This is a genomic window from Amycolatopsis sp. FBCC-B4732 (assembly GCF_023008405.1).
In the GTDB taxonomy this organism is placed as follows: Bacteria; Actinomycetota; Actinomycetes; order Mycobacteriales; family Pseudonocardiaceae; genus Amycolatopsis; species Amycolatopsis pretoriensis_A.
Window position 1 is genome coordinate 7,462,682 of sequence record NZ_CP095376.1, and the last position, 55,285, is coordinate 7,517,966.

General features: G+C 71.4%; 59 protein-coding genes (2 of these 59 cut by a window edge). 10 read left to right on the forward strand and 49 right to left on the reverse strand.

The annotated features are described in order from the left end of the window. Together rimI and tsaB are read right to left on the reverse strand one after the other, a co-directional pair. Positions 1–336 carry the 5' portion of a ribosomal protein S18-alanine N-acetyltransferase gene (gene rimI, locus MUY14_RS33060; RefSeq protein WP_247015006.1) on the reverse strand. 144 nt of this gene lie to the left of the window's left edge, so the window shows 336 of its 480 coding nt (coding positions 1–336); the start codon lies at positions 334–336; its stop codon lies beyond the left edge, outside the window. Continuing rightward, on the reverse strand, positions 333–995 hold the full coding sequence (gene tsaB, locus MUY14_RS33065; RefSeq protein ID WP_247015008.1) for a tRNA (adenosine(37)-N6)-threonylcarbamoyltransferase complex dimerization subunit type 1 TsaB: 663 nt from the start codon (positions 993–995) through the stop codon (positions 333–335). The genes rimI and tsaB overlap by 4 nt, the downstream gene beginning before the upstream one ends. Before the next feature lie 198 nt (positions 996–1,193). Here tsaB and MUY14_RS33070 point away from each other — a divergent pair, with 198 nt between their 5' ends. Next, positions 1,194–2,618 (forward strand): acyl-CoA synthetase, encoded by a 1,425-nt coding sequence (locus MUY14_RS33070; RefSeq protein WP_247015010.1) that lies wholly within the window; start codon positions 1,194–1,196, stop codon positions 2,616–2,618. Continuing rightward, positions 2,611–3,936, forward strand: a complete 1,326-nt coding sequence (locus tag MUY14_RS33075; RefSeq protein ID WP_247015012.1) for a carboxyl transferase domain-containing protein — start codon at positions 2,611–2,613, stop codon at positions 3,934–3,936. Before MUY14_RS33070 ends, MUY14_RS33075 begins: the two co-directional genes overlap by 8 nt. A 32-nt stretch (positions 3,937–3,968) precedes the next feature. Here the strand turns inward: MUY14_RS33075 and tsaE are convergent, their stop codons facing one another. The 8 genes from tsaE to glmS all read right to left on the reverse strand — a co-directional run bounded on the left by tsaE (position 3,969) and on the right by glmS (position 13,493). Next, positions 3,969–4,427: a tRNA (adenosine(37)-N6)-threonylcarbamoyltransferase complex ATPase subunit type 1 TsaE gene (gene tsaE, locus MUY14_RS33080; RefSeq protein ID WP_247025366.1), complete on the reverse strand. Its 459-nt coding sequence runs from the start codon at positions 4,425–4,427 to the stop codon at positions 3,969–3,971. Between the two features lie 14 nt (positions 4,428–4,441). After that, the gene (locus MUY14_RS33085; protein ID WP_247015014.1) at positions 4,442–5,542 is read right to left on the reverse strand and encodes an alpha/beta fold hydrolase; all 1,101 of its coding nucleotides are present in this window, start codon (positions 5,540–5,542) and stop codon (positions 4,442–4,444) included. After that, entirely contained in the window at positions 5,539–6,654 is a 1,116-nt protein-coding gene (gene alr, locus MUY14_RS33090) for an alanine racemase (RefSeq protein WP_247015016.1), read from the reverse strand. Before alr ends, MUY14_RS33085 begins: the two co-directional genes overlap by 4 nt. A gap of 28 nt (positions 6,655–6,682) precedes the next feature. After that, on the reverse strand, positions 6,683–7,774 hold the full coding sequence (locus MUY14_RS33095) for an ABC transporter ATP-binding protein (protein WP_247015018.1): 1,092 nt from the start codon (positions 7,772–7,774) through the stop codon (positions 6,683–6,685). Positions 7,775–7,777: 3 nt separating this feature from the next. Further along, a complete protein-coding gene (gene xylB, locus MUY14_RS33100) occupies positions 7,778–9,208 on the reverse strand; it encodes a xylulokinase (protein WP_247015020.1) in 1,431 nt (476 codons plus the stop codon). After that, complete coding sequence (locus MUY14_RS33105; RefSeq protein WP_247015022.1) at positions 9,198–10,031, reverse strand: DeoR/GlpR family DNA-binding transcription regulator; 834 nt, start codon at positions 10,029–10,031, stop codon at positions 9,198–9,200. Before MUY14_RS33105 ends, xylB begins: the two co-directional genes overlap by 11 nt. A 137-nt stretch (positions 10,032–10,168) precedes the next feature. Continuing rightward, a complete protein-coding gene (locus MUY14_RS33110; RefSeq protein ID WP_247015024.1) occupies positions 10,169–11,608 on the reverse strand; it encodes an NAD(P)H-hydrate dehydratase in 1,440 nt (479 codons plus the stop codon). 22 nt (positions 11,609–11,630) lie between these two features. Further along, positions 11,631–13,493, reverse strand: coding sequence for a glutamine--fructose-6-phosphate transaminase (isomerizing) (gene glmS, locus MUY14_RS33115; RefSeq protein ID WP_247015026.1), 1,863 nt, complete (start codon positions 13,491–13,493; stop codon positions 11,631–11,633). Positions 13,494–13,748: 255 nt separating this feature from the next. Here glmS and MUY14_RS33120 point away from each other — a divergent pair, with 255 nt between their 5' ends. Continuing rightward, entirely contained in the window at positions 13,749–14,573 is an 825-nt protein-coding gene (locus MUY14_RS33120; RefSeq protein ID WP_247015028.1) for a chlorophyllase/cutinase-like alpha/beta fold protein, read from the forward strand. A 34-nt stretch (positions 14,574–14,607) separates the two neighbouring features. On the opposite strand, the gene MUY14_RS33125 is transcribed toward MUY14_RS33120, so the two are convergent. The 5 genes from MUY14_RS33125 to MUY14_RS33145 all read right to left on the reverse strand — a co-directional run bounded on the left by MUY14_RS33125 (position 14,608) and on the right by MUY14_RS33145 (position 19,906). After that, the gene (locus MUY14_RS33125; protein WP_247015030.1) at positions 14,608–15,069 is read right to left on the reverse strand and encodes a hypothetical protein; all 462 of its coding nucleotides are present in this window, start codon (positions 15,067–15,069) and stop codon (positions 14,608–14,610) included. A gap of 19 nt (positions 15,070–15,088) precedes the next feature. Continuing rightward, entirely contained in the window at positions 15,089–17,605 is a 2,517-nt protein-coding gene (locus tag MUY14_RS33130; RefSeq protein ID WP_247015032.1) for a WXG100 family type VII secretion target, read from the reverse strand. Continuing rightward, the gene (locus tag MUY14_RS33135; RefSeq protein WP_247015034.1) at positions 17,605–17,886 is read right to left on the reverse strand and encodes a hypothetical protein; all 282 of its coding nucleotides are present in this window, start codon (positions 17,884–17,886) and stop codon (positions 17,605–17,607) included. Before MUY14_RS33135 ends, MUY14_RS33130 begins: the two co-directional genes overlap by 1 nt. Before the next feature lie 177 nt (positions 17,887–18,063). After that, a complete protein-coding gene (locus MUY14_RS33140) occupies positions 18,064–18,324 on the reverse strand; it encodes an acyl carrier protein (protein WP_247015036.1) in 261 nt (86 codons plus the stop codon). Beyond that, positions 18,317–19,906, reverse strand: a complete 1,590-nt coding sequence (locus tag MUY14_RS33145; RefSeq protein WP_247015038.1) for a fatty acyl-AMP ligase — start codon at positions 19,904–19,906, stop codon at positions 18,317–18,319. The genes MUY14_RS33140 and MUY14_RS33145 overlap by 8 nt, the downstream gene beginning before the upstream one ends. A gap of 30 nt (positions 19,907–19,936) precedes the next feature. On the opposite strand from MUY14_RS33145, the gene MUY14_RS33150 reads away from it, so the two are divergent. Further along, positions 19,937–20,821 (forward strand): cytochrome P450, encoded by an 885-nt coding sequence (locus tag MUY14_RS33150; RefSeq protein WP_247015040.1) that lies wholly within the window; start codon positions 19,937–19,939, stop codon positions 20,819–20,821. A 25-nt stretch (positions 20,822–20,846) separates the two neighbouring features. Here MUY14_RS33150 and glmM read toward each other — a convergent pair whose 3' ends face one another. The 3 genes from glmM to rplM form a co-directional block, all read right to left on the reverse strand. Beyond that, positions 20,847–22,181, reverse strand: coding sequence for a phosphoglucosamine mutase (gene glmM / locus MUY14_RS33155; protein ID WP_247015042.1), 1,335 nt, complete (start codon positions 22,179–22,181; stop codon positions 20,847–20,849). A 121-nt stretch (positions 22,182–22,302) separates the two neighbouring features. Continuing rightward, positions 22,303–22,845, reverse strand: a complete 543-nt coding sequence (gene rpsI / locus MUY14_RS33160; protein ID WP_247015044.1) for a 30S ribosomal protein S9 — start codon at positions 22,843–22,845, stop codon at positions 22,303–22,305. A gap of 14 nt (positions 22,846–22,859) precedes the next feature. Then, complete coding sequence (gene rplM, locus MUY14_RS33165) at positions 22,860–23,312, reverse strand: 50S ribosomal protein L13 (RefSeq protein WP_086857631.1); 453 nt, start codon at positions 23,310–23,312, stop codon at positions 22,860–22,862. A gap of 260 nt (positions 23,313–23,572) precedes the next feature. Between rplM and MUY14_RS33170 the strand changes: the two genes are divergently transcribed. Together MUY14_RS33170 and MUY14_RS33175 are read left to right on the forward strand one after the other, a co-directional pair. Then, positions 23,573–24,466 (forward strand): hypothetical protein, encoded by an 894-nt coding sequence (locus MUY14_RS33170; RefSeq protein WP_247015046.1) that lies wholly within the window; start codon positions 23,573–23,575, stop codon positions 24,464–24,466. Between the two features lie 29 nt (positions 24,467–24,495). After that, positions 24,496–25,212: a DUF4333 domain-containing protein gene (locus MUY14_RS33175; RefSeq protein ID WP_247015048.1), complete on the forward strand. Its 717-nt coding sequence runs from the start codon at positions 24,496–24,498 to the stop codon at positions 25,210–25,212. A gap of 142 nt (positions 25,213–25,354) precedes the next feature. Here the strand turns inward: MUY14_RS33175 and MUY14_RS33180 are convergent, their stop codons facing one another. From MUY14_RS33180 to eccCa, 5 genes are all read right to left on the reverse strand, one after another. Next, positions 25,355–25,648 carry a WXG100 family type VII secretion target gene (locus MUY14_RS33180; protein WP_247015050.1) on the reverse strand — a complete coding sequence of 98 codons (294 nt, stop codon included), beginning with the start codon at positions 25,646–25,648 and terminating at the stop codon, positions 25,355–25,357. A gap of 57 nt (positions 25,649–25,705) precedes the next feature. Further along, positions 25,706–26,026 (reverse strand): WXG100 family type VII secretion target, encoded by a 321-nt coding sequence (locus MUY14_RS33185; RefSeq protein ID WP_247015052.1) that lies wholly within the window; start codon positions 26,024–26,026, stop codon positions 25,706–25,708. Between the two features lie 255 nt (positions 26,027–26,281). Beyond that, positions 26,282–26,629 carry a hypothetical protein gene (locus tag MUY14_RS33190; RefSeq protein ID WP_247015054.1) on the reverse strand — a complete coding sequence of 116 codons (348 nt, stop codon included), beginning with the start codon at positions 26,627–26,629 and terminating at the stop codon, positions 26,282–26,284. 12 nt (positions 26,630–26,641) lie between these two features. After that, entirely contained in the window at positions 26,642–28,633 is a 1,992-nt protein-coding gene (locus tag MUY14_RS33195; RefSeq protein ID WP_247015057.1) for a type VII secretion-associated protein, read from the reverse strand. Between the two features lie 106 nt (positions 28,634–28,739). Then, on the reverse strand, positions 28,740–32,753 hold the full coding sequence (gene eccCa / locus MUY14_RS33200) for a type VII secretion protein EccCa (RefSeq protein WP_247015059.1): 4,014 nt from the start codon (positions 32,751–32,753) through the stop codon (positions 28,740–28,742). Positions 32,754–33,274: 521 nt separating this feature from the next. Between eccCa and eccD the strand changes: the two genes are divergently transcribed. Beyond that, entirely contained in the window at positions 33,275–34,639 is a 1,365-nt protein-coding gene (gene eccD, locus MUY14_RS33205; RefSeq protein WP_247015061.1) for a type VII secretion integral membrane protein EccD, read from the forward strand. A 20-nt stretch (positions 34,640–34,659) separates the two neighbouring features. Next, positions 34,660–36,267: a S8 family serine peptidase gene (locus tag MUY14_RS33210; RefSeq protein WP_247015063.1), complete on the forward strand. Its 1,608-nt coding sequence runs from the start codon at positions 34,660–34,662 to the stop codon at positions 36,265–36,267. Between the two features lie 45 nt (positions 36,268–36,312). On the opposite strand, the gene MUY14_RS33215 is transcribed toward MUY14_RS33210, so the two are convergent. The 3 genes from MUY14_RS33215 to eccB all read right to left on the reverse strand — a co-directional run bounded on the left by MUY14_RS33215 (position 36,313) and on the right by eccB (position 39,417). Further along, a complete protein-coding gene (locus MUY14_RS33215) occupies positions 36,313–37,398 on the reverse strand; it encodes a WXG100 family type VII secretion target (RefSeq protein ID WP_247015066.1) in 1,086 nt (361 codons plus the stop codon). Further along, positions 37,395–37,715: a hypothetical protein gene (locus MUY14_RS33220; protein ID WP_247015068.1), complete on the reverse strand. Its 321-nt coding sequence runs from the start codon at positions 37,713–37,715 to the stop codon at positions 37,395–37,397. The genes MUY14_RS33215 and MUY14_RS33220 overlap by 4 nt, the downstream gene beginning before the upstream one ends. Before the next feature lie 64 nt (positions 37,716–37,779). Beyond that, positions 37,780–39,417 (reverse strand): type VII secretion protein EccB, encoded by a 1,638-nt coding sequence (gene eccB / locus MUY14_RS33225; RefSeq protein ID WP_281506201.1) that lies wholly within the window; start codon positions 39,415–39,417, stop codon positions 37,780–37,782. A 591-nt stretch (positions 39,418–40,008) separates the two neighbouring features. Between eccB and eccE the strand changes: the two genes are divergently transcribed. Then, the gene (gene eccE, locus MUY14_RS33230) at positions 40,009–41,244 is read left to right on the forward strand and encodes a type VII secretion protein EccE (protein WP_247025368.1); all 1,236 of its coding nucleotides are present in this window, start codon (positions 40,009–40,011) and stop codon (positions 41,242–41,244) included. Continuing rightward, positions 41,241–41,960 carry a hypothetical protein gene (locus MUY14_RS33235; protein WP_086862313.1) on the forward strand — a complete coding sequence of 240 codons (720 nt, stop codon included), beginning with the start codon at positions 41,241–41,243 and terminating at the stop codon, positions 41,958–41,960. The genes eccE and MUY14_RS33235 overlap by 4 nt, the downstream gene beginning before the upstream one ends. Before the next feature lie 46 nt (positions 41,961–42,006). Here MUY14_RS33235 and truA read toward each other — a convergent pair whose 3' ends face one another. The 23 genes from truA to rplN all read right to left on the reverse strand — a co-directional run. Continuing rightward, positions 42,007–42,849 (reverse strand): tRNA pseudouridine(38-40) synthase TruA, encoded by an 843-nt coding sequence (truA, locus tag MUY14_RS33240; protein WP_247025370.1) that lies wholly within the window; start codon positions 42,847–42,849, stop codon positions 42,007–42,009. 73 nt (positions 42,850–42,922) lie between these two features. Next, a complete protein-coding gene (gene rplQ, locus MUY14_RS33245; protein WP_247015072.1) occupies positions 42,923–43,471 on the reverse strand; it encodes a 50S ribosomal protein L17 in 549 nt (182 codons plus the stop codon). Positions 43,472–43,512: 41 nt separating this feature from the next. Beyond that, on the reverse strand, positions 43,513–44,583 hold the full coding sequence (locus MUY14_RS33250) for a DNA-directed RNA polymerase subunit alpha (protein ID WP_004558887.1): 1,071 nt from the start codon (positions 44,581–44,583) through the stop codon (positions 43,513–43,515). 105 nt (positions 44,584–44,688) lie between these two features. Then, positions 44,689–45,294: a 30S ribosomal protein S4 gene (gene rpsD, locus MUY14_RS33255; RefSeq protein WP_247015074.1), complete on the reverse strand. Its 606-nt coding sequence runs from the start codon at positions 45,292–45,294 to the stop codon at positions 44,689–44,691. Between the two features lie 23 nt (positions 45,295–45,317). Further along, the gene (gene rpsK, locus MUY14_RS33260) at positions 45,318–45,725 is read right to left on the reverse strand and encodes a 30S ribosomal protein S11 (RefSeq protein WP_004558885.1); all 408 of its coding nucleotides are present in this window, start codon (positions 45,723–45,725) and stop codon (positions 45,318–45,320) included. An 18-nt stretch (positions 45,726–45,743) separates the two neighbouring features. Next, positions 45,744–45,929, reverse strand: coding sequence for a hypothetical protein (locus MUY14_RS33265; protein ID WP_247015076.1), 186 nt, complete (start codon positions 45,927–45,929; stop codon positions 45,744–45,746). After that, positions 45,926–46,306: a 30S ribosomal protein S13 gene (gene rpsM / locus MUY14_RS33270; protein ID WP_004558883.1), complete on the reverse strand. Its 381-nt coding sequence runs from the start codon at positions 46,304–46,306 to the stop codon at positions 45,926–45,928. The genes MUY14_RS33265 and rpsM overlap by 4 nt, the downstream gene beginning before the upstream one ends. Before the next feature lie 206 nt (positions 46,307–46,512). Then, positions 46,513–46,626, reverse strand: a complete 114-nt coding sequence (gene rpmJ, locus MUY14_RS33275) for a 50S ribosomal protein L36 (RefSeq protein ID WP_004558882.1) — start codon at positions 46,624–46,626, stop codon at positions 46,513–46,515. A 33-nt stretch (positions 46,627–46,659) separates the two neighbouring features. Beyond that, the gene (gene infA, locus MUY14_RS33280; RefSeq protein WP_004558881.1) at positions 46,660–46,881 is read right to left on the reverse strand and encodes a translation initiation factor IF-1; all 222 of its coding nucleotides are present in this window, start codon (positions 46,879–46,881) and stop codon (positions 46,660–46,662) included. Positions 46,882–47,144: 263 nt separating this feature from the next. Then, the gene (gene map, locus MUY14_RS33285) at positions 47,145–47,921 is read right to left on the reverse strand and encodes a type I methionyl aminopeptidase (RefSeq protein WP_247025372.1); all 777 of its coding nucleotides are present in this window, start codon (positions 47,919–47,921) and stop codon (positions 47,145–47,147) included. Between the two features lie 44 nt (positions 47,922–47,965). Beyond that, entirely contained in the window at positions 47,966–48,520 is a 555-nt protein-coding gene (locus tag MUY14_RS33290; protein ID WP_086862317.1) for an adenylate kinase, read from the reverse strand. After that, on the reverse strand, positions 48,517–49,824 hold the full coding sequence (gene secY, locus MUY14_RS33295) for a preprotein translocase subunit SecY (protein WP_247025374.1): 1,308 nt from the start codon (positions 49,822–49,824) through the stop codon (positions 48,517–48,519). The genes MUY14_RS33290 and secY overlap by 4 nt, the downstream gene beginning before the upstream one ends. Before the next feature lie 453 nt (positions 49,825–50,277). Further along, a complete protein-coding gene (locus tag MUY14_RS33300) occupies positions 50,278–51,204 on the reverse strand; it encodes a hypothetical protein (protein ID WP_247015078.1) in 927 nt (308 codons plus the stop codon). A gap of 99 nt (positions 51,205–51,303) precedes the next feature. Then, a complete protein-coding gene (rplO, locus tag MUY14_RS33305) occupies positions 51,304–51,750 on the reverse strand; it encodes a 50S ribosomal protein L15 (protein ID WP_247015080.1) in 447 nt (148 codons plus the stop codon). Continuing rightward, entirely contained in the window at positions 51,747–51,932 is a 186-nt protein-coding gene (rpmD, locus tag MUY14_RS33310; RefSeq protein WP_155548877.1) for a 50S ribosomal protein L30, read from the reverse strand. Before rpmD ends, rplO begins: the two co-directional genes overlap by 4 nt. Before the next feature lies 1 nt (position 51,933). Next, positions 51,934–52,581, reverse strand: coding sequence for a 30S ribosomal protein S5 (rpsE, locus tag MUY14_RS33315; RefSeq protein ID WP_103342416.1), 648 nt, complete (start codon positions 52,579–52,581; stop codon positions 51,934–51,936). 34 nt (positions 52,582–52,615) lie between these two features. After that, complete coding sequence (gene rplR, locus MUY14_RS33320; protein ID WP_247015082.1) at positions 52,616–53,014, reverse strand: 50S ribosomal protein L18; 399 nt, start codon at positions 53,012–53,014, stop codon at positions 52,616–52,618. Positions 53,015–53,016: 2 nt separating this feature from the next. Then, positions 53,017–53,556, reverse strand: coding sequence for a 50S ribosomal protein L6 (gene rplF, locus MUY14_RS33325; RefSeq protein ID WP_103350708.1), 540 nt, complete (start codon positions 53,554–53,556; stop codon positions 53,017–53,019). 16 nt (positions 53,557–53,572) lie between these two features. Continuing rightward, complete coding sequence (gene rpsH / locus MUY14_RS33330; protein ID WP_103342413.1) at positions 53,573–53,971, reverse strand: 30S ribosomal protein S8; 399 nt, start codon at positions 53,969–53,971, stop codon at positions 53,573–53,575. Between the two features lie 90 nt (positions 53,972–54,061). Further along, positions 54,062–54,247 carry a type Z 30S ribosomal protein S14 gene (locus MUY14_RS33335; protein WP_004558870.1) on the reverse strand — a complete coding sequence of 62 codons (186 nt, stop codon included), beginning with the start codon at positions 54,245–54,247 and terminating at the stop codon, positions 54,062–54,064. Positions 54,248–54,251: 4 nt separating this feature from the next. Beyond that, on the reverse strand, positions 54,252–54,815 hold the full coding sequence (gene rplE / locus MUY14_RS33340; protein ID WP_247015084.1) for a 50S ribosomal protein L5: 564 nt from the start codon (positions 54,813–54,815) through the stop codon (positions 54,252–54,254). Beyond that, complete coding sequence (rplX, locus tag MUY14_RS33345) at positions 54,815–55,129, reverse strand: 50S ribosomal protein L24 (RefSeq protein WP_086857322.1); 315 nt, start codon at positions 55,127–55,129, stop codon at positions 54,815–54,817. The genes rplE and rplX overlap by 1 nt, the downstream gene beginning before the upstream one ends. Then, positions 55,129–55,285, reverse strand: the 3' end of a protein-coding gene (gene rplN, locus MUY14_RS33350; RefSeq protein ID WP_004558867.1) for a 50S ribosomal protein L14. Its footprint extends 212 nt past the window's final position; only the last 157 of its 369 coding nucleotides appear in the window; its start codon lies off the right edge, out of view; the stop codon is at positions 55,129–55,131. Before rplN ends, rplX begins: the two co-directional genes overlap by 1 nt.

Consider the following 55,285-nt stretch of genomic DNA (forward strand, 5'->3'; position numbering starts at 1 on the left):
GCGGACCTCGAGGAAGACCGGCGCTTCGTACTCGTCGGCGCGGTTCAGCAGCGCCCGCAGCAGCGCCTTGCCGATCCCCTTGCCCTGGTACTCCGGGGCGACACCGATGGTGTGCACGGTCGCCTCGTACTCGCCGCGGCGGCGCCCGACGACAGCGAGCCCGGCGTACCCGAGCAGCTCGTCGCCCTCGTCCGGGCGGGCGGCGAGGTAGAAGTGCCCGATGTCCAGCTCGGAGTGGAACGCGCGGGAGTTCCACGGGTCGTCGCCGGGGAAGAGGATCTGCTCGATCTCGACGCACCGGGCGATGTCCCGGCGGCGCAGCGGCTCGAGTCTCACCTCGCGGTCACCCTTTTCGGCGCGGCGGGCTCGGCGGCGTCGGGACGGCGCAGGTACAGCGGCGTCAGCGGCGCGGGCTCTGCCTTCGCCAGCAACGCGCTCTTGGCGGCCTTGACCAGGCCGGCGGGTGACGGGAAGCGCGGCTCGATCGGCTGGACACCGAGCGCCTCCGCGTACAGCACGGCGCCGTCCCCGGCCGCGGCCTCGACGTCGGTCGCCAGGTCGGCGGGGCGCTGGACGTGCGGGCCGTCGGTGCGGTTGCCGTCGCTGTCGTAGGCGGCCCAGTACACCTCGCGGCGGCGCGCGTCGGTGCAGACCAGGAAGGCCCCGGCCGAGACGACGTCGGCGGCCAGCGCGTCGAGGCTGCAGACCGGGTGCACGGGGAGGCCGAGGGCGTGCCCGAGCGCGGCGGCGGTCGCCATCCCGGCGCGCAGGCCGGTGAACGGACCGGGGCCGACCCCGGCGACGATCGCGTCGAGGTCCTTGAGCGCGACCCCCGCGGCTTCGGCGGCGGCCAGCGCGTGCGGGGTGATCAGCTCGCCGTGGGCGCGCGGGTCGACCGTGACGCGCTCGCCGCGCGTCTCGACCCCGTCGCCGTCCACCTCGACGACGCCCGCGGTGACCGCCGGGGTCGAGGTATCGATCGCCAGTACCAACACGGTGTCCCAGCCTACGACCAGCGTCTTCGAGAGGTCGCTGCAGGGGACTGATCCGCACGGTACTGTGCCGTTTGTTACCGATCCGACCGCAGCCACGGCGGAACGGGCACCTCCCGCCGACCGGTTGCGAAACGTTCCGCCTGCTTCCGGTCGAACCGGTAACGTGCGGATGGAGTCCGACTCTGGGAGGTCCCCGCGGTGCCCGCCCCGTTGTTCCCCACCCTTGCCGACGGTTCCGCCGAAGAGGCCCTGCGCTTCGGCGACCACGTCCTCTCCTACGCCGACCTCGCCGCCGTGGCCGGGGGGCTCGCCGCCGAGCTGCCTCGCGGCCGCGTGGCCGTCTGGGCGACCCCGACCGTGCACACGAGCGTCGCGGTCGTCGCCGCGCTGCTCGCCGGGGTGCCGGCCGTGCCGCTCAACCCGAAGATCGGCGAGCGCGAGCTCGCGCACATCCTGACCGACAGCGAGCCGCAGCTGGTGCTGGCCGAGCCCGGCGCCGAACTGCCCGCCGCCCTGGCCGGGCTGCCGCGGCGGGACATCCCGCTGACCGGCGGGAAAGCGCTCGACGCGGCGGAGCCGGACCCGGAGACGCCCGCGCTGATCGTCTACACGTCGGGGACCACCGGCCCGCCCAAGGGCGTCGTCCTCCCCCGCCGCGCGATCGCGAGCACGCTCGACGCCCTCGAAGACGCCTGGGGCTGGATGGCCGGTGACGTCCTCGTGCACGGGCTCCCGCTGTTCCACGTGCACGGCCTGATCCTCGGCATCCTCGGCCCGCTGCGCCGCGGCGGGTCGGTGCGCCACCTCGGCCGGTTCTCGACCGAGGGCGTCGCGCGCGAACTGGCGAACGGCGCGACCATGCTGTTCGGCGTCCCGACGATGTACCACCGGATCGCCGGCGAGGTCGGCACGGACACCGCGCTCGCGGACGCCCTGCGCGGCGCGCGCCTGCTCGTCTCCGGGTCCGCGGCGCTGCCGGTGCACGACCACCAGCGGATCACCGCGGCGACCGGCCAGCAGGTCGTCGAGCGCTACGGGATGACCGAAACCCTGATGAACACGAGCGTCCGCGCCGACGGCGAGCGCAAGCCCGGCACGGTCGGCGTCCCGCTCGGCGGCGTCGAGCTACGGCTGGTCGGCGAGGCCGGCGAGGTGGTCGACGACCTCGAGACCGTCGGCGAGATCCAGGTCCGCGGCCCGAACCTGTTCACCGAGTACCTCAACCGCCCGGACGCGACCGCGGCGGCGTTCGACGGCGGCTGGTTCCGCACCGGCGACGTGGCGACGCGCGACGCCGACGGCTACGTCAAGATCGTCGGGCGCAAGGCGACCGACCTGATCAAGAGCGGCGGCTACAAGATCGGCGCGGGCGAGATCGAAAACGCGCTGCTCGAACACCCCGGCGTCGCCGAAGCCGCCGTCACCGGCGAGCCGGACGACGACCTCGGCGAGCGGATCGTCGCGTGGATCGTGCCTTCCGGTGAGCCGCCGACGGCCGGGGAACTGGCCGACCACGTCGCGAAGCTGCTCGCGCCGCACAAGCGTCCGCGGGTCGTCCGCTACCTGGAAGCGTTGCCGCGCAACGACATGGGCAAGGTCATGAAGCGGGCGCTCGGTGTCTAGGCTGCCGGCGCGCGAAGTCGTCGGCACGATCGCGAACGACTTCACGGAGTTCCCCACGCCGCTGCGCGACGAGCCGGCCGACGGGCCGATCGGCTGGCCGGGTTACCGCACCGCCCGTGCCGCGGCGGAAGAACGCACCGGCGAGAAGGAGTCGGTCGTCTGCGGGACGGCGAAGATCGGCGACGTCGAGGCGGTGCTGATCGCCTTCGAGTTCGGCTTCCTGGGCGGCTCGCTCGGGCAGCGCACCGGCGACCGGATCGAGGCGGCGTTCGCGCACGCCCGCGACGCGCGGCTGCCGGTGGTCTCGCTGGTCGCGACCGGCGGCAGCCGCATGCAGCAGGGCATGCGCGCGCTGATGCAGCTCCAGCGCGTGGCGCGGGCGGCGGCGCTCACGCGCGCGGCGGGCATCCCGCAGATCTCGGTGCTGCGCGACCCGACGACCGGCGGTGGCTGGGCGACCCTCGGCGCGGGCGCCGACGTCGTCCTCGCGCTGCCGGAGGCGCAGGTCGGGTTCGCGGGCTCGCGGGTGCGGCCGCCGGAGGCCCCGGAGGCGTACACCGCGGAGGCGAAGCTCGAGTGGGGTCAGGTCGACGCCGTCGTCACGCCGGACGAACTCGGGCCCACGCTGGAACGCTGGCTGCGGCTGCTGACCGCGCGCTCGTCGGCGGCCGCTCCGCCGCCTTCGGCGCTTAGGGCCGCTCCGCTGCCTTCCACGGGCTGGGAGGCGGTCCAGGCGGCGAGGTCGCCTTCGCGTCCCCGGGCCGCCGAGTACCTGGACGCGTACTTCGACTGGCGCGAAGACATCAGCGGCGACCGCGCGGGCGGCGTCGACCCGGGTGTCGCGTGCGGCTTCGGCTGGCGCGACGGCCGGACGATCGCGTACGCGGCGCAGTGCGGCACCCCGACGTCCCCGGCGGGCTTCCGCACGGCTGCGAGGCTGGTGCGGCTGGCGTCCCGGCTGGGCTTCCCGGTGCTCACGCTGGTCGACACCCCGGGCGCGGCCAACGACGCGGCGGCCGAGCAGGCGGGCGCGGGCGCGGCGATCGCGGCGATGTTCGAGGCGGTCGCGACGGCGGCGATCCCGGTGACGACGCTGGTGATCGGCGAAGGCGGCTCGGGCGGGGCGTTGGCGTTCGCGGGCGCGGAGTCGACGTGGGTGACCCCGGACGCGTACTTCTCGGTGACGTCGCCCGAAGCCGCGGCGGCGATCCTGAAGCGGCCGGCTTCGGAGGTGCCGGACATCGCGAACCAGCTGCACCTGCGCCCCCAGGACCTGGTGGACCTGGGGGTGGCCCGGGCGGTGGTCAGGTTCTCGTGAGTGTTCAGGGCGGTTCTAACCGCCCTGAACACTCACGACATCTCGGCGAGCTCCGGGGTGCGGTCGGCCCACGAGCCGTGCGGTTCCAGGGTCACCTCGCGGACGTCGTCCTCGCGGCGGTCCAGCCGCACCACGAGGTAGTCGTCCGAAAGCCGCTCCGCCGAACCCTCGCCCCACTCGACCACGATCGCCGAGCGCTCCAGGTCCGTGTCCAGGTCCAGGTCGTCGAGCTGGGAGAGGTCACCACCCAGCCGGTAGGCGTCGACGTGCACCAGTGGCACGCCGGAAGCGCCCGCCGGGTGGACGCGGGCCAGGACGAACGTCGGGGAGCTGACCCGGCCGCCGACGCCGAGGCCGGCCGCGATGCCGCGGGTCAGCGTCGTCTTGCCCGCGCCCAGGGGGCCGGCCAGCAGGACCAGGTCGCCCGCGCGCAGTGCGCGGCCGAGCGCGCGCCCGAAGTCCATCGTCTCTTCGGGCGTCGGGAACACCATCGGGGAGATCACGGTCAACGCTGCCACCACCAGTTTCGCCGGGACGAGTTTTCGCCGTCCACACCGGAACAGCGTTGCAGGAGATCGATCAGGTGGCTGGTCACCAGCTCGGGCTGCTCGAGCTGGACCATGTGGCCGGCGCCGCGGACGCGCACGAGCTCCGCGTCGGGCAGCTCGGCCGCGATCCGCTCGGCGTGCGCGAACGGCGTGAACCGGTCCGAGTCGCCGCCGATGACCAGGACTTCCGCGTGCTTCAGGCCGGCGAGCGCCGCGTAGCGGTTGTGGCTGCCGAGCGTGTCGACGAAGTTGACGAGCCCGCGCACCGGCGTCACCTCGAGCATCTCGAGCATGAAGTCGACGAGCCTCGGCGCGACGTCCCGGCTGCCGAACGCCAGCCGTCGCACGGCTTGGCGCGTCAGCTGGCCGCCGGCCGCGCGGACGAACTCCACCAGCCCCGGCTGCCAGCCGGCCAGACCGCCGGCGGCGCGCGTCAGCGGGTTGTACTTCGAGAGCAGCGAACGCGGCAGCCCGCGGGCGCCCACTTCGCCCGCCGCGGTCGCGATGAAGGCGACGCCTTCCACGCGTTCTTCGAACAGCGAAGGGAACTCGGCGGCCAGCTCCATGATCACCATGCCGCCCATCGAGTGCCCCATCAGCACGATGGGCCCGTCCGGGACCACGGACCGCAGCACGACGTCGAGGTCGCGGGCCAGCTGTTCGATCGTCGAGTTCTCCGCCGAAGCCGCGCCGGACAGGCCGTGGCCGCGGTGGTCGTAGTACACCTGACGCACGCGAGGCAGCCGAAGCGACTCGAGGTCGCGGCGCTGGAAGTGCCAGCAGCGCTTCGAAAGCGCGAAGCCGTGCACCCCCACGACGGTCAGTTCGGGCTTCCCGCCGTCCCCCGGGTCGATCTCCTCGACCGAAAGCGGCGTGCCGTCATCGGCCGCGACCGTGGACGCACGGTCGGGCTTCAGCTCCCCCAGCGGCTCGTCCACGTACGGATCCTCACTGTGCCGCCGCTGCTGCGCGGCGACGGCAATAGCGGCGGCGGCGGTCCCCGTGGCCACGGCCCCGACCCCGCCGGCGATGGCCAGCAGTCGACGTGAAGGTGTCACGAGCGCTCTCCCGGATACCGGCGCCGCACCCGCGGGCGGTACATCGAGGTGACGATCTCGTAGTCGATGGTGCCCAGCTTGTCGGCCCACTCCCGGGCCGTCGGCTCGCCCTGCGTCCCCGGCCCGAACAGCACGACCTCGTCGCCGACGGCGGGCTCGAAGTCACCGCAGTCGACCACCAGCTGGTCCATGCAGACCCGCCCGGCCACCGGGCGCCGCCGCCCGCCGAGCCACACGTCCATCCGGCCCGACAGCGACCGCGGGACGCCGTCGGCGTACCCGGCCGGGACCAGGGCGAGGTTCGTGTCGCGCGGGGTGGTCCAGGTGTGCCCGTAGGACACCGATTCGCCGGCTTCGACGCGCTTGACCAGCGCGACCGCGGACCGGAACGTCATGGCCGGGCGCAGGTCTTCGGCCTGCGGCACCGGGTTGAGCCCGTACATCGCGATACCGGGGCGGACGACGTCGAAGTGCAGGTCCGGCCGCGTGAGCAGGGCCGCGGAGTTCGCCAGGTGCCGCTTCGGGTCGAGCCCGGCGGCGCGGGCGGCGTCGTAGGCCTCTTCGAACCGCTTGGCCTGCATGTCGATCGAGGGGTGCTCGGGCTCGTCCGCGCAGGCGAGGTGGGACCAGATCGCGACGACGTCCACGCGGGGTTCTGCGGCCGCGGCGGCGACCAGCTCGGCCCACGCGGCGGGCGGGCAGCCGTTGCGCGAAAGCCCGGTGTCGATCTTGAGGTGCACACGAGCCGGAGTACCCGGTTTCGCCGCGGCCGCGATGCGGCGTAGCTCACCCAGCGAGCTGGCGGCCAGGTCGACGTCCGCCTCGATGCCCGCCGCGAAGTCGACGTCCGGGGTGTCCAGCCAGCTGAACAGGCGGGTGGTGATCCCGGCCTCGCGCAGGGCGAGGGCTTCGCCGAGGGAGCAGGTGCCGAGCCAGCCCGCGCCGGCCTCGACCGCGGCGCGCGCCACCGGCAGCGCGCCGTGGCCGTAGGCGTCGGCCTTCACCACGGCCATCACCTCGGCGCCGGGCGCGCGGGCGCCCAGCAGGGTGAGGTTGTGGCGGATCGCGTCGAGGTCGATGTCGACCTGGGCGCGAGGGAAACTGGAGGACATAACACCTCCAGTTTCCCATGACCCGAGGTCAGGGCAGGCGCGCCCCGGACGTGGCGGAGAACACGTGCAGCTCGTTCGGGCGGATCCGCAGGTGGAGGGTGTCCCCCATGGCCGGCGGCGTGCGCGGGTCGACCCGGACGACGACGTTGGGCCGGGTGTCGTCGGCGTCGGTCTGGGCGAGCTTGCCGTAGACGAAGGCGTCCGAGCCGAGCTCCTCGACCAGGTCCACCTTGATCGGCAGGGCGCCGTCCTCGTTCGTCACGACCTCGAGGGCCTCGGGGCGGAAGCCCAGGGTCACGGTGTCGCCGTCGGCGGCGGCGATGGTCTCGCGGGTCAGCGGCACGCGCGCGCCGCCCACCTCGGCCCCGTCGGCCGTCAGCTTCGCGGTGGCGAGGTTCATCGCCGGCGAGCCGATGAACCCGGCGACGAAAGCGTTCGCGGGCCGGTCGTACAGGGCGCGCGGGGTGTCGCACTGCTGCAGCAGGCCGTCCGAGAGCACCGCGACGCGGTCACCCATCGTCATGGCCTCGACCTGGTCGTGCGTGACGTACACGGTGGTGACGCCGAGGCGGCGCTGCAGCGCGGCGATCTGCGTACGCGTCGAGACGCGCAGCTTGGCGTCGAGGTTCGACAGCGGCTCGTCCATCAGGAAGACCTGCGGCTCGCGGACGATCGCGCGGCCCATCGCGACGCGCTGGCGCTGACCACCCGAGAGCGCCTTCGGCTTGCGGTCGAGGTAGTCCACGATGTCCAGCAGCTTCGCGGCCTCGAGGACCTTCTGCTTGATCTCGGACGCGGGGCGGCCGGCGATCTTCAGCGCGAAGCCCATGTTCTGCGCGACCGTCATGTGCGGGTACAGCGCGTAGTTCTGGAACACCATCGCGATGTCGCGCGAGCGCGGCGGCAGCTGGGTGACGTCGCGGTCGCCGATCCAGACGGCGCCGTCGTCGATGTCCTCGAGGCCGGCGAGCATGCGCAGGCTGGTCGACTTGCCGCAGCCGGACGGGCCGACCAGCACCAGGAACTCGCCGTCGGCGATCTCCAGGTCCAGCGCGTCGACCGCGGGGCGCTCCGAACCGGCGTAGCGCCGGGTCGCCTTGTCGTAGGTGATGGAAGCCATCGGTCAGTCCTCTCCGAGATTCCGCCGGACCCCGTGCGCCGCTTCGCGGGCTTCGAGGTGGCGCTGCTGGATCCGGTGGCCCGCGGCGCGTTGCGCCTCGGTCGGCTCGTCCAGCTCGAGCCGGAGCTTCTGGTTCTTCTGCCAGGACGGCGGTTCCGCACTGGCGGTCAGTGCCCACGCCGCCTGCCGCGCCGCGCCGATGGCGACGTATTCGGCGACTTCGGGCAGCTGCACGGGGACGCCGAACACGAGCGGCGCGACCGCGCGGACGGCGGCCGACTGCGCGCCCCCGCCGATCAGCAGCACGCGGCGGACGTCGAGACCGTGCGCGCGCACCGCGTCGAGACCGGCGGCGAGGCCGCAGAGCATGCCTTCGACGGCGCTGCGCGCGAGGTTCTGCGGGGTCATGTTGGCCCTGGTCAGGCCGGTCAGCGAGCCGGTGGCGTCCGGCAGGTTCGGCGTGCGCTCGCCGTCCAGGTAGGGCAGGAACGTGAGGCCCTCGGCGCCGGGCTCGCCGGCCAGCGCGAGCCGGTCGAACTCGCTGAGCGTCGCGCCGAGCATGGACGCCGTCGCGGTCAGCACGCGGGCGGCGTTGAGGGTGCAGGCCAGCGGCAGGAAGCGGCCGGTGGCGTCGGCGAACCCGGCGACTTCGCCGGTGGCGTCGGCCGCGCCGGTCTCGGCGACCCCGAACACGGTGCCGCTGGTGCCGAGCGACACGACGACGTCGCCGGGCCGCAGTTCGAGCCCGAGCGCGGCGGCCATGTTGTCGCCGGTGCCGGCCGAGACGAGCACGCCGTCGGCCGTGTGGCCGGCGGCCTGGGCCGGGCCGAGCACGGCGGGCAGCTCCGGCGTCCGGCCGCCGAAGGCGTGGCTCAGGACGTCGAGGCGGTAGGCGTTGTCGGACGGCGAGAAGTAGCCGGTGCCGGACGCGTCACCGCGGTCGGTGACCGGGTCGCCGCCGGTGAGCTTCCAGGTCAGCCAGTCGTGCGGCAGCAGCACGCGCGCGACCCGGTCGGCCAGCTCGGGCTCGTGGTCGGCCAGCCAGCGCAGCTTCGTCACGGTGAAGCTGGCGACCGGCACCGAGCCGACGGACTTCGCCCAGACCGACGGCCCGCCGAGCTCCGCGATGAGGTCGAGCGCCGACTGCGCGGAACGGGTGTCGTTCCAGAGCAGCGCGGGCCGGACGACCTCGTCGTGCTCGTCGAGGGTGACCATGCCGTGCTGCTGCCCGCCGACGCCGATGGCCTTGACGTCGTCGAGCAGGCCCTTCGTGGCCTCTTGGAAGGCGTCCCACCAGGCGGCGGGGTCGACCTCGGTGCCCTCGGGGTGCGGCGCGCGGCCGGTGCGGACGATCTCACCGGTGCTCGCGTCGCACACGACGACTTTGGTCGACTGGGTGGACGAGTCGATGCCGGCGACCAGTTCAGCTGTCATAGGGCTGCCCCTCTGCGACGTGTTCGACGATCTCGATCGCGGTGCCCGCGTTGAGCGCGGCCTCGATCTCCTCGGTCGGCGTGGCTTCGCCGGTGATCAGCAGGTCGTAGTCGCCGACGTCGCCGTGCGCGTAGGTGGCGGTGCGGCCGAACTTCGAGTGGTCGAGGACGAGGACGTTGTGGTTGGCGACCTTGAGGGCCGCTTTCTTGAGCTCGGCGTAGTCCCGGTCCGGATGGAAGAGCCGCCCGACAGCGACCGCGGTGACCGAGACGAAGGAGACGTCGGCGCGGATCGAGTCCAGGAGGTTCAGCACCTCGGGACCGGCGCAGGAGTCGTACTCGGGCGAGTACCGGCCGCCCGCCAGCACGACGTCGACCTTCGGGCCGAGCAGCCGGGCGGCGTGCAGCGAGTTCGTGACGACGGTGAGCGCGTCGACCTCGGCCAGCCGCTTGACCAGCGGGAGCAGCGTGGTGGAGTCGTCGACGAAGACGGTCTGGCCGGGGTGGACGTGCTTCGCGGCGGCCTCGCCGAGCGCGTCTTTTTCGTCGTGGTGGAGGGTGTCGCGGAAGCGGGCGGCGGACTCGATGGTGAGCGCCGGGTAGGCCTCGACCTTGCCGCGCAGCTTGCGCAGGAGCCGGCGTTCGGCCAGGTCGTCGAGGTCGCGGTGCATGGTCATCAGGCTGACCTTGAAGCGGGCGGTCAGGTCGTCGATCCGTGCTTCGCCCTGCTCGATGACGTGGTCGAGGATCCCCTGCCGCCGCTGCTCGACGGCAGCGTCGGACGGCCGGGTCTTCCGGTCTCCGGGTGCTGTGCCGCCGCTCACACGGCATTCTTACCAGATTTCCCGCGCAGAGTTAACAGAGAACTCGATAACTCTTCCCACGCCCCCACTGCGCACTTTCACGTGAAAGTGTTCCGGAGCACACACTCCGGATCACTTTCACGTGAAAGTGCGTGCGGTCAGGGGGTGAGGGAGCGGATGGCGCGGATGGCCTCCGGGATCGCGTGGACCAGGCCGGACGCCGAGGTCGGGGCGTTCTGGGCCGCGATCGCGCCCGCCAGCGAATGCACGTGGGCCGCCATCGCCGCCGCCAGCCACGGGTCCAGGCCGGCCGCCAGCAGGGCCCCGACCAGGCCGGACAGGACGTCGCCCGAGCCCGCCGTCGCCAGCCAGGCGCCGTGCGGCTTGTTCACCGCGACCCGGCCGTCCGGGGCCGCCACGACCGTGACGTGGCCCTTCAGCAGCACCACCGCGTCGTACTTCTTCGCCGCTTCACGCGCCGCTGTCACGCGGTCCGCTCCCGGCTTGCGGCCCATCAGGCGCTCGTACTCGCCCGCGTGCGGGGTCAGGACCAGCGGCGTGTCCGGGTCGCGGGCGTCGAGGACGTCCGGGGACTTCGCGATGATCGTCGTCGCGTCGGCGTCCGCGCAGACCGGGACGCCCTGGCCCAGCACGTGCCGCAGGACGTCGCGGCCGTCCGAGCCGGTGCCGATGCCCGGCCCGACGGCCCACGCCTGGACGCGGCCCGCGTCCGCGACCGTGCCGGTCGCGATGATCTCCGGCCACTGCGACCGGACGACGTCGGCCGCGTGACCGGCGTAGCGCACCAGGCCCGACGTCGCGCGCACCGCCGAGCCCGCCGCCAGCACCGCCGCGCCCGGGTACGTCGCCGAGCCCGCCGCGATGCCGACCACGCCCTGGCTGTACTTGTCGTCGTCCGGTCCGGGCACCGGCCAGGCCGCGGCGACGTCCGCGACGTCGAGCCGCCGCAGGTCGGGGTCGGTCAGCTCGAGGCCGATGCCGACCAGGACGACCTCGCCGCAGTGGGCGGGCGCGAGCGCGTGCACCGGCTTGAGCGCGCCGAAGGTGACCGTGCGGGTCGCTTTCACGGCGGGGCCGTCGACGGCCCCGGTGTCCGGGTCGACGCCGCTGGGCAGGTCGACCGCGACGATCGGGGCTTCGACCAGGTCCACCAGCCGGGCCGCGTCCGGGCGCAGCGAGCCGCTCGCGGAGATCCCGACGATGCCGTCGACCACGACGTCGGCCTTCGCGATCCACTGTGGACCGTCCGCGGCGGGCACCGCGCGGCCACCGGCTCGCTTGAGCGCGCCGAGTCCTCCGGCGTGCGCCTTCTCGGGCTTGAGCAGGATGGCCGTGACGGCGACTCCGCGTCGCCGGAGGAAGGCGCCTGCCCAGAGCGCGTCACCGCCGTTGTCGCCCGAGCCGACCAGGAGCACGGCCCGGCGTCCGGAGACCCCGCCGGTGCGGTCTTCGAGCAGGTCGGCGATCTGCACCGCGAGCCCGAACGACGCCCGGCGCATGAGTTCGCCGTCGGGTGTGACGGCGAACGCCCGCCTCTCCGCCTCGCGAATCCGTTCCGTGGTCCAGATTCCCTGCACGGCGGGGCCTCTCTACGCTGTGTTATTCAACAGTCACGGACTTCGCCAGGTTACGCGGCTTGTCGACGTCGTACCCGCGGGCGCGGGCGATCTCCGCCGCCAGCACCTGCAGCGGCACGGTGGACACCAGCGGCTGCAGCAGCGTCGGCACCGCGGGGACCTCGATGAGCTCGTCGGCGAACGGCCGGACGGTCTCGTCGCCCTCTTCGGCGATCACGATCGTGCGGGCGCCGCGGGCCTGGATCTCGCTGATGTTCGAGACCAGCTTCGAGTGCAGCACCGCGCGGCCCTTGGGCGAGGGCATCACGACGACGACCGGCAGGCCGTCCTCGATCAGCGCGATCGGGCCGTGCTTGAGCTCGCCGGCCGCGAAGCCCTCGGCGTGCATGTACGCGAGTTCCTTGAGCTTCAGCGCGCCTTCGAGGGCGACCGGGAACCCGACGTGGCGGCCGAGGAAGAGGACGGCCTTCGAGTCCGCGATCCGGCGGCCGAGGTCACGCACCTGGTCCACAGTGGACAGTACCTTTTGGACGGCCGCGGGCATGGCCTCGAGCTCGGCGAACTCGCGCGCGACCTCGTCCGGGTACTTCGTGCCGCGGGCCTGCGCCAGCGCCAAGCCGACCAGGTAGTTGGCCGCGATCTGGGCGAGGAACGCCTTGGTCGACGCGACGCCGATCTCGGGTCCGGCGTGGGTGTAGAGGACGGCGTCGGACTCCCGCGGGATCTGCGCGCCGTTGGTGTTGCAGACGGCGAGGACGCGCGCCTTCTGCTCACGCGCGTGCCGGACGGCTTCGAGCGTGTCCGCCGTCTCGCCGGACTGGGACACGGCGACGACCAGCGTGTCGCGGTCCAGCACCGGGTCTCGGTAGCGGAACTCGGACGCCAGCTCGACCTCGACCGGCAGCCGCGTCCAGTGCTCGATGGCGTACTTGGCGACCAGGCCGGAGTGGTAGGCCGACCCGCAGGCGATGACGAAGACCTTGTCGACGTCGCGGAGGTCCTGGTCGGAGATGCGCTGCTCGTCGAGGATGATGCGGCCGGACTCGAAGTGCCCGCGCAGCGTGTTGGCCAGCGCCTCGGGCTGCTCCTCGATCTCCTTGAGCATGAAGTACTCGTGGCCGCCCTTTTCGGCGGCGGAGAGGTCCCAGTCGACGGTGAACGGCTTGGCCTGGGCGGCGTCGCCGTGGAAGTCCAGGACTTCGTAGCCCTCGCGCGTGATGACGACGAGCTGGTCCTGCCCGAGCTCGACGGCCTCGCGGGTGTGCTCGATGAAGGCGGCGACGTCGGAGGCGACGAAGTGCTCCCCGTCCCCGACCCCGACGACCAGCGGCGACGACCGCCGCGCAGCGACGATCGTGTCGGGCTCGTCGGCGTGCGTCACGACCAGGGTGAAGGCACCTTCGAGCCGCCGGCAGACAGCGGCGACGCTGGCGGCGAGGTCACCCTTGGTGTCCCCGTCGCTGTACGCGCGGGCGACGAGGTGCGCGGCGGTCTCGCTGTCGGTGTCACTGGCCATCTCGACCCCGTCGGCTTCGAGCTCGGCCCGGAGCGCGGCGAAGTTCTCGATGATGCCGTTGTGCACGATGGCGACGCGCTGCGAGACGTCCCGGTGCGGGTGCGAGTTGCGGTCGACGGGCGCGCCGTGGGTGGCCCAGCGGGTGTGCCCCATGCCGGCGGTCCCGGCGAAGGCGTCCCGCCCGACCTCGTCGAGCCGAGCTTCCAGGTTCGCCAGCCGGCCGGCCTTGCGCTCGACGGTCAGCGCACCGGCCCCGTCGAGGACCGCGACCCCGGCCGAGTCGTACCCGCGGTACTCCATGCGCCGGAGCCCGCCGAGGACGACGTCCAGAGCCGGGCGGTGCCCGACATATCCCACGATTCCACACACGCGCACCAGCCTAACGAGGGATGTTCGCCGGAGTGATGGGGTCCGGAAAGGGTGCTTGACCTGGGAGAATGGACCGGGTGGTGGTTCGGACCAATGCACTGTCACCCGGACGTGTCTTTGGTGACCCGCCACCCCGAAGCTTGTTTGTGACTACGGACGGGTTCTGGGCTTCGGATCGGGGTGGGGGAGGGGGCTGGGTGGAGTGCCGGGGCGGCGGGCGCGCCTCTCGCCCCTTCGCACAGTAGGGTTCCGGCCATGGCCAGCAAGCCCAAGCAGCTGCTCGCGGAGTTGACGCACCCCGGTCCGCACGAGGTTCTGCGGGGGAATCTCGCCCTGGTCGGGCTGCCCGGTGTCGTCTTCACCCCCCGTGCCGGTCTCGGCCTGCCCGCCGTGGCCTTCGGGCACGGGTGGCTGCAGCCCCCCGATCGCTACCGGCAGCTGCTGCGGCACCTCGCCAGCTGGGGCATCGTCGCCGCCGCGCCGGCCACCCAAAAAGGGCCGCTGCCGTCGCACCGGTTGCTCGCCGCCGATCTGCTGACGACCCTCGACGTCGTCACCACCGTGCGGCTCGGGCCCGATGGCATCAGCGTCAACCCCGCCAAGCTCGGGCTCGCCGGGCACTCGGCCGGGGGTGGCGCCGCCGTGCTCGCCGCCGCGCAGGACGCGCGGGCCGAGCAGCCGCGGATCAAGGCCGTCGCCACCATCACCGCCGCGCAGACGTTGCCGCCCGCGCACGAGGCCGCCAAGGCCATCACCGTGCCCGGGATGCACCTCGCCGCCGAGGGTGACCTGGTCGCGCCCGCCGTCGGGCACGCCGAAGCCATCGCGAACGCCTGGGGTGGCGACGACGTCCAGCTGCGGCTGCTCGGCAAGGCGTCGCACCTGGGTGTCACCGAGGGCAGGCACTGGTCGCAGCTGATCATGCACGGCAAACCGCACCGCGGGACGCAGCAGCTGACCCGCGCGCTGTTCACCGCCTTCTTCCTGACGCACCTGACCGGCACCGACAAGTACCGGCCCCTGCTCGAAGCGGACGTCAAGCGCGCTCCGATCGAGCGCGAGGAAGAACCCGCGCACTGACGCGGAAAGGGCCCGGCCGGAGCCGGGCCCTTCCTCACACCAGCCAGCTGGTGCTGGAGAAATCGTCGTCGTCGTCCGGCTGGCGGGCGTGCCGGCCCCGCCGGGGCGGCTCCGGTGCCGGGGGCTCCGGGACGGGCTCGGGACGCGGTGCCACCGCGGCCGGGACCGGTGTCCCGTAGCTCGGCGTCGGGTACGCCGTGTAGCCGGTGTCGGCCTCTTCGTCCTGGACGCCGAACTCCATCAGCGACTCGCGCGACTTGTCGGCCAGCGTCTTCTCCGTCGCCCAGCCGCCCGCGCTCTGCTTGCGCTTGTTGAGCTCGTCCATGTGCTCGGCGTACTTCTGCGCGGCGGCCATCTCCCGCTGCAGCCCGGCGCTGGCCTGCTCCTTGGCCTCGGCGACGTGGCGGTCGCGCAGCCCCCGCTGCTCGTCCTGCTCGCGCGCGGCGGCGTCCATCGTCGAGATCGCCGTGCGATATCGGTCTTCGGCGCTGGTCATCGGCTCTCCTCAGCCCTCGTCACCGGTCGTACCGGATCGACCGGTCACCCTCGTCGTCGAGCGAGCCGCTGATCCGGCCCTTCGCGCCGCTGGTTTCGAACACGCCGCCCTCGATGCGGTACTGGCTGGGCCCGCGCTGCTGGTCGCCGCCGCCACCGCCGCCGCCCGGGGCGCCACCCATGCCGCCCATCATCCCGCCCATGCCGCTCATCCCGCTCATGCTCGACGAGCCGCTCGCCGCGGCCTGGTGCGCGCCGGCGTCGACCGGGGTCGCGCCCAGGCCGCTGCCGTCGGACATCGGCATCGACGCGTCGCTGCCCGTCTGCGCACCCGGGTCGAGCGACACCGCGCCGGCGAAGTCCGCCGTCCCGCCGCCACCGGTGACGGCGGAACCGAAGTCGCTCGCCCCGGCCGTCGAAGTCGCGTCGGCCCCGGCACCCGCGTCGGCCATCGCCACGGCGGGCTCCGCCGCGACAACCCCGCCACCGCCGCTGCCACCGAAGTCACCGCTGACGTCCACGCCGCCCGGAGCGCTGAACCCGCTCCCCCCGCCACCGGCCGCTTCGCTGCGCGTGAAGCCCGGGTCCGGGTTGGGCGGCGACGGGTCCTTCGTCACCGGCGGCTCGGCCTTCGGGTCGTGCTTGACGTCCGAAGCCGCGGGGTCGGTCTTGCCGTCGCCCTTGAGGTCGCCGGTCTTCGGGTCGTCCTTCTCGTCCAGCGTGTAGGTGGTCGGCTCGCCCTTGCCGTCGTCGACCGTCACGATCGTCGGGCCGTCGGGCCCCTCCGGCCGCTCGGCCGTGATCTTGAGGTTGCCGTCCTGGATGTGGATCTTGCCGTCCGGGCCCGGCTTGTAGCTGCCGTCGGCCGAGGGCTGCCCCTCCTTGACCGCCTGCTGGCTGCCCTGCGGGCCGAAGCTGCCGTCGGCCTTGGCGCCGTCCTTGGCGCCGTCCTTGCCCGCTTCGGCCTTGTCGTCGTCACCCCAGTCGAGGTGGTAGTCCTTCTTGTTGCCGTGGCCGTCGTCCACGGAGATGTCCTGCTTGCCCTCCTTGTCGGGCTCGGACATCTCGATCGTGTTGTCGCCCTTCTTGACCGACACCGTGTCGGTGTCGTCCATGTCCTTGATGGCCTCGCCGGTCTTCGGGTCGATCGGGTACGGCTCGCCGGTCGACGGGTCGACTTCGAGGGGCTTGCCGGTGATCGGGTTCTTGCCCTCCTCCGGCTTCGCGGGCTCCTCGGCCTTCGGCGGCTCGGCCGCGGACGGCGTCGTGCCGCCGCCCCCGGTGCCCCCGCCGGTCCCGCCGCCCGTGCCGCCACCGGTACCCCCGCCGGTGTTGCCGCCCTTGTCGCCGCCCCCGGTGTTGCCGCCCTTGTCGCCGCCCTTGTCGCCGCCGCCCTCGTTCTTCGCCTCGGTCAGCTGGTTGCGGTAGCCGTCCATGAACCGCGCCAGCGCGCCGAACTGCTGGTCGATGGTGTCCTTGGCGGACTTGCAGGAGCCGTTGAAGGCGTTGATCAGGCTCTTGTACTCGGTCGAGAAGGCGCCGTCACGCCAGAAGCGGGTGACCTGGCGGCCGTACTCCTTGTTCTCGTCGTTGAAGCCGCAGTCGTCGTTCTGCAGGCGCTCGGCGAGGTTCGACTGGTTGTTGTGCTTCGCGTTCACGGCGTCGATCCAGCCCGCGACCTTCATGAAGTCGTCGAACTCGTCGGTTTCGCCGTTGGCGACCTTGAGGACGTCCTTGGCCATCGGGATGTCGGCCTCGGCGATCACCGGGCGGTGCAGCTGCAGGACCTCGTCGACCTTCTTCTTGACGGCGTCGTAGACGTGCGTCACGGTCTGCGGGATCAGCTTCGCCGCGCCGTCGATCTGCTGCGAAAGCTCCTTGGCGTGCGGCTTGATCGTCTCGTCGTACTTGATCTCCGCGGCGTTGGCGCCCTTGCCCTTCCACTCCCCGAAGAGGGTCTGGAGCTCGGTGTCGCTCTTGCTCAGCGAATCCTCGACGACCTTGTGCGCCTTGGTCAGGTCGTCGGCCTCGGTGAGGAACTTCTGGAACTGGATCCCGCGGTTCTCGTGGAACTTGTCCTTGAGCTCCGTCTTGGAATCGATCTTCGTGTTTTCGCCCTTGATCTGGTTCCAGACCTCGTCGGTCCACTTGGCGAGCAGGTCGACCGCGACGTTGCCCTGGTCGAGCAGTTCGTCAGAGCTCTTCGCGCCGGCCCCCAGCGTGGGCGTCGCGATCCCGTCGAGGTTCTTCTTCGCGTCGTCCCGCGCCGCGGTGTCGCGCTGGTGCTCCTGGTTCTTGGCCGCGGCTTCCTGCTGGGCTTCCTTCAGCGCTTCGTCGACGTCGTCCGACGATCCCGGGAGCCAGTCGTTGGTCCAGCTGTTGTCGGAGTAGTTCTCGATGTACTTCTTCGCGTACTCTTCTTCTTCGTCGCTGAAGTTGAACGTGTCTTCGCCGTACTCGTCCATCAGCTTGGACTTGGCTTCCATCGACACGTTCGGGTCGTCGAGGACCTTCTTGATTTCGGCCCATTCAGCCATCAGCGGTTACCCCCGGCCTGGTTCGCCGTCGCGCTCGCGTTCTGCTCCTGCGCGGTGTACTTGCCCCCGGCCGTCCCGATCCCGCTGCCCAGGTTCATGAGGGCGTTCGACAGCCCCGTCATGCCCGCGCCGATCTCGTCGATCCCGGCCTTGTACTTCCCGAAGCCCTCTTGGTGCACGCGGCCGAAGTCCGCGGCGGCGATCTCGGTCGGCGCGACCTTCTTCGCTTCCGCCCCCGGGTCGTCGGCGGCGTCCGCGAGGCGGACCTGCGCCCGCGTCATCGCTTCCGAACTCGCTGCATACCCGTCTGGCATGGTCGCTGCCCCCTTCGATCCCACAGTCCCTGGCTCGGGTTTTCAAGACTGTGACGCGCCCGGCCGCCGTTCGGTGCCGTCGCAGATGCACACAGAGTCTAGCGGTCGGCCCCGCGCCCTACCTGGGCTTTGCCGAACTGCGCCTCACCCGGTCGGGCGTTGCGCGGCGACCGCCTCGGCGATCACCTCGGCCACGCCGCGGACGTCCACCAGCCGGTCGAGCTCGTCGAGGTCGACCGAAACGCCGTAGGTGACTTCGGCCCGCGCGAGCAGCTGGATCCGCTGCCGGGACGTCATGCCCAGCTCGTCGAACGGCGTGACGTCGGTCAGCCGCTCCGGCGGGATCTCCAGCGCGAAGCAGATGATCCGCCTGAGCTCCTCGACGTACGCGCCCGGGTCAGCCATGCCGCTCATTCTCGCCCCACCAGCGGTCGCGGGCCGCGGCGCGGGCCACCTTGCCGCTGGAGGTCCGCGGCACCGCGCCCGGCGGGACCAGCCACAGGCCACGCAGCGGCAGGTCGTGCCCCGCCGAAACGGCCCGCCGCACGGCCTTCTCCACCGACTCGTCCGGGGCCGCGCAGCCGGCCACGACCGCGACCCCCTCACCGCGGGCGTCCCGGACGGCGAACGCGGCGACCCGGCCGGCCCGCACGGCCGGGTGCGCGGCCTCGACGGTGGCCTCGACGTCCTGCGGGTAGTGGTTGCGGCCGTCGACGATGATCAGGTCCTTGAGCCGGCCGGTGACGTACAGCAGTCCTTCGCGGACGAAGCCGAGGTCCCCGGTGGCCAGCCAGCCGTCGGCCGCCAGCGGGTCCTCCCGGCCCCAGTACCGGTCGGCGACGTTCGGGCCGGACACCTGGATCTCGCCGACCTCGCCGTCCGGCCGGAGCTCGCCGGTCGCTTTGTCGACGATCCGGATCCGCTGCCCGTACGGCCGCCCCGCGGACACCAGCGGTTCGCCGCGCTCGGACGTCGTCACGGTCGCGCCCTCGTCGCCGGTGCTCGTGACGAAGACCGTCGCCTCGGCCAGCCCGTAGCACGGCTTGTGCGCCGCGCGCGGCAGCCCGAACGGCGCGAACGCCCGCTCGAACGCCTCGACGGTGGCCGCGCGGACGGGCTCGCTGCCGTTGAGCACGGAGTTGACGTGCGAGAGGTCGACGGCCTCCAGCTCCCCCGCCGCTTCGGCGGCCAGGTCGAACGCGAAGTTCGGCGCCGCGGTGATCGCGCCCGGGTAGCCGGCCAGCAGCCGGATCCAGCGCAGCGGGTCGCGCACGAACTCCATCGGCGTGAAGAACACCGACCGCGAGCCGAGGAAGACCGGCGTGCCGATGAGCAGGACCAGCCCCATGTCGTGGAAGAACGGGACCCAGCCGGCCAGCGGTGTCGACGCGTCGGCGTGGTAGCAGCGGGTGGTCTGCCAGCAGCTGGCCACCAGCGCGCGGTGGGAGATCACGGCGGCGGCCGGGCGCCGCGTCGAGCCCGACGTGTACTGCAGGTAGGCGGGGTCCGACATCGCCACTTCGGCGGGCGGCTCGGTGTCGTCGGGCCCGATGTCCTCGAGCGCGAGCACGACGTCCGGCGCACCGGCCAGCGAGGCCGTCTTCTCGAGCAGGTTCTTCGAGGTCAGGCACACCGCCGGACCGGCGTCGGCGAAGGCCGATTCGATCCGGGCGGCGTGGGTGCGGCCGGTCGGGACGGACAGCGGCATCGCCACGAGCCCCGCGTAGAGCGTGCCGAGGAACGCGACGACGTACTCGAGGTCCTGGCGGGCGACGATCGCCACGCGGTCGCCCGGCCGGGTGTGGCGGCGCAGTTCGCGGGCGACACCGCGGACGCGCGCGAGCACCTGCGGCCAGGTCAGCGTGTGCTCCGCCGGTCCGGGGAAGGTCAAGCACGTGAAGGCCGGGCGGTCTTCGGCGGCGTTGCGGAGCAGGTGGTCCGTGAACGGCGTGGCCAGGACCTCGTCCGGGACGGCTGCGGGCGGCACGGCCCCATCCTGCCCTACCGTTGGCGGGCGATGGACCAGTTCGAAGAGCACGGGATCGGCGTCGTCACCGGACGCGACGCGAGCGCGCGGGCCCTGCGCTCGCCGGACCTGACGTCGGACCCCGGTGGCGGCTCGCCCAGCGTGCTGCTGCGCGACGGCGAGGGGCACACGCGGCTGCGCGGGGTGCTGCGGGAGATCATCGCCGGGCTGGAGCCGCTGCCGGCGCCGGTGCTCGCCGGGATCGAGGCCGTGGTGGCCGGGCTGGGCCCGGCATTCGACCTCGTGCGCGACTTCGCGCGGCCGGTGGCGGGCGCGGTGACGTCGGCGGTGCTGGGGATCCCCCTCGACGACGCCTTCCTGGACCGCCTGGAGGCGACGACGGCGAACCTCGACGTCTTCGGCGGCACGGACCGGGCCGGGCAGGCGGCCGCGTTCCGGCTCGCGGTGCAGCTGAGCCGCACCCCGGCCGGGCCGGGCGGCCTGACGGCGTTGCGGGAGGCGCATGCGGACGGGCGGCTCGACGAGGACGAGCTGACGTTCACCCCGGTGGTGCTCGCGCACGCCGCCTACGAAAACTCGCTGAACTTCCTGGCCTGCGCCGGGCTGGCACTGGCCACCTCGGGGCCGAGGTCCGTGCGCGAGCTGGTGACGGAGATCTGCCCGGCCCGGTACGTCCTGCGCTTCGGCGCCGACGGTCCGGTGGCGGTCTCGCTGGCCGACGGCCTGCCGTTCGGGCTGGGCCGCCACGCGTGCCCGGGTTCCGGGGTGGCGCTCGCCGAGGGCGAGGTCGCGCTGGGAGCGCTGGCGAAGGTCCTGGCGCCGGGCTGCGACGTCACCGACGTGGCCTGGAAGACCCACCCGGTGTTCCACGGCCTGGCCTCGGCGCGGGTGGTCGTGAGTGGTCAGGCGGGTTAGAACCCGCCTGAACACTCACGACCGGTTACGAGACCGCTGAGACGACGCCCGCGAGCCGGTCGGCCGCCGCCTGGGCGGTGGCCTGGGCCGGGGCCTCGACCATCACGCGGACCAGCTGCTCGGTGCCGGACGGGCGCAGCAGCACCCGGCCCTCCTCACCCAGCTCGGCTTCGACCGCGCCGACGGCGTCGCGGACCTCGCTCGAGTCCGCCACCGCCGCCTTGTCCGCGACCGGGACGTTCACCAGGACCTGCGGCAGCCGGTTCATCACGGCGGCGAGGTCGGCCAGCGACTTGCCCGTGTCGGCCATGCGGCTCATCAGGCGCAACGCGGTGAGCAGGCCGTCGCCGGTGGTGGCGTGGGCCGGGAGCACGACGTGGCCGGACTGCTCGCCGCCGAGGGCGAGGCCGCTGGCGCGGAGCTCCTCGAGGACGTACCGGTCGCCGACCGCCGTCGTCACGACGTTGACGCCGTTGGCCTTCATCGCCAGGTGCAGGCCGAGGTTGCTCATCACGGTCGCGACCAGCGTGTCCTTGGTCAGCTCGCCGGCCTCGGCCAGCGCGAGCGCCAGCACCGCCATGATCTGGTCGCCGTCGATCAGCTCGCCGGCGGAGTCGACGGCCACGCAGCGGTCGGCGTCGCCGTCGTGCGCGATGCCGAGGTCGGCGCCGTGCGCGACGACGGCCTCGCGCAGTTCGTCGGGGTGGTTGGAGCCGCAGTGGTCGTTGATGTTGACGCCGTCGGGGTCGGCGTGCAGCGCGACGACCTCGGCGCCGGCGCGGCGGTAGACCTCGGGCGCGGCCGCGGCGGAAGCGCCGTTCGCGCAGTCGACGACGACCTTCAGCCCGGCGAGCGAGCTCGGGGTCGCGCCGAGCAGGTGGGTGGCGTAGCGGTCGAGGGCGTCGTCGACGGTGGCGACGCGGCCGACGCCGCTGCCGGTCGGGCGGATCGCGTCGCCGGAGAGGCCGGCCTCGATCTCGTCCTCGATGCCGTCGGGGAGCTTGTGCCCGCCCGCGGCGAAGAGCTTGATGCCGTTGTCGGGCATCGGGTTGTGCGACGCGGAGATCATCACGCCGAGGTCGGCCTCGAGCGCGCCGACCAGGTACGCGACCGCGGGCGTGGGCAGGACGCCGACCAGCCGGACGTCGGCCCCGGCGGACGTGAGACCCGCCACCACCGCGGCTTCGAGCATCTCGCCGCTGGCGCGCGGGTCACGGCCGACGACGGCGACCGGCCGGTGCGAGCGGTCGTGCGCGGCGAGCACGCGGGCGGCGCTGGCCGCCAGTGCGAGCGCCAGCTCCGGCGTCAGCTCGGCGTTGGCCAGGCCACGTACCCCGTCGGTACCGAACAGGCGTGCCATCGATCGACCTCCTTGGGGAACCACCACGACAACCTAGCGATCCTGACGGACCGGTGAAAACGCCGAAGCGCCCATCCGATGGACGGATGGGCGCTCCGGTGGGTTGCGCCTGAGGGCGCGATCAGCGCTTGCTGTACTGCGGGGCCTTGCGGGCCTTCTTGAGGCCGTACTTCTTCCGCTCCGTGGCGCGCGCGTCACGGGTCAGGAAGCCGGCCTTCTTGAGGGCCGGGCGGTCGTCGGCGTCGACCTCGATGAGCGCACGGGCGATCGCCAGGCGCAGCGCGCCCGCCTGACCCGAGACGCCGCCACCGTGGAGGTTGGCGAAGATGTCGAACGAGTCCGGCTTCTCGACCAGGACCAGCGGGTCCTTGATGAGCTGCTGGTGCACCTTGTTCGGGAAGTACTCCTCGAGGGTGCGGCCGTTGAGCTTGAACTCGCCGGTGCCCGGGACGACCCGGACGCGGACGACGGCTTCCTTGCGGCGGCCGACCGTCTGCGCGTTGCCGCCGGCGGCCCGCGACGGGCGCGGCGCGGCTTCCGACTCGCTGGTCGCAACCGGGGTTTCGCTGGTCGCAACCGGGGTTTCGCTGGTGGCCTCGGCGCCGGTCTCGGTCGCCTCGGTGGCCTCAACGACCTCGGGGGTCTCGGGCTCGGTGCTGGTCACAGACTGTTCCTCACTCACTGCGCGACCTGCGCGATCTTGGTGATCTCGCGCACCTGCGGCTGCTGCGCGGTGTGCGGGTGCTGCGGGCCGGCGTACACCTTGAGCTTCTTCGCCTGGGCGCGGCCGAGCTTGTTCTTCGGCAGCATGCCCTTGACGACCTTTTCGACAAGGTGCTCGGGCTTGGTGTCCAGCAGCTCGCCGAACGAGCGCTTCCGCAAACCGCCCGGGTAACCGCTGTGCCGGTACGCGAACTTCTGCTCGCGCTTGTTTCCGGTGAGCGCGACCTTCTCGGCGTTGACGATGATGACGAAGTCACCGGTGTCCACGTGCGGGGCGTAGGTCGGCTTGTGCTTGCCGCGCAGCAGCGTGGCGACCTCGGTCGCGAGCCGGCCGAGCACGACATCCTCGGCGTCGATCACGTGCCAGGCACGAGTGACGTCGCCGGGCTTGGGGCTGTACGTGGGCAAGGGTCTACCTCGTCGTCAACATTGCGTGTGGGTTCTGTGCGGGCCTAGCGCTGATGCGCCGCAACGCACAACGACATATGAAGATACCCCCACGTCCACCGCGCCCGTGCATCGGGGGTGGGTGGGAGCGCCCATACTAGGCTTCCACCGGCCCGGGCGCAGCCGGACTCTACCCGGTTTTCCGGCCGAACCGCCTGCACGCGTCGCCACGACACGCGAGGATGGGATCATCCGGGCGGCACACGCGAGCAGGGGACGGCATGAGGAAACGACCGACGGCGATCTTCGTCCTGGCTGCCCTCCTGGCCCTGGTCAGCGCCTGCGGCCAGGCGAAGGCGGGCACCGCGCTGGCGAAGGGCGACGACGCCGCGGACTACGTGGGCGGCAAGTTCGAGCAGGTGATCGGCAAGCTGGGCGACGCCATCACCGACACCCGCGACGTCACCAACTCGCTGGACGCCTACTTCAAGTTCGACGACAAGTGGATCCACAGCACGGTGACGTCGGCCCGCACGGGCAGCCCGGAGAGCCGCGCGGTGCGGCACCGCTCGCAGAAGAACCCCGACGAGATCATCGACACGTACACGCCCGCGGACGGCACGGTCGAGTACACCTACCTCGGCCCGATGTACGTCCAGAAGGGCGTCTCGCCGACGGCGTGGGTCTCCATGCCGAAGCCGGAGGCCGGGCTGGTCCAGCCGTGCGTGTGGGGCGGCGTGCTGACGCCGTGCCGGATGGCGGACTCGACCGTCGACGCCTACAAGGCCGACAAGCGGGCCGTGCGCGGCGCGAAGAGCCTCGGCGACGGCAAGACCGCGCTGACGGTCACCGTGCCGTTCGAGGTCTTCGTCAAGAACAAGGTCGAGATCCTGCCGCCGAGCATCACGAACCAGGTCGGGCCGGAGCTGAAGAAGGCGCCGGTCCCGGCGACGATCACGCTGAACCCGGACGGCAGCCTCGTCTCGTTCGGCATGGAGGCGAAGTTCTCCGGCGACGGCCACAACGTCGAGCTGAAGTACGACTTCCGGTTCACCGGCAAGGCGAGCCTGCAGGACATGCCGAAGCTGCCCGACGCGTCGCAGATCACGGTGCTGCCGGACCGCGCCGCCATGAACGACTTCTACCGCCGGCTCGGCGAAGCGCAGGGCAGCTGAGGCGTGACCACGACTCGAGGTGAACTCCGATGACCCAGCCGCCGGACCCGCAGCAGCCGCAGTGGTGGCAGCCGCAGCCGAACCAGCCTGGTCAGCCCGCTCAGGCGCCCGCTTGGCAGCCGGAGCAGCAGGCGACCGGCCTGCACGCCGGGCAGTGGCAGCAGCAGAACGCCGAGCCGGGCACGGGTTCCTACACGGGCCAGTGGAACCAGGGGCAGCAGCCGGGCACGTCCGGGTCGTTCTCGGGCCCGTGGCAGCCGGGCGCGCCGGCTCCGTGGCAGCCGCCGTCCCAGCCGACGCCGCAGCAGCACCCGGGTACGCCCGCGGCCGACCGGCCGGCGCAGGGCCAGCCCGGGCAGCAGTTCGGCGGCGGGTTCCAGCCGGCGCAGTACGGCGGGCTCGGCGCGTTCACCCCGGAGCCGGCGAAGAAGCCGAAGTCCAAGAAGCCGTTGCTGATCGCGGGCGCGGCGGTTCTGGTGCTCGTAGTCGGCGGCGGAGCGGCGTGGCTGCTCGGCGCGTTCCGCGGCGACGTCCTGGAGCAACAGTCCCTTCAGGACGGTGTCGTCAAGGTCCTCAACGAGAACTACGGCGAGCCGGACGTGAAGAACGCGCAGTGCCCGTCGAACGAAGCGGCCCGGAACGGAACGACCTTCGACTGCACGGTCACGATCGGCGGGCAGGAGAAGAAGGTGACCGTGCGGGTGCTCAACGACCGGCCGGAGTACGAGGTCGGCGCCCCGCACTGACCGGGCGGCGCCGGAAAGCCCCGCCCCGCCGGGTTTTCCCGCCGGCCACTTTCCCGTCGCCGGGAATTCGCTTGCCGCACAACGGAAAACGGCGGGCCCCGCACCGGAGTGCGGGCCCGCCGTGGTTCCCGGGGCTAGCGGCTCAGAACAGGCCCTCGACGGCCTTGTCCGTGCTCTGGTAGCCGTCGGCGATCTGCGGCAGGGCGGCGGCGATCTGCGCCAGAACCTGCTTCAGGTCCTCGAACTTCTGGTCCCAGTTGCGCTGGGCCTGGTCGTACTGGTCCTTCGCGGAACCGGTCCAGGTGGTGACCAGCGGCTTGAGGTCGTCCTTCAGACGGTCGAACGCCTGCTGCAGCTCGTTGCCGGTGGTGCTGCAGTCCTCGGCGGCCGTGTGGATGGTCTGGTAATTGACGACAATGCCGGCGCCATCAGGCATGGTGTGCTCCTTCGAAAAGTGCGGAAGTCAGGTGGTCTGGGGTGAACGGGGTGTGACTCAGCCGAGGCGGTCGAAGCCGCGGTTCACGGCCTGCATGATCTCCTGCTGCTGCTGCTCGGAGCGCTCGTACTTCGAGCCGGCTTCCTTGAGCAGCTCCGCGATCTTCTGCAGCGCCTGGTTCATGCCGCGGGCGTCCTCGTCGAACCGCATCATCACGTGGTCGAACGCCTTCTGCGCCTCGCCCTGCCAGCCGGCGCGGGTGGCCTCGATGCGGTCGCGCAGCGTGGACAGGTTCTGGTCCATGCTGGCGCGCACCTCGGTGACGCGGCCTTCGGCCTCGGTGAACTGAGCCGGTGTTCCCTGGAATCCGACAGACATGCCGGAACCCCCTTCGCAAGATTGATGGTCGTCCGTACCAGGCTTGTTCGTTTGTACGGCCCTACGACGCAGACATTGCCATGCCCGGTTCCCCCGTGTCGTGCTTTGCCCACAAGTAGTTGCTTGCGTTAACGCCCGCTGCGGGAACCGATCGCCGGAGGTATTCGCCGATCACCCCGGACCAGCGACGCGTCACCCGAAAATGTCTTCTCCACCAGCGGAGTTAGCACACGCACAGCGACCGCGGCACCGCCGTCACTGATCGCGTTTCATGATTCGCATCTGGGAAAAGTCTTCGTCTTCATCACCCGATCGAGGCGTCCGGGCGGGAAGTTGCGAAAGCGAAGGAACCGGATCGGGAACCTCCGCGACCGGCAGCCCGCGGGCGCGGCGGAACCGTTCGGCGGCGGCGCGCAGCGCGCCGGGCGTCGGGTCGCCGGACTTCCCGCCGCGGCCGCTGCGCTTCAGCAGCTCGGCGTTTTCGCTGCGGCGCCGCTGGGCGCGCGCCTTCGCGTTCCCGGCGACGCGGCGCGCGTGCGTCACCGCGTCCTGCCCCGCCCGCTTGAAGGACGCCGCGGCGCTTTCGAATTCTTCGGACGGCACCGCGTGCCTCTCTCAGTTGAGGATTTCGACCGTGGACACGGCTTGCGTGCACGCGACGGCGACCCGGTCCTTCAGCTGCGCCGTGGCGTACTGGCAGCCGATGTGCACCCGCACCTTGCCCTTCGCGACCACGTACCAGTCGACCTGGAGATCCGGCCGGTCCGGTTTGCTTTCGTGGTAACCGATCACGGTCCGGCCGGCGTAGGACACGCTCGGGTTGAACGCGCTCCAGCGCTCGGTGTCGGCCTCCGCGCTGCGCTTGAGCTCGTCGACCAGCTTCTGCGGATCGGCGGTCGCGTCGTAGTCCATCACGTATTCCTGCGCGACGAGCAGGTCGTTGCCGTCGCGGGATTCCTGCGGGTGGATGACGACCTGGCGGTCGGCGACCCGGTCGTCGGTCTGGACCCAGTCCCCCGGCGAGACGAACTTGAAGTCGTACTGCGAGAGCGTGCGCCCGCTCGCGGCGTCGTTCCCGGAGCTCTTGAACACGAGGATGCCGGCGACGACGAGCGCGGCCACGACGACCACCGCGATCCCGGCGACGCCCCACAGCTTCCGCTTGCTCTTCGCGGCCGGTTCCGGCGCGGGCCGCACCGGCGGCGGGCCCGGCTGGGCGGGCTGGCCGGCGGCCGGGGTCCACGGGCGGGCCGCGGGCTGGCCGTGGGGCGGCGACGGCGGCGGCCCCTGGCGGTTCGGGAACCCGCCCGCGGCGGGCGCGGTGCGCGGCGGGACCGGTGCCTGGCGCGGGGCGACGTCGCCCGGCCGGACGACCTCCGTGCGCTGCGCCGCCGGGCTGTGCGCGCCGCCCGGTACCGCGCCGAGCCGCGCCATGGTTTCGCCGGGGAGGGCGCCGGTGCGGTCCGGGTCCACCAGCACCGCCCGCAGCGCGCCACGCGCCACGACCGTCTCGGGCTGGTCGAGGCTCGTCGGCACGACGCCGGTGCGCTCGTGCACCAGCCGGGAGATCATCGGGATCCGGCTCGAGCCGCCGACCAGGAAGATCGCCGTGAGCTGCTTCGGCCGCAGACCCGCGTCGCCGATGGCCGCGACGGTCAGCTCCACCGCGCGGCCCAGCGGCGCGGCGATCAGCCGCTCCAGGTCTTCGCGGGTGACGTGGGCGTCGGCGAACGGCGGCGGCATCGGCACGTCCGTGTAGGCGTGCCGCGAGAGCGTCTCCTTCGCACCCCGGACGTCCTGGCGCAGCACGCGGCGGCGGCGCCGGTCGACCAGCTCCCGCCCTTCCACGAGCTGGCGCCACGCGTCCGGGTCGGCCGCGGACACCAGCGAGCCGACGTGCTCCAGCAGCGCCTGGTCGACGTCCGCGCCGCCGAACCCGGGGTCGCCCCGGGTGGCGAGGACCTGGAACCCGCCACGCTGCGGACGGCCGGCGCGGTCCCGCGCGTTTTCCGGCGGCAGCCGCCGGACCACGCTGACGTCCACCGTGCCGCCGCCGAGGTCCAGCACCGCGAGCGCGTCGCCGGGGCGGCCGCTGAACTCGACGGTGCGGTCGTTCGTCACGTCCTGCGGCGCGAACGTCGCCGCGTGGTACACCGCCGCGGCGACCGGCTCGGGCACCAGCGCGACCTCGCGCGCCAGCCCGCCCGCCGCCTGCCGCAGCAGCCGGGTGCGGATCGCGCCCCAGTCCGCCGGGTGGGTCAGCACCAGCAGGTCGATCTCGGCGTCCCCGGCGAGGCGGCGCGCTTCGGCCACCGCGCGCCCGAGGACGGCGTGCACGACGTCGGTCACCCGCAGGACGCTGTCGCCGAGGAGCAGCTCGCCCTCGTCGATCCGGCGCTTCGGGTTCGGCTCGTACCGCGAGGGGTCGACCGCCGCCTGCCGCTCGGCCTCCTGGCCGACGAACAGCGTGCCGTCCGCGGCCGCGAACACCGCCGAGGACATCAGCGGCTGGCCGTCGATCACCACGACCTGCGGTTCGCGCCCGTTCACGGAGGCGACGACGCAGGTGCTCGACGTCCCGAAGTCCACCGCAACCCGGACCGTCACCAGCAGCTCCCGCACATTTCGTCGCGATTCCCCACACCCCGCCGGCGGGGCGCTCCCTCGGGGAGGAACCTACCCACCCCGCCGGGAGCTCGTCCCGCCGCCGTCGTCAGTCGGGCTGGATCCACGCGACCTGGATGAGCTGCTTGCCCGCCTTCCGGGTGAGCAGGTTGCCCCGGCCCGGCGGCATCGCGCTCGGCTTGATGTTGCCTACCAGCGCGCCCTCGTCGCGGGAACCGTTCATCACCATGCCCGGCGCCGCGATCTCCTTGAGCTTGCCGATGATCGGGTCGTACATCGCCTTCGACGCACCACCGGTGCGCCGCACGACCACCAGGTGCAGGCCGACGTCCTTGGCCTGCGGCAGGAAGTCGGAGATCTTCCGCAGCGGGTTGGTCGTCGACGTGGCCACCAGGTCGTAGTCGTCGACCAGGATGAACAGCTCCGGGCCCTTCCACCACGACCGCGTCTTCAGCTGCTCCTGCGTCACGTCCGGGCCCGGCAGGCGCCGCGTCATCGAGTTGAAGACGTCCCCGACCATGCTCTCCAGCTGGTTCGACGACACCGCGTACCCGAGCAGCGCGTCGCCCTGGACGAAGCCGAGCATCGTGCGCCGGTAGTCCACCAGCAGGATGAGCGCTTCGGACGGGGTGTAGCGCTCCGAGATGCCGCGGGCGATCTGCCGCAGCAGGTTCGTCTTGCCCGACTCGCCGTCGGCGAAGGCGTAGAAGTGCGGCTCGGCGTTGAAGTCGAGGTAGATCGGCTGCAGGTCTTCCTCGTTGACGCCGATCGGGACCAGCTTGGAGTCCCGCGCGGTGTCGAGCTTCAGCACCTCTTCGTAGGTGATCATCTCCGGCAGCAGGCGGACCTGCGGCGCGACCCGGCCGCGCCACGCGCCCTTGATCTTCGCCACCGCGTCGGCCACCCCCGCCGCGATCGTCTCCGGGTCGCTCGACCCGTCGATCCGCGGGAGACCGCCCAGCATGTGCAGCTTCTCCCGGGTCAGGCCGCGGCCGGGCCGCCCGGCCGGGATGTTGACCGCGACGCGGCGGTCGATGTCGGACTCGGTCGGGTCACCGAGGCGCAGCTCGAACCGGGTGCCCAGCATGTCCTTGATCGCCGGCCGGATGTCCGCCCAGCGGTTGGCGGCGACGATGACGTGCACGCCGTAGGACAGACCCTGCGTGGCCAGCCGGGTGATGGTGGTTTCCAGCTCTTCGAAGTCGTCGCGCAGGGCCCGCCAGTTGTCGACGACGAGGAACGCGTCGCCGAACGGGTCCTGGTCCGGCCGGATCTCGCCGCGGCGCTTGCGGTTGCGGAACTCGGTCATCGAGTCGATGCCCATCGCCCCGAACCGGCCTTCCCGCTCGGTGAGCAGGGTGGTCAGCTCGGCCACGATCCGCCGCGCCTTGTCCGGCTCGCGCCGCGCCACCGCGACGCCACCGACGTGGGGCAGGTCGGCCAGACCGGTCAGCGTGCCGCCACCGAGGTCGAGGCAGTAGAACTGCGCTTCCTCGGGGGTGTGCGTGAGCGCCATCGACATGATCAGCGTCCGCAGCATCGTCGACTTGCCCGACTGCGGGCCGCCGACGATCACGCCGTGGCCGGACGCACCGGAGAAGTCCGCCCACAGCGGGTCGCGGCGCTGCTCGTACGGCCGGTCGATGATGCCGAGCGGGACCTGCAGCCGACCGTTGCCGAAGAAACCGACCGGGGACAGGCCGCGGTCGTCGGTCGGGTTCAGGTTCGGCAGCAGCGTGTCGAGGGAGTTCGGGTCCTTCAGCGGCGGCAGCCACACCTCGTGCGCCGGCGGGCCCTGCCCGACCAGCCGCGAGACGATGACGTCCAGCTCGCTGGGTTCGACCGCCTCTTCGGGCTGCCGCTGCTCTTCCTTCGGGGCTTCCTCGATGAACTGCGGTTCCGGCTCCTTCGGCAGTTCGACGAAGTCCGGGACGAACAGCTGCGGCCGCTTGTCCGCGCGGACCACGGTCGCCGCCGGGCCCGCCGCCTTCAGGCCGGCCGGCCGGTACGGGCCCGAGACGTAGGACGCCTTGAACCGCACCAGGGTCGAGGTGTCGTACTTCAGGTAGCCACCACCGGGGACCGAGGGCAGCTCGAACGCGTCCGGCACGCCGATCGCGGCGCGGGACTCCGCCGCGGAGAAGGTTTTCAGGCCGATCCGGTACGACAGGTGCGAATCCAGGCCGCGCAGCTTGCCTTCCTCGAGGCGCTGGGAGGCGAGCAGCATGTGCATCTGCAGCGACCGGCCCAGCCGGCCGATCGCGACGAAGAGGTCGATGAAGTCCGGCTTCGCCGACAGCAGCTCGGAAAACTCGTCACAGACGATGAACAGCGCGGGTAGCGGGTCGAGGTCCGCACCGTTCTCGCGGGCTTTCTCGTATTCCCAGACGTTCTTGAAGTTGCCGCCGTTCTTCAGCGCTTCCTGGCGCCGGTTCATCTCGCCGGCCAGCGCGTCCCTCATGCGGTCGACCAGCGTGACCTCGTCCGCGAGGTTGGTGATGACCGCGGAGACGTGCGGGGCCTTGTCCAGGCCCATGAACGTCGCGCCACCCTTGAAGTCGACGAGGACGAAGTTGAGCGTGCTCGACGAGTGCGTGGCCAGCAGGCCCAGCACCAGGGTGCGGAGGAACTCCGACTTGCCGGAACCGGTCGCGCCGATGCACAGGCCGTGCGGGCCCATGCCCTCGGCGGCGGCTTCCTTGATGTCCAGCTCGACCGGCTGGCCGTACTCGCCGACGCCGAACGGGACGCGGTAGCGGTCGCGGATCGGCCGGGGCCGCCACGCCTGCTGGACGTCGAAGGTCATCGGGTCGCCCGGGATGCCGAGCAGTTCGAGCAGCGACGGGTTGGACAGCAGCGGCTCTTCGTCGCCGACGTCCTGGCCCGCGGCGCCGCCGACGCGGTACGGCGAGATGAGGCGGGCCAGCGACTCGGTCTCCACCAGGCTGAGCGTGTCGGGGCGGCCGAACCACTCGACGCCGCCGGCGCTGCGGGCGCCGAGCCGGTCGGCCTCCACGACGAGCCGGAGGCCGCGGCGGGCGGCGAGGTTGCCGAGCGAGTCGGACAGGTCGATCAGCGTGACGCCGACCAGGCCCTCCTCGAGGACGATCTGCTCTTCGCGGGTGACCTCGGCGTCGTCGATGATGATGACGACGTGCGGCTGGTCCGGCGCCGGCGTGGCGTTGCGCGAGAACCGCTGGCGGTCACGGAGTTCTTCGTCGAGCCAGTTTTCGATCTGGGCCAGCGAACCGGCCATCATGCGGAGCTGGCCGATGCCGTCCGACAGCGTCGGGTGCTGGGCGTGCGGCAGCCACTTCGCCCACTCCCACTCCTCCTTCGCGCGGCCCGCGGTGGCGACCGCGACCAGCACGTCGTCGGGGCTGTGGAAGGTGACCATCTGCGCGAGCATCGCGCGGGTGAGGCCGCGGGTCAGCGCCCGGTCGCCCTGCATGCTCACCGCGGCGAACCCGCGGAGGGTGATCTGGGTGGGCAGGTCCGGCACGATCGAGTGCGCGCGCACGAACCGGCGCAGCGCGAGGGTGGCGATCGGCTCCAGCTCGTCGACCGGCCCGGTCTGCGGCGGGACCAGCCGCGTCGCGAGGCGGTGCGAACTGCGCCCGACGCGCAGGTGCAGGAAGTCCTGGTCGTTCTGCCGCCGCTCCCACATCCGGCGGCTGGCGGCCAGCGACCACAGCGACTGCGGGTCGGGGTGCACCCACTCGAGCGCGGCGCGCTGGTCGACCATCGCCTCGCGGGCGCGGTCGCGCATCTGGCCGAGGTAGCGGAGGTAGTCCTTGCGGTCTTCGTCCATCTCGGCGCGCTTGGCGCCGCCGCCCTTGCCACCGCCGCCGGCCATCATCCCGAGCGTCCCGACGACCATCATGCCGCCCATGGCCATCATCATCGGGTTCCGCCCGCTGGCGGTGAACATGAAGACCATCATCCCGAGCGACGCGAAGATCATGACGATCGGCAGCGCCTTCATCACGATGTTGCCGGGGATGACCCGGGGCACCTCGGGCGGCGGCTCGAGGTGCACCTCACCGCCCGGCGGGCGCGGTGCCGCCAGCCGCGGCGACTTCTTGAACTGCAGCGTGCTCATCGAAGGACCCCTCATTCAAACTCGACGATGGCGGCCACCGCTTGGTGCGCAAGGTGCGCGAACAACCTATCGAACGCCGCGGCGGAATTCCGGCGGATGCCGCAACGCCCTCGTGAACCCGGTCCGACCTCGCCAGGCGAGTGTACGGCGCTGCACCGACAGTAACGCCGCCCTCCGGGCACCGACCTGCGTTCGCCGGGGCACCCGACCATGACTCCCGGGACCGGACGTCATGAAAGAGTCGTTCACCGCGTCCGGCGAGGTGAAAGGGTCGTTCACGACGGTACGGGCCGCCGGAGCGGCCGCGCCGATCCGACTTTGCCGGAGCCCTGGCGCCGGACGACGTGAACGACTCGTTCATGACGTCCGCGCCGGGCCGCCGGTGACCCGAGCTGGGCCCGGCGGTGAATTTCGGACGTTCGATGATGCCGGCACCGGGGTTCGGTATAAGTTCCCCCCGGGAGCAGTCTCGACCGAGCGGGGGCAGTGCAGTGGCTACGGGCACGACAGTTTTCAGCAGGGTGACGGTCGTCGCGCCCTCGACGCGGATCGATGTGGCGCTGCCCGCCGACGTCGCGGTGGCCGACCTCCTGCCGATGCTGCTGGACATGGCCAAGGAAACTGCGCCCGACGGTGGGGCGCGCCACGGTGGCTGGGCGCTCGCCAAGCTCGGGGACGCGCCGCTCGACCCGAGCCGGACGCTGGCTTCGCTCGGGGTCGTCGACGGTGAGCTGCTGCAGCTGCGCAAGCGCAACGAGAACCCGCCGCCGCCGCTCTACGACGACGTCGTCGACGCCATCGCCGAGTCCTCGCCCGACAGCTTCCGGCCGTGGACCAAGGAGACGGCGAACCGCTTCGGGCACGTCGCGGGCGGGCTGGCGCTGGTCATCGCCGCCGTCGCGCTGTTCATGAGCGGGTCCTTCTACGGCGGGAGCGCGCTCGGCGCGGCCATCGCGGGCGGCATCGGCGCGATCGCGTGCGTCGCGGTCGGCGCGACGCTCGCCAAGGCCTACCAGGCGGAAGCGACCGGCGTCCTGATCGCCGCGGCCGGCGGCCTGCCACTCGCCTTCGTCAGCGGCTTCTACATCGTGCCGGGCCTTTCCCTCCGGGCGAACCTGCTGCTCGGCGCGGTCCTCGTGATCATCGTCGCGTCCGTCTGCATCATGGTCATCGGCGCCGGCATCACGACGTTCATCGCGGCCGCCACCGCCGGCACCTTCGGCGGGCTGGCCTTCCTCTTCGGCACGCTCGTCGCGCACCCGGCGGCCGGCATCGCGGCCGGCACGGTCGCGGTCGCCCTCGCCTGCATCTCGATCCTGCCGCGCGCCACGATCTGGCTCGCGAAGCTGCCGCTGCCGCACGTCCCCAGCAACGCCGAAGAGCTGAAGGAAGACTCCGGCTTCCCCGACTACCGCGCGATCGAGCTCCGCACGGCGATCGCGCACAACTACATGACCGGCCTGATGGTCGGCTGCGGCGCCACCGTCGCCGTCTCGGCGGTCATCGCCGCCAGCGCGCCCGGCGTGTTCGGGATCATCCTCGGCGTCGTGGCGACGCTCGTGCTGCTGCTGCGCGCCCGCGCGTACGCCAACGGCAGCCAGGCGATCGCGCTGCTCACCACCGGCCTGGTCTCGGCGACCGGGATCGGCGTCGGCTGGCTGATCTCGGCGAGCGCCCAGAACCGCCTGCTCTACGTCTTCGGCGCGCTGATCCTGCTCGCCGCCGGCGCGCTCGTGGTCGGCGTGATCTTCCCGAACCAGCGCTTCTCGCCGCCGCTGCGCCGGACCGTCGAGATCATCGAAGCGCTCTGCATCGCGTCGGTGCTCCCGCTCGCCCTGGGTGTGATGGACCTCTACACCACCCTGCGGCACCTGAACTTCAAGTAACCGGATCGGGTGAATCTCGGATGTCAGTGGCACGGCGGACCACGACGGCTTTGCTGGCCGGCACGATCGGCGTCCTGGCGCCCCTCGGGACGGCGGTGCCGGGGTGGGCGCAGCAATCCACCGACGGCTACTTCGCGACCCCGCCGCCGGTCGACCCGGGCAAGCTGATCCCGGACGAGCGCAAGCCGGACAAGAACTACAAGCAGTCGAAGGGCTGCGTCCAGCGCAGCACCCTCGGCCAGAACATCGAAATCAAGTACCGGCCCTGGGGCCAGGACTACCTGCAGATTTCCAAGGCGCAGGACATCGTCAAGGCGGCCACCGGCGGCGGCGCGGGCAAGGGCGTCCGGGTCGCGGTGGTCGACACGGGCGTGACGCGGCACCCCTGGCTGCCCAACCTCCTGCCCGGCGGCGACTACGTCTCCACCACGACGAAGGGCCAGCCGCCGGGGCTCGAAGACTGCGACGGGCACGGCACCGAGGTCGCCGGGATCATCGCGGCGAAGCCGGACAACCCCGAGGTCGGCTTCGTCGGCGTCGCCCCGGACGCGACGATCGTGTCCTACCGCCAGCTGAGCGAGAACTACGAGCCCAACACGGAAACGGCGGCGCCGCCGCCGCCGTCGTCCAGCACCGCGGGCACGCCCTCGTCGAGCACCAACCCGCCGTCCGGGTCGGAATCGTCGCTGCCGCCGTCGGGTGGTGGCGGCGGGACCGGCGAAGGCGACCAGACCTCGCCCGGGCAGTCGAACGGCGGGCGCCAGCTGGAGAAGGCCGGCACCGCGGGCACGCTGAAGACGCTGGCCGAGATCATCCGCGGCATCGCCGAGCGCAACGAGGCCGACATCATCAACATGTCGGTCGACAACTGCCGTCCGGCGACCGGGTCGATCACCGAAGGCGAGCAGCAGGTGCAGGCCGCCGTGCACTTCGCGGCCGAGAAGGGCGTCGTGATCATCGCCGCCGCGGGCAACGCGACGGACACGTGCCCGCAGAACGACCAGCCCGACGCGAAGAAGCCCAAGACGATCGTGACGCCGCCGTGGTTCGCCGACGACGTCCTGTCGGTGGGCGCGATCGACGACACCGGCGGCGTGGCCGCGTTCAGCGTGCACGGCCCCTGGGTGGGCGTCGCGGCGCCGGGTACGAAGATCGTCTCGCTCGACCCCGCCGAAGGCTCGAACGGCCTCGCGAACCTGACCTTCGAAAGCGGCGACAAGGCCAGCGAGATCCAGGGCACCAGCTTCGCGGCGCCGTACGTCGCCGGGCTGGCCGCGCTGGTGAAGGCGAAGTTCCCGCAGCTCGACGGGCGGGGCATCGTCAACCGGATCAAGCAGACGGCCCAGCACCCGGCCGCACCCGGCGGGCGCGACAACTTCGTCGGCTTCGGCGTGGTCGACCCGGTGGCCGCGCTGACCGCGACCCTGCCGTCCGAAGTCGGGGGCATGGCGCCGATCCCGTCCCAGCAGATGGCCCAGCTGCCGCCGGCGAACGACCGCAGCTCGACCCCGGTGATCGTGGCGCTCGCGGGCACCGGCGGTGGCGTGGTGGCGTTGCTGATCACGCTGTTCGTGATGCGCACGCTCCGCCGCACCCGCACGGCCGAGACCGGGCCGGCCCGCCGCTGACGACCTCCCCTTGGCCCGCGTTTCCCGCGCGGGCCAAGGGAAAGCTCACGGCTTCTTCTTCTCCGGCGCCGGCTTCTCGTCCTCGCCGATCACCGGCGGGGCCACCAGACCGGGCTCGCCCAGCAGTTCCGACGACGTCGTCACCGGGCGGGTCTTCGGCTGACGCCGTCCGCCACCGCCGCCGCCGAACGCGCCGAAGCCCATCATCGGCATCATCGGGACACCGCCGGACGTCTGCTGGTTCGCCGCGTGGTCCGGGGCGGGCGCGGGTTGCGGGGCGTCGGCGGGCTGCGCGTCGTCCGGGGTTCCCGAAGCGGTGTGCTTCGGCTCCGCCGAAGACGGCGACGTGACCTCGTCCGAAGGTCCGGCTGAGGACGGCGTCGTCGCTTCCCCGGCCGGCGACGGCGTGGCCGGGTCGGCGGCGTCGCCCTCGTTCAGCGCCCCGTCGTGCAGCTTGAACTTCTCCTGCGGGTACCGGTGCCGGATCTCGATGCTCCGCGAAGCCGCGTCGGGGTCGTCGACGCCTTCGCAGAGCCGGTCGAACGCCTCCATGACGTCCCGCGCGGTCTCGTACAGCGCCTTCGCCGACTCCCGCGTCTCTTCCAGCTGGGCCCGCGCCCGCCGGGCGCCGCCGCTCGGGAGGAGCATCGTCTCCGACGTCAGGTCCGCCGCGTCCACCAGGACTTCGACGAGGTCGACGACGACGTGGCGGACCGTCTCGACCAGCTCGTCGAGCGCGCCCGCCAGGACGTTCAGCGCTTCCTCGAGGTCACCGCCCGCCGCGCCGATCTCCCGGATGTAGGCGACGAACGAGTCCGCGTCGCGCCCCTCCCAGCCCGCGTCGAGGCGGCCGAGCTGGTCGTCGAGCCGGGTGGACACCTCGGCCGCGACGGAAGCCGCTTGGCGCAACCGGTCCGCTTCGGCGCCCAGGTCGGCCCAGCGCCCGATCAGCGGGCGGAAGTACGTCTCCACGGGGTCGAGGACCCCGAGCTGCCGGGCGAGGTCGGTGAGGTAGCCCAGGTACGGCTCGGCCGCCTCGGTGATGTCCTCGCCCTGCGGCACCGCCACCGCCACCGGCTGCTGCTTCGCCAGCGGGTGCGGAATGGACTCGGTCGTGCTTTCGGCGATCATCCCTCGAGCCTCCCGGCGCGCTTGATCAGCTCGGCGGCGTCGGCGTCCTGGCCGTCGTGGCGCACTGTGACCTGCCGCAGCGCTTCCGCGGCCGAGCGCAGCGCTTCCGCGCCGTCGGTCAGCTGGCGCCGCAATGCCCCGGCCGCGCGCCCGTACGACTCACCGAGGCCGATCCCGGCCCCCAGCGGCCCGTAGGACTCCGCGGAAACGCCCTCGCCCCCGACCCCGGCCGCCGCCGCGTCCAAGTCGCCGGCGGCCGCCTCGGCCGTCTTGGCGTACTCGGCGACGACGACGCCGTCCATCCTCAAGCCGGCCACGGCACCTCCGCTCAGCAGACAACGCTCCGGGCGTGTGACGCGCGGAGCGGGCCGGCGGTTCCGCTCAGCTCCCCGCCGGGCGGGTCGGCGTCGAGAACGAACCCGCGTTCGGGTCGATCGGCACCGAGTCGAACTGCTTGAGCACGTCCTGGGTGTTCAGCGACGCCCCGGTCGGCAGCAGCCCGATGACCGACTCGGGCGCGGGCTGCCGGTTGTTCAGGCCGATCGCGTCCGCCGTCGCCGCGTCCGGGACGCTGTAGCGGATCCCGCGGTCCGAGACCAGCTGGATGGTGCCCTTGCCGAAGCTGTCCTTGCCGGTCGCGGACTGGACCACCGCGGCGAAGCCCGGCTTGAGGTAGAAGCCGTTGATCGGCACGCGGTTCGGGCCCGGCGTGGTCACCGTCATCGGGGTGAACTTGTCGCCGGTGCCCTTCTGGCCCGGCAGCTGCGTGTCGACGTACACCGAGGTGTGCGCGTCCTGGTCGGCGCCGGAGCCGACCAGCGACCAGCCCAGGCAGGCGACCGAGGAGTTCTTCGTCGCGTCGAGCACCGTCGGCACCGAACGCGGGAAGTCGTCGACCGCGATGTAGTCCTTGTCGGTGGGCTGCAGCACGTGCACGCCGGCCAGCTTGTCCAGGCCGAGGACCTGGATCTTGCTCCCGCTGCCGTTCTTCGCGACGCGGATGATGTCGGCGACCGCGTTGGAGATCTTCTGGATGCCGCCGGGCGTGATCGCCCAGTAGTCGGGCTGCGCGCCGGTCGGCTGTGTGGAGAAGACGTCGCCGACGGTCAGGCCGTCGAAGTCCGCCGGGGACTGGCCGCTCGGGATCTGCGGCGGGGTCAGGCGCGCGACCTCCGGGATCGCGTTCAGCAGCCCCGGCGTGATCTTCCGCCCCGTCGGCGGCAGCTGCAGCGCCGTCCCGACCGCGTTGTTGGCGTTGTCGACGTCGACCTCGGCGCGCACGGTGTTGGCGTTCGGCCGGTTCCGCGAGCTCGGCAGCCGGTAGACGAGGTAGGTCTTACCGTTGTCGGCCTTCGCCAGTAGCGCTTCGTTCTCCCCCAGCTCACTGCCGAGACCGGTGGGCGCGATGCCGCCGAAGACGTAGGTGTTGGTCTTTCCGGTGTCCGGGTTCGGCAGCGACGGGTCGAGCTGGACCTGGTCGCACACCGCCCAATTCGGGGAAATGCGCTGGGAATCCGACGGGATCAGCTGCGGGCCGTCCGGAATTCCGGTGAGTTTCTCGCGCGGAATGGACTCCAGCTGCGCGTCGGAAACGACCGTGGGGTTCTTCACACTCGCGGGGCTCGCCGCGGCGGGCGCGGCCGGTGCCGCGGGCGTGCCGCCGCTGCCCGCGCTCGAATTCTTCGACTGCGCCAGCAGCAGCAGGCGCGCGGACGCGAGGTTGAACGTGGGGATCAGCCTCTTCGGGTTGCCCGTGACGACGTAGACCGTGCCGGACTGTTCGCCGATCACGATGTTCCCGGCCTCCGGCACCGAAGGCGCCGGGCTGAGCAGGCCCCAGACGATGAACACGATCATGCCGAGCGCGCCCAGCACGACCCCCACGATGGTCGCCCTCGTGTGGGTGCGCATCGGGTCGTGCAGCATCACGGCGTCCCGCCGGACCAGCGCCGACTGCATCCGCCGCAGGACGAACTGATACGCCTGAACCTGAGACTTAGTCGTGGGTGTTGATGGCATTCTCGACCTACAGCTCTCCCCGTCGCGGTACGGTTCCGCAGGATAGCCGTACGGGGACCGTCTGGTGTGGGGTTTCTACCAACTCAAGCTAGTGTCGGACTCCCCGGGACCCGGCTTCCGGGTACGCAGCAAGCACGAGGGGAAGAGAAAGCGCGGATGTCCGTCACCAACCCTCCACGTCCGCCTGGCCCGCCCGGGCCCCCGCCGCCCGGCCGCCAGCCGGGCCCGCCGCCGCGTCCGGTGAGACCCGGTGGTCCCGGCGGCCCAGGAGGCGTCCCCGGCGGACCCGGTGGACCTGGCGGACCCGGTGGCGGTCCGGGTGGCCCGGGCGGTCCCGGCATGCCCCCGCGTGGCCCTGGTGGCCCCGGTCCCGGCGCTCCTGGTCCCGGTGGTCCCGGTCCGCGTCCCGGTGGCCCCGGCGGTCCTGGTGGGCCTGGCGGCCCCGGTGGTCCGGGTGGACCCGGCGGTCCTGGTGGCGGCGGTCCTGGTGGCCCGGGTGGTCCCGGTGGCGGCGGTCCTGGTGGACCCGGTGGCCCGAGCGGCCCGCAGGGACCCGAAGACAGCCCCGCTCCCCCGTCCGGCGCGACGCGGCTGGCCCCGCCGGCGCGGCGCCGCTCCTCCGGCGTCAACCTCGGCCCGCTCCCGGTCGCGAACCTCGTCGTGCTCGAGGTCGGCCTCGCCGTCGGGCTGGTGCTGCTCGCGATCGACATGTCGCTCAAGTACGTCGGCATCGGCATCGTCGCCTTCGCCCTCATCGTCGCGCTGCTGCGCTGGCGCGGCCGCTGGTTCACCCAGTGGATCGGCCTCACGATGCGCTACTCGTTCCGCTCCCACGACCGGACCGCGAACCCGCTGCCGCCGAGCACCGTCGAGGAGCTGGCGGCCGAAGAGACCGCGGTGACCGGCCCGGACGACGCCCGCGTGAACCTGCTCCGCATCGCGGTGCCGGACCTCGTGGTGGCGCACGGCGTCGACCACGAACGCCAGCAGGTCGGCCTTTCCTGGAACGACGGCACGTGGACGGCGGTGCTGCTCGTCGAGCCGACGCCGGCACTGATCACCCAGGCCGGTGGCGCGCCCAGCCTCCCGCTGTCGGCGCTCGCCCCCTGCCTCGAAGACCGCGGTGTGGTCCTCGACGCCATCCAGATGATCTGGCACTGCTACCCGGGCAGCGCGGCGCTGCCGTCGGACTCGCCGGCGCTCAGCTCCTACATGGAGGTGCTCGGGCCGCTGCCCGCGGCGGCGCGGCGGACGACGTGGGTCGCGATCCGGCTGGACCCGAAGCGCTGCCCGGCGGCGATCCGCGAGCGCGGCGGCGGCGTCGTCGGCGCCCACCGCGCGCTGATCGGCGCGCTTTCGCGGGTGCGCAACGCACTCGAGTCCCAGGGCGTGCCGACCCGGCCGCTGGACCCGGACGAGCTGCTGCGCGCCGGCATCTCGGCCGCGGAGCTCACCGCGGTCGCCGGTTCGCCGAACAAGGTCACGCTGCAGGAACGCTGGTCCGGCGTGACCGCGGCCGGCATCGGCCACGCGAGCTACGCGATCACCGGCTGGCCGAAGGGCAAGATCGCCGGCAGCCTCGACGCGCTGACGAGCGTCCGCGCGCTGTCGGCGACCCTCGCGATGTCGATTTCCCCCGCGTCCGACGAAGGCAAGATCGGGCTGCGCGGCGTGGTCCGGCTGAGCGCGCGCAACCCGCGTGAGCTCGACGCCGCCGACCAGCGGCTGCACGGGCTGTCCGAGCGGCTCGGCGTGGACCTGACGCCGCTGCGCGGGCTGCAGGTCTCCGCGTTCGCCGCGACGCTGCCGATCGGAGGTACGGCATGACTTCCCGCGTCCGTGACGCCGGGCAGAACACCGGGGTGTCGCCGGAGTTCACCGTGGACCCCGCGATGCTCGACGCGATCAGCCCCTCGGGCGACCGCGGTGGCATCGTGCTCGGCTCGGGCCTCAAGGGCGAGCCGCTGACGATCTCGGCGCTGCGCTCGACCCCGACGCGCATCGTGCTGGTGGGCGGGCTGTACCTGGCCCGCCAGGTCGCGATGCGCGCGATGGCGGTCGGCGCGTGGGTCGTGGTGGCGACGGGCCGTCCGACGGAGTGGCAGGTGCTGTCCCGGGCGGCCGGCAGCCGCGACGGCCGGCCGTCCCCGCTGGTGCAGATCCGCCGCCTGTCCCCGGTCGAGCTGCCGAGGCCGTCGGAGGACGCACCGCTGCTGGTCGTCACCGACGGCGGCCCGACCCCGCAGGACCTGTTCCCCCCGCGCTCGCCGTGGCAGACGACGATCTACGTCCTCCCGTACCTGCACCCGCAGGCGGGCGCCACGGCCAACGCGGCGGACCTGGTCCTGATGCAGCGCCTCCCGGCCGGCCAGGCCGAGCTGGCGGCCCGCATCTGGCGCCTGCCGCCGCAGATGATGCGGCAGCTGACGACGTTGAAGGACGACCAGGTGGTGGCGCTGGGCCGCAACCTGTGGCGTCCCCTTCGCCTGGTGACGACGGGCAAGGAGCAGCAGCTCCTGGGCCCCGTCCGCCGCGGCGACTGACCCGCCCGGCCCTCGTGAGCGGGAAACAGTGTTCTGACCCTGTTTCTCACTCACGACCGGCGGGGGACGTGCGGACGTTGCGGGTCTGGTCCGCGCGGGCCGCGAGTTCCGCATCCGGCGGGTAGTCCACGCCGAGCAGGGTGAGGCCGTGGGCCGGGGCGACCGCGCTGTCGCGGATGCCGCTCTCCAGGACCTTCGACGGCCACCTGTCCGTGCGGCGGCCGTCGCCCACCAGGAGGAGCACGCCGACCAGGCTACGGACCATCGAGTGGCAGAACGCGTCCGCCGAGACCTCGACCTCCAGCAGGTGCTCGTCCACCCGCGTCCACACCAGGCGCTGCAGCTCGCGGATCGTCGTGCCCGTGTCGCGCTGCTTGCAGTACGCCGCGAAGTCGTGCAGGCCCAGCAGTTCCGCCGCGGCCGCGTTCATCGCGTCCGTCGAGAGTGGACGGCCCCACGCGAGGGTGTCGTTGCGGCGCAACGGGTCCACGCCCCAGGGCGCGTCCGAGACCCGGTAGCGGTAGTGGCGGCGGATCGCCGAGAACCGGGCGTCGAAACCCGCCGGGGCGACGCGGGCGCCCAGGACGCGGACGTCGCCGGGCAGGAGGCGGTTCCAGCGGCCCGTCATGCGGGTCAGGTCCGGGATGCCTTCGGCGGACACGGGGATCCGGCCGGGAGCCCCCGGGGCAAGCGGTACGACGTCGACGTGGACGACCTGGCCGGTCGCGTGCACGCCGGCGTCCGTGCGGCCCGCCACGACCACGGACTTCGGCACCGACGCCCCGGGCGGCTGGCGCTGCAGCGCCTCTTCCAGGAGCCCCTGGACCGTCCGGCGGCCCGGCTGGCGGGCCCAGCCCGAGAAGTCCGTGCCGTCGTAGGAGACGTCCAGACGCAGACGAACGAGCCCGCCCTCCCCAGCGGGAGTGGCGGGCTCGTCCGGTGTCGAATCTGCCGTCAGGACTTCAGTCCTTCTTGGCGTCCGCGTCGGCCTCGTCCGAAGCCGGGGCTTCGGTCTCGGCGGCGGCGGTGTCCTCGGCCGGAGCCTCCTCGGCGGCGGGCGCCTCGGTGGTCTCCTCCGCGGCCGGGGCGGCGGCGGGCTTCTCGTCCTTCGCGAACTTCGTCTTGCGAGCGCGCTCGGCTTCCGAAGTCACCGTCTTCTCGGCCACCAGCTCGATGACGGCCATGGGCGAGTTGTCGCCCTTGCGCGGCATCGTCTTGGTGATCCGGGTGTAGCCACCCGCCCGCTCCGCGAAGTGCGGACCGATCTCGGCGAACAGCTTGTGCACGACGTCCTTGTCACGGACGACCTTCTGCACCTGACGGCGGTTGTGCAGGTCGCCCCGCTTCGCCTTCGTGATCAGCTTCTCGGCCAGCGGGCGGACCCGCTTCGCCTTCGCCTCGGTCGTCGTGATCTTGCCGTGCTCGAACAGCTGCGTGGCCAGGTTGGCCAGGATCAGCCGCTCGTGCGCGGACGACCCGCCGAGCCGGGCTCCCTTGGTAGGGGTGGGCATTGGTTCTCCTAGTTCAGCTCACAGCGTCCAGGCTCAGCGCCTCAGAGCTGCTCGGTCTCTGCGTAGTCCTGGCCATCGTCGTGGCCGTCCGAAATCCCGTCGGCGATGCCACCGACACCCTCCGACCAGCCTTCACCGTCGTAGCTGGCGGCCGCCGCGGTCGGGTCGAACCCGGGCGGGCTGTCCTTCAGCGCGAGGCCGAGACCGACGAGCTTCAGCTTGACCTCGTCGATCGACTTGGCGCCGAAGTTGCGGATGTCGAGCAGGTCCGCCTCGCTGCGCGAGACGAGCTCGCCCACCGTGTGGATGCCCTCGCGCTTGAGGCAGTTGTACGACCGGACGGTGAGGTCCAGGTCCTCGATCGGCATCGCGTAGGCAGCGATGGTGTCCGCTTCCTGCGGCGACGGGCCGATCTCGATGCCCTCGGCGTCGACGTTCAGCTCGCGGGCGAGACCGAACAGCTCCACCAGCGTCTTGCCGGCCGACGCGACCGCGTCGCGCGGCGTGATCGACGGCTTGGTCTCGACGTCCAGGATCAGCTTGTCGAAGTCGGTGCGCTGCTCGACACGGGTGGCCTCGACCTTGTAGGTCACCTTGAGCACCGGCGAGTAGATCGAGTCGACCGGGATCCGGCCGATCTCCGCGCCCGCCTGCTTGTTCTGCAGGGCCGGAACGTAACCGCGGCCGCGCTCGACGACGAGCTCGATCTCGAGCTTGCCCTTGCCGTTCAGCGACGCGATGTGCAGATCCGGGTTGTGCACGGTGACACCCGCCGGCGGCACGATGTCGGCCGCCGTGACCTCACCCGGGCCCTGCTTGCGCAGGTACATGGTGACCGGCTCGTCCTCTTCCGAGGACACCACGAGCTCCTTGAGGTTCAGGATGATGTCGGTGACGTCTTCCTTCACCCCGGGAACGGTGGTGAACTCGTGCAGCACGCCGTCGATGCGGATGCTCGTCACGGCCGCGCCCGGGATGGACGACAGCAGCGTACGACGCAGCGAGTTGCCGAGCGTGTAGCCGAAGCCGGGCTCCAGCGGTTCGATGGTGAACCGGGAGCGGGTCTCGTTGACCGTCTCTTCGCCGAGAGCCGGCCGCTGGGAAATCAGCATTCTTCCTAATTCCTTTCCAGACGACGCCCGCCATATGACGTCGAAGGGATGGCGCGGCGGCGGCGCACCTGTTGCGCCGCCGCCCGTATTCCGACCGGGGCCGGACTACTTCGAGTAGAGCTCGACGATCAGCTGTTCCTGGACCGGAACGTCGATCTGCGCGCGCTCCGGGAGCTGGTGGACCAGCACGCGGAGGTTGGACTGGACGACCTGCAGCCACGCCGGGATCGGGCGGTCGCCGTAGGACTCCTTGGCCACGACGAAGGGCAGCATCGCGAACGACTTCGGCCGCACGTCGATGATGTCCCACTTGGTGACCTGGTACGACGGGACGTTGACCTTGACGCCGTTGACCAGGAAGTGGCCGTGGCTCACCAGCTGACGCGCCTGACGGCGGGTGCGGGCGATGCCGGCGCGGTAGATCACGTTGTCCAGGCGGGACTCGAGGATCTGCAGCAGGTTCTCACCGGTCTTACCGGGACGCCGGACGGCTTCCTTGTAGTACCGGACGAACTGACGCTCGAGAACGCCGTAGGTGTAGCGAGCCTTCTGCTTCTCCTGCGACTGCAGGAGGTACTCGGACTCCTTGATGCGCCCGCGGCCGTGCTGGCCCGGCGGGTAGGGGCGACGCTCGAAAGCCTGGTCGCCGCCGATGAGGTCAACCTTGAGGCGACGCGAAATACGCGTCGCGGGGCCGGTGTAACGAGCCATTTCTTCTTACTCCTCCCCGTTCCTCAGACCCGGCGCCGCTTGGGCGGGCGGCAGCCGTTGTGAGGCTGCGGGGTCACGTCCTGGATGGTGCCGACCTCGAGGCCGGCCGCCTGCAGCGAGCGGATCGCCGTCTCGCGGCCCGAACCCGGGCCCTTCACGAAGACGTCGACCTTCTTCATGCCGTGCTCGGCGGCCTTGCGGGCAGCGTTCTCGGCGGCCATCTGCGCGGCGAACGGGGTGGACTTGCGCGAGCCCTTGAAGCCCACGTGCCCACTCGACGCCCACGCGATCACGGCACCGGTCGGGTCCGTGATCGAGACGATGGTGTTGTTGAAGGTGCTCTTGATGTGCGCGTGACCGTGCGCGACATTCTTCTTTTCCTTGCGGCGGACCTTCTTGGCCCCGGCCGCAGTACGAGACTTCGGTGGCATGTTGTGAGGGATCTCCTGTTAGCGCGCGTTCTCTTGGTGAGCGGCGACCGCTTCGGCCTGTCCGCGCCGGATGATCGAACCGGCGTCGGTGTACAGGTTGCGGAGCGCCATCGGGCGGGCGTAGAGCGCCTTGGGCGAAACGCAAGCCGTGCCGCGGCGGCGGACGCCGCCCATCTGCACGACCTTCTTGCCCTGGACGCTCACTTCTTGCCAGCCTTCTTCTTGCCGGCGACCGTCTTCTTCGGACCCTTGCGGGTACGGGCGTTGGTCTTCGTGCGCTGACCGCGGACGGGAAGTCCGCGACGCCAGCGAAGGCCCTCGTAGCACCCGATCTCGATCTTCCGACGGATGTCGGCGTTCACCTCGCGGCGAAGGTCACCCTCGACCTTGAAGTTCTCTTCGATGTACGTACGCAGCTTCGCGAGGTCGTCATCGCTGAGGTCTTTGACGCGGGTGTCCGCGTTGAGCTCGGCAGCCTTGATGAGCTGCTTCGAGCGGGTACGGCCGATGCCGTAGATGTACGTAAGCGCGATCTCCAACCGCTTTTCGCGGGGGAGGTCTACGCCAGCGAGTCGTGCCATTGGCGCTGATGCTCCTTCGTGGGTTTCCTCTTCAGGTCTGCTCCCCGTCCGGTTCCGGGACCGACTCGCCTGTCGTGCCCTCTGCTTGCGCTTCGGGTGTCCCGGCCCCGGCCTGAAGTCCGGGGGTGAACCGGGCCACTCGCGTGGCCCGGCAGGTGCGGGGAGGTTGTGTAGCCGTCAATCCACTCTGGTCGAGTGCTGGGCGATCAGCCCTGCCGCTGCTTGTGCCGCAGGTTCTCGCAGATCACCATGATCCGGCCGTGACGGCGGATCACCTTGCACTTGTCGCAGATCTTCTTGACGCTCGGCTGGACCTTCACGTCTTCTGCTCTCCTAGTAGCTGCTCTTCGTGATCACTTGTAGCGGTAGACGATGCGACCACGAGAGAGGTCGTAGGGCGAGAGCTCCACGACAACCCTGTCCTCGGGCAGGATGCGGATGTAGTGCTGCCGCATCTTGCCGCTGATGTGTGCCAGGACCTTGTGACCGTTCTCCAACTCGACGCGGAACATCGCGTTGGGGAGCGGCTCGACTACGCGGCCTTCGACCTCGATGGCCCCGTCTTTCTTCGCCATGTCCTCCGCATTTCCCTGTCGGTATCGTCTGTCGCCACACCTGATCAACTCGAGCACTAGTGCTGGGTCGGGTGTTGCGTGGCACACTGGTGCCCGGCTCCCAAGATCGTGAATTCACGAGCGCGCAGGATCCGGGCGCGATAAGTGCGCCGACTTGACAGTGTACGCAGGTCGTGTCGCGACCCCCAAACCGGGGGTGACCATGCTAAAGGAACGTGCAGGTGGACGTGACCGCGATCACCGCTTGTGGGTGAATGCGCAGGTCAGGCGTCTTCGGGTGCGGTGAGGACCCAGGGACCGTTCTCGGTGATCGCCACCGTGTGCTCCCAGTGCGCCGCGCGGGAGCCGTCGGCCGTGACGACCGTCCAGCCGTCGTCCAGCTCGCGGGTCTCCCCGCCGCCGCCGGTCAGCATCGGCTCGATCGCCAGCGCCATGCCGGGCTTGAGCCGCGGGCCCTTGCCGGGCTTGCCGACGTTCGGCAGGAACGGGTCCATGTGCATCTGGCGGCCGATGCCGTGGCCGCCGTACTCGAGGATCATCCCGTACTCGATGCCGTCGTCGCGGCCCGCACGCTCGGCCGCCGTCTGGACGGCGTGGGAGATGTCGGTCAACCGGCCGCCGGCGCTGACCGCCTCGATCCCGGCCCACATCGCCGCTTCGGTCGCCGCGGACAGCGCCAGGTCGGCGTCGGAGACGGCGCCGATGGCCAGCGTGACGGCGGAGTCGCCGTGCCAGCCGTCGAGGATCGCCCCGCAGTCGACGGAGATGATGTCGCCGTCGGCGAGCACCTGGGTCTTCGCCGGGATGCCGTGGACGATCTGGTCGTTCACCGAGGCGCAGATCGACGCCGGGAAACCGTGGTAACCCTTGAACGACGGCACCGCGCCGGCGTCCCGGATCGTCTGCTCGGCCAGCTCGTCGAGCTCGGCGGTGCTGACACCCGGTTTCGCCGCGGCGCGGACGGCCGCCAGCGTGCGAGCGACGACGAGACCCGCCGCCCGCATCGCCTGGAGCTCGTCCGGGGTCTTGACCTCGATCATGCGCCCGCGGCGGAGCACTTGCAGAACACGCAACCCTCCGAGATTCACGTGCGGTCGCGCAGCGCTTCCAGCACCCGGCCGGAGATCTCCTCGACGCTGCCGACGCCGTCGACGGTCACGAGGATGTCGGCGTAGTACTCCAGCAGCGGCGCGGTGTCCGACACGTAGATCTGCTGACGGCGGCGGATGACCTCTTCGGTGTCGTCCGCGCGGCCACGCGACATGAGCCGGCCGACGACGACGTCCTCCGGCACCTGCAGCTGGATCACCGCGTCGAGCGAGACGTCGGTGTCGCCCAGGATCTCCCCGAGGACCTCGGCCTGCTTGGTGTTGCGGGGGAAGCCGTCGAGCAGGAAGCCGACCTTGGCGTCCGGCTCCGCGAGGCGCTCGCGGACCATTTCGTTGGTCACCGAGTCGGGCACGAGCTCGCCCGAGTCCAGGTAGCGCTTCGCTTCCTGGCCGAGCGGGGTCTCCTGGCCGACGTGCGCGCGGAACAGGTCGCCGGTCGAGATGTGCGGGATCCGCAGCTGCTCGGACAGGGCCACCGCCTGCGTACCCTTACCCGCGCCGGGCGGACCCACGAGAACCAGCCGCGTCACTTCAAGAACCCTTCGTAGTTGCGCTGCATCAGCTGGCTTTCGATCTGCTTCACGGTGTCGAGCCCGACACCGACCATGATCAGCACAGCCGTGCCGCCGAACGGGAAGTTCTGGTTGTTCCCGCTACCGGTCAACGACAGGAAGAAGTTCGGGAGGATCGCGATGATGCCCAGGTACAGCGAGCCCGGCAGGGTGATCCGGCCGAGCACGAAGCTCAGGTACTCCGCGGTCGGGCGGCCGGGGCGGATGCCCGGGATGAACCCGCCGAACTTCTTCATCTCTTCCGCACGCTCGTCCACGTTGAACGTGATCGTGATGTAGAAGTACGTGAAGAAGATGATGAGCGCGAAGTACAGCGCGATGTGCACCCAGCTGGACTGGTTCACGATGTAGTTCTTGATGAACACCTGCCAGCCGGAGTTGGCGTTCTGGTCGCCGACGAGGCGGCTGATCAGGTCCGGCAGGTACAGCAGGGAAGACGCGAAGATGACCGGGATGACACCGGCCTGGTTCACCTTGATCGGCAGGTAGGTCGACGTGCCGCCGTACATCCGGCGGCCGATCATGCGCTTGGCGTACTGCACCGGGATCCGGCGCTGCCCCTGCTCGACGAAGATGACGCTGGCGATGATGATCAGGCCGAAGACGCAGACGACCGCCAGGCCGACCCCACCCGCGTTGCTGAGGATGTTGCCGCCCTCGACCGGGATGCGCGCCGCGATGTTCAGGAAGATCAGGACGGACATGCCGTTGCCGATGCCGCGCTCGGTGATCAGCTCGCCCAGCCACATCATCACGGCGGTGCCCGCGGTCATCGTGACGACGATCAGGGTCAGCGAGTAGATGCTGTTGTCCGGGATGATCGGCGAGGCGCAGTCGGGGAAGAGCTGCTTGCGGTCCGCGAGCGCGACCACACCGGTGGCCTGCAGGATCGCCAGCGCGATCGTCAGGTACCGGGTGTACTGGGTCAGCTTGCCCTGGCCGGACTGGCCTTCCTTCTTCAGCTCCTCGAACCGCGGGATGACCACGGTCAGCAGCTGGATGATGATGCTCGCCGTGATGTACGGCATGATGCCGGTCGAGAAGAGCGACAGCTGCAGCAGCGCACCGCCGCTGAACAGGTTCAGCAGCTGGTAGACGCCTTCCTGCTGCGCCTGGGAACTACAGGCCTGGACGGCTCCGTACGAGATCCCGGGTGCCGGAATGGTCGCACCGATTCGGTAGACCGCGACGATGGCTAGCGTGAACAGGATCTTCTTGCGTAGATCCGGCGTCGCGAGAGCCGAGCGGAAGGCGCTGAACACGCGGGGGACCTCCTCGGCGTCGTCGGCCGTCCTCAACCGACGATCGGCTTGGCCGGCACGGTGGCCGGCGGGAACACACAGCACTACTGGCACGCAAGCCAGGAACGCTTCGGGGCACACTCGTCCCGAAGCGTGTCGCCGACTCTAACAGCTTCACAGGGCGTGTCCGCAGTCCGTGTGCGTTTTCCGTACCAAGGTTGCTCCGGCGGGTTGATCCACATCGTCGTCTTGGCGGTATTCCTTGACAGATTGTGGATCAAGCGCTTAATGCCTGGTGCCCGGGATTGCGGCTTCCACCTGCGGGACGGCTGCCGGGCGGGTACCCGTCGCGGGGATTCGGAGGTGTTCCCGCACCGGCGCGGGCCGAGGGGCGCCGTAGCCCGTTCGATGATCGTCGGCGGGGCCGGTCCGGCGAGCACCGTCGGTCAGCGTTCGCCCCTGGCGCAAGCGTGATCAGCCGGGCTGCCCTGGCTGTTCCGGCTCTTCGGGTGGCAGGACGGTGATCGCGACTCCGCTCGGCGGTGTCGGGGTGTCGGCGTAGGCGACGGCCGGGTCGGCCCAGTCGCGGTTCCGGTGGGGCAGGTGGGCGACGACCGCGGCGGCGACGGCCACGGCGGCGGCCAGGATCAGCAGCCACATCCCGGTCGTGGTGACGACCTCGAGGTCGACGTCGCCGACCAGGGCGCTCAGCTCGAACCGGTTCATCCCGACGGTGGTGACCACGCCGGCGGTGAAGACGGCGGCCGCCCCGATGAGCAACCGGCCGCGCCCGGTCCGGGAGAAGGCCACGAAGGCGGCCGCGAACAGCAGGACGGCGGCGAGGACGAGCGGCACCCCGAGCGGCGCGCCGGCCCGGTCGGTGGCGTCCTGGCCGGGGATTTCGACGCTGGTGCCCCAGGCGGTCTGGGTGATGACCAGGCGGGTTTCGAAGGAACGCTGGCGGACGCTGAGGTGCTCCTGCACGCGGAAGAGCGGCAGCAGGGTGCCGGCGACGGTCAGGAGGGCCGCGAGGAGGGAGAGGGCGGCCGGGAGGAAACGCACAACCCCGGCGGCGGGGGCCGGCGCGGGAGCCTCGCCGGGCTGGGCCGGCTCCGGCTCGGCCGGCTGAAGCGGCAGGCCGGGCAGCTGCGCGACGGGGAACGGCGCCGGCAGCGAAGGCTGCGGGTGCGACGCATCGGCCGGGAAGACCGAGGGCGCGGGCGGCCGCGGCGGCTCCACCGGGAAGTCCCACGGCGCCGGCGGCGAAGGCCGTGCCGGCTCCCCCGCCTGCGCACCCGCGCCCGGCTCGAGACCGGCCGGCCTCGGGGCCTCGACCGGGAAGCTCAACGGCGACTCGGCCGGGTCAGCCGGGTCGAGCGGGTCCTGCGGTGATCTGTCCACTCCCCGATCCTGGCGTCCGGATCCGCCTCCCGGCAAGGAACCCGGGTACGCCGAAGGCCCGCCTGGCGAGCCAGACGGGCCTTCGGAGAGCGGAACAGCTCAGTTGGTGGTGGCCGAACCGCCGGCCGCCTCGAGCTTCTCCTTGGCGGAGCCGGAGAAGGCGTCCGCCGTGATGTCCAGCTTGACGCCGTTGAGGTCGCCGTTGCCGAGGACCTTCACCAGCTTGCCCTTGCGGACCAGGCCGCCCTGCACGAGCTCCTCGGCGCCGATCTTGCCGCCGTCCGGGAAGACACGGGCGATGTCGCCCACGTTCACCGGCTGGTACTCGGTGCGGAAACGGTTCTTGAACCCACGCAGCTTCGGGAGCCGCATGTGGATGGGCATCTGCCCACCCTCGAACCCGGCGGGCACGTTCTTCCGGGCCTTGGTGCCCTTCGTACCGCGACCGGCCGTCTTGCCCTTCGAACCTTCACCACGACCCACGCGCATCTTCTCGCGCTTGGCGCCCGGAGCCGGACGCAGGTGGTGGATCTTGATGGCCGTCATGCCTTGACCTCCTCGACCTCCACCAGGTGGCGGACGGTGTGGATCAGGCCGCGCACCTGGGGGGTGTCTTCACGCACGACGCTCTGGCGGATCTTGCGCAGCCCGAGGGTGCGCAGCGACTCGCGGTGAGCGTGCTTCGTGCCGATCTTGCTCTTGACCTGCGTGACCTTGAGCTCAGCCATGTCAGACCCCCTGGCCCGCACGCTGGCGCAGCATCCGGGCCGGCGCGACGTCCTCGAGCGGGAGACCGCGGCGGGCCGCGACCTCTTCGGGACGCTGCAGACCCTTCAGGGCCGCCACGGTCGCGTGCACGATGTTGATCGCGTTGTCGGAGCCGAGCGACTTCGACAGCACGTCGTGGACGCCCGCGCACTCCAGCACCGCGCGCACCGGGCCACCGGCGATGACGCCGGTACCGGCGGACGCCGGGCGGAGCAGCACGACACCGGCGGCTTCCTCGCCCGTGATCGGGTGGGGAATGGTGCCGCCGACGCGCGGGACGCGGAAGAAGTTCTTCTTCGCTTCTTCGACGCCCTTGGCGATCGCCGCGGGAACTTCCTTGGCCTTGCCGTAGCCGACGCCGACCTGACCGTCACCGTCACCGACGACGACGAGGGCGGTGAAGCTGAAGCGACGACCACCCTTGACGACCTTGGCGACGCGGTTGATCGTCACGACCTTCTCGAGGTGCGGGGTCTTGTCCTGGCCGGCCCCGCCACGGCCGCTGTCGCGCCGGTCCCGGCCGCCACCGCGACGGTCATTGCGGTCGTTGCCGCCCTGCCCGCCGGGTCCGCCCTGTCCGCCGCCGAATTGCCGTGTACGTCCCGGCATCAGGCTTTCCTTCCGTTAACAAGCTTCTGCATCGTCAGAACTCCAACCCCGCCTCGCGGGCGGCGTCGGCGAGCGCGGCGATGCGGCCGTGGTAGGCGTTGCCCCCACGGTCGAACACCACGGCCGAGATCCCGGCGTTCTTGGCGCGCTCGGCGACGAGGGCCCCGACCTTGGCGGCCTTGGCCTTCTTGTCACCGTCGAACGCACGCAGGTCCGCCTCGAGGGTGGACGCCGACGCCAGCGTGTGGCCGGCCAGGTCGTCGATCACCTGCACGGCGATGTGCCGCGAGGACCGCTTGACGACCAGGCGCGGGCGCTGCTCGGTGCCCGAAACCTTCTTGCGGAGCCGGAAGTGCCGACGGGCCTTCGCGACGCGGCGCCGGGTCGAGACGTCCGTGCCGACCGGCTTGCGCTTCGTAGTCGTGTCGCTCATGATCACTTACCCGTCTTTCCGACCTTGCGGCGGATCTTCTCACCCTCGTACCGCAGGCCCTTGCCCTTGTACGGGTCCGGGCGCCGCAGCTTGCGGATGACGGCCGAGATCTGGCCGACCTTCTGCTTGTCGATGCCGGAGACCGAGAACCGGGTCGGGGTCTCCACCTTGAAGGTGATGCCCTCGGGGGCCTCGATCTTCACCGGGTGCGAGTAGCCGAGGGCGAACTCGAGGTCCGAACCCTTCGCCTGCACGCGGTAACCCACGCCGTGGATTTCCATCTTCTTCTCGTAGCCGGCGGTGACGCCGACGACGAGGTTGTTCACCAGCGTGCGGGTGAGCCCGTGGAGCGCCTTGGAGGTGCGCTCGTCGTCCGGGCGCTTCACCAGCAGCGTGCCGTCTTCGTCGCGCTCGACGGTGATCGGCTCGGCGATGGTGTGCTCAAGGGTGCCCTTGGGCCCCTTGACCTTGATCTGCTGACCGTCGATGGTCACCTCGACCCCGGAAGGGACGGCGACCGGCAGCTTTCCGATGCGTGACATGCCTGTACCCCTTCCCTTACCAGACGTAGGCGAGGACTTCGCCGCCCACGCTGTTTCGCTTGGCCTGACGGTCCGTCTGCAGGCCACCGGACGTCGAGATGATCGCGATGCCCAGGCCGCCGAGCACGGACGGCAGTTCGGTCGATTTGGCGTAGATCCGCAGACCGGGCTTGGAGACGCGCCGGAGGCCGGCGATGCTCCGCTCACGGTTGGGGCCGTACTTGAGCTCGACGACGAGGTTCTTGTGCTTCTCGCCCGGCTCGTCGTGGTAACCCGCGATGTAACCCTCGCGCTTGAGGATCTCGGCGATGTTCGCCTTGAGCTTCGAGTGCGGGAGCTTGACCTCGTCGTGGTACGCCGAGTTCGCGTTACGCAGACGCGTCAAGAAGTCTGCGATGGGGTCGGTCATCGTCATGGTGACCTGTCAACCTTTCTCGCCCTGGTTCCCCGCCGCCCGGTATCCGGGCGGCAGGGCCTGTGGCGAAGTGGGAGTTAAAAAAAGCTCTTACCAGCTGGACTTGCGGACGCCGGGCAGCTCGCCCGCGTGCGCCATCTCGCGAAGGCAGATCCGGCAGAGCCCGAACTTGCGGAACACGGCGTGCGGGCGGCCGCACCGCTGGCAGCGGGTGTAGGCGCGCACGGCGAACTTCGGCTTCTTCGCGGCCTTGTGAACCAGTGCTTTCTTGGCCATCGGCTCAGTTCTCCTTGAACGGGAAGCCGAGCTTGCGCAGCAGCGCCCGGCCCTCGTCGTCGTTCGTGGCGGTCGTGACGACGGTGACGTCCATGCCGCGCGGGCGGTCGATGGAGTCGGGGTCGATCTCGTGGAACATCGACTGCTCGTTGAGACCGAACGTGTAGTTGCCGTGGCCGTCGAACTGCTTCGGCGAAAGCCCGCGGAAGTCGCGGATACGCGGCAGCGCGATGGTCAGCAGCCGGTCGAGGAACTCCCACATCCGGTCGCCGCGCAGCGTGACGCGCGCGCCGATCGGCTGGCCCTCGCGCAGCTTGAACTGCGCGATGGACTTGCGGGCCTTCCGGACCTCGGGCTTCTGACCGGTGATCAGGGCGAGGTCCTTGACCGCGCCCTCGATCAGCTTGCTGTCACGGGCGGCGTCGCCGACACCCATGTTCACGACGACCTTCACGACGCCCGGGATCTGGTGGACGTTGGCGAAGGAGAACTCCGCCTGCAGCTGGCCCTTGATCTCTTCGCGGTAGCGCACCTTGAGGCGCGGCGCGACCTTCTCTGCGGTGGTCATCAGATGTCCTTACCGTTCCGGCGCGAGATCCGGACCTTCTTGCCGTCCTCGCCGATGCGGTAACCCACCCGTGACGGCTTGCCGTCCGAGTCGACGACCATCACGTTCGAGACGTGGATGGGCGCCTCCTGCGTGACGATGCCGCCGGACTGCGCGCCGCGCTGGGTCTGGCTGATCCGCGTGTGCTTCTTGATCCGGTTCACGCCCTCGACCAGCACGCGGTCGCGCTCGGGGTAGGCCTGGATGACCTTGCCCTTGGCGCCCTTGTCCTTGCCGGCGATGACGACGACCGTGTCGCCCTTCTTCACCTTCATCACAGCACCTCCGGCGCGAGCGAAATGATCTTCATGAACTTTCGGTCGCGCAGCTCGCGGCCCACCGGGCCGAAGATGCGGGTGCCGCGGGGCTCGTTGTCGTTCTTGATGAGCACGGCGGCGTTCTCGTCGAACCGGATGTAGGAACCGTCCGGA

What these genes read in the sequence shown, in the direction of transcription:
- tsaE (WP_247025366.1), bottom strand. Translation starts at nt 4,427, where the DNA reads ATGGTGTTCCCGACGCCCGAAGAGACGATGGACTTCGGGCGCGCGCTC.
- alr (WP_247015016.1), bottom strand. Translation starts at nt 6,654, where the DNA reads ATGTCCTCCAGTTTCCCTCGCGCCCAGGTCGACATCGACCTCGACGCG.
- MUY14_RS33095 (WP_247015018.1), bottom strand. Translation starts at nt 7,774, where the DNA reads ATGGCTTCCATCACCTACGACAAGGCGACCCGGCGCTACGCCGGTTCG.
- xylB (WP_247015020.1), bottom strand. Translation starts at nt 9,208, where the DNA reads ATGACAGCTGAACTGGTCGCCGGCATCGACTCGTCCACCCAGTCGACC.
- MUY14_RS33120 (WP_247015028.1), top strand. Translation starts at nt 13,749, where the DNA reads ATGGCCAGCAAGCCCAAGCAGCTGCTCGCGGAGTTGACGCACCCCGGT.
- MUY14_RS33125 (WP_247015030.1), bottom strand. Translation starts at nt 15,069, where the DNA reads ATGACCAGCGCCGAAGACCGATATCGCACGGCGATCTCGACGATGGAC.
- MUY14_RS33130 (WP_247015032.1), bottom strand. Translation starts at nt 17,605, where the DNA reads ATGGCTGAATGGGCCGAAATCAAGAAGGTCCTCGACGACCCGAACGTG.
- MUY14_RS33135 (WP_247015034.1), bottom strand. Translation starts at nt 17,886, where the DNA reads ATGACGCGGGCGCAGGTCCGCCTCGCGGACGCCGCCGACGACCCGGGG.
- MUY14_RS33140 (WP_247015036.1), bottom strand. Translation starts at nt 18,324, where the DNA reads ATGGCTGACCCGGGCGCGTACGTCGAGGAGCTCAGGCGGATCATCTGC.
- MUY14_RS33150 (WP_247015040.1), top strand. Translation starts at nt 19,937, where the DNA reads ATGGACCAGTTCGAAGAGCACGGGATCGGCGTCGTCACCGGACGCGAC.
- glmM (WP_247015042.1), bottom strand. Translation starts at nt 22,181, where the DNA reads ATGGCACGCCTGTTCGGTACCGACGGGGTACGTGGCCTGGCCAACGCC.
- MUY14_RS33170 (WP_247015046.1), top strand. Translation starts at nt 23,573, where the DNA reads ATGAGGAAACGACCGACGGCGATCTTCGTCCTGGCTGCCCTCCTGGCC.
- MUY14_RS33175 (WP_247015048.1), top strand. Translation starts at nt 24,496, where the DNA reads ATGACCCAGCCGCCGGACCCGCAGCAGCCGCAGTGGTGGCAGCCGCAG.
- MUY14_RS33180 (WP_247015050.1), bottom strand. Translation starts at nt 25,648, where the DNA reads ATGCCTGATGGCGCCGGCATTGTCGTCAATTACCAGACCATCCACACG.
- MUY14_RS33185 (WP_247015052.1), bottom strand. Translation starts at nt 26,026, where the DNA reads ATGTCTGTCGGATTCCAGGGAACACCGGCTCAGTTCACCGAGGCCGAA.
- eccCa (WP_247015059.1), bottom strand. Translation starts at nt 32,753, where the DNA reads ATGAGCACGCTGCAGTTCAAGAAGTCGCCGCGGCTGGCGGCACCGCGC.
- MUY14_RS33210 (WP_247015063.1), top strand. Translation starts at nt 34,660, where the DNA reads ATGTCAGTGGCACGGCGGACCACGACGGCTTTGCTGGCCGGCACGATC.
- MUY14_RS33215 (WP_247015066.1), bottom strand. Translation starts at nt 37,398, where the DNA reads ATGATCGCCGAAAGCACGACCGAGTCCATTCCGCACCCGCTGGCGAAG.
- eccB (WP_281506201.1), bottom strand. Translation starts at nt 39,417, where the DNA reads ATGCCATCAACACCCACGACTAAGTCTCAGGTTCAGGCGTATCAGTTC.
- MUY14_RS33235 (WP_086862313.1), top strand. Translation starts at nt 41,241, where the DNA reads ATGACTTCCCGCGTCCGTGACGCCGGGCAGAACACCGGGGTGTCGCCG.
- rplQ (WP_247015072.1), bottom strand. Translation starts at nt 43,471, where the DNA reads ATGCCCACCCCTACCAAGGGAGCCCGGCTCGGCGGGTCGTCCGCGCAC.
- MUY14_RS33250 (WP_004558887.1), bottom strand. Translation starts at nt 44,583, where the DNA reads ATGCTGATTTCCCAGCGGCCGGCTCTCGGCGAAGAGACGGTCAACGAG.
- rpsD (WP_247015074.1), bottom strand. Translation starts at nt 45,294, where the DNA reads ATGGCTCGTTACACCGGCCCCGCGACGCGTATTTCGCGTCGCCTCAAG.
- rpsK (WP_004558885.1), bottom strand. Translation starts at nt 45,725, where the DNA reads ATGCCACCGAAGTCTCGTACTGCGGCCGGGGCCAAGAAGGTCCGCCGC.
- rpsM (WP_004558883.1), bottom strand. Translation starts at nt 46,306, where the DNA reads ATGGCACGACTCGCTGGCGTAGACCTCCCCCGCGAAAAGCGGTTGGAG.
- infA (WP_004558881.1), bottom strand. Translation starts at nt 46,881, where the DNA reads ATGGCGAAGAAAGACGGGGCCATCGAGGTCGAAGGCCGCGTAGTCGAG.
- map (WP_247025372.1), bottom strand. Translation starts at nt 47,921, where the DNA reads ATGATCGAGGTCAAGACCCCGGACGAGCTCCAGGCGATGCGGGCGGCG.
- rplO (WP_247015080.1), bottom strand. Translation starts at nt 51,750, where the DNA reads ATGACGGCCATCAAGATCCACCACCTGCGTCCGGCTCCGGGCGCCAAG.
- rpmD (WP_155548877.1), bottom strand. Translation starts at nt 51,932, where the DNA reads ATGGCTGAGCTCAAGGTCACGCAGGTCAAGAGCAAGATCGGCACGAAG.
- rpsE (WP_103342416.1), bottom strand. Translation starts at nt 52,581, where the DNA reads ATGCCGGGACGTACACGGCAATTCGGCGGCGGACAGGGCGGACCCGGC.
- rplR (WP_247015082.1), bottom strand. Translation starts at nt 53,014, where the DNA reads ATGAGCGACACGACTACGAAGCGCAAGCCGGTCGGCACGGACGTCTCG.
- rplF (WP_103350708.1), bottom strand. Translation starts at nt 53,556, where the DNA reads ATGTCACGCATCGGAAAGCTGCCGGTCGCCGTCCCTTCCGGGGTCGAG.
- rpsH (WP_103342413.1), bottom strand. Translation starts at nt 53,971, where the DNA reads ATGACGATGACCGACCCCATCGCAGACTTCTTGACGCGTCTGCGTAAC.
- MUY14_RS33335 (WP_004558870.1), bottom strand. Translation starts at nt 54,247, where the DNA reads ATGGCCAAGAAAGCACTGGTTCACAAGGCCGCGAAGAAGCCGAAGTTC.
- rplE (WP_247015084.1), bottom strand. Translation starts at nt 54,815, where the DNA reads ATGACCACCGCAGAGAAGGTCGCGCCGCGCCTCAAGGTGCGCTACCGC.
- rplX (WP_086857322.1), bottom strand. Translation starts at nt 55,129, where the DNA reads ATGAAGGTGAAGAAGGGCGACACGGTCGTCGTCATCGCCGGCAAGGAC.